The following is a 57,671-nucleotide window of genomic DNA, read 5'->3' on the forward strand; positions in this document are numbered from 1 at the left end:
GTGTGACGATAACTGAAGAAGTATTAGACCCTTCATTAAATAAGACATCCCCCCATTTTTTAGATCTGTCGCGTTTATTTTTAATAAAGTCTCTTTTCGTTTCTGGAGTTACGATAATATGAAGGTCAATATCAGAATAGTTATCAAAATTTCCTTTAGCCAAAGAACCACTTTGATAAATGCCTAACACATTTTCATCGTTGCTCAAATCATTTAATGCATTTTCTAAAAGTTTACTACGATGTTTTGGTAGTTCCGAATCACGTTTATAATGTCTTGATACAAATCCCACACAATTATTAACATCTCCTTAAATTCATTTTTACCATGTAATAAAGCATCGTTAATACTCTGTACTTAAAAACGAATAGATTAATGCGTCATGTGATTGATTATTTTGGTAAAGATATCTCCTTAATTTTCCTTCTAATGAAAAACCGACCTTCTTTAATAGTTTATTGGAAGCTACATTATCAGGAAACGTAACTGCCCCCATTCGATACAGATTCAAGTCTTCAAATGAGTATCTCAGCACTTCCTTGACAGCTTCGCTAATAATTCCCTTGTTCCAATACGACGGATGTAACTCAAATCCAATCTCCGCCTTCTTACCTTCAATATTTAAATTATTCAATCCAATAGTTCCGACAAAATTTTGTGTATCCTTTAAAATAATTCCCCAGCGAATTCCACGTTTACTTTCATAATTGTTACGTAAATGTTCAATGAGATTTACTGCTTCTTCCTGATTTTTCAAACTTTCCATGCCATAATATTTCGTTACATCATCTCTCGACATAATATTGAAATAGCTTTGAAGATGTTGGTGGCCAACTTCAATCAATTTAAGTCTCTCTGTTTCAAGTAATGGAAATGTCATAACTTTTCCCCCTGATCTTTGTTTAATATATTCAATCAAAAACCCTCTATCATTAAATACCGTTCGTATTCATCAAAACGATTCTCCAACCATCGGGATCCTCAACTGTAATCCCTTTTTCTTCCCAATATGAATTCTCGGGCTCTACTTCCGGATAGCCCATCCCAAACAGTCTATCGGCAATTCTAGTAATCTGGTCCTTATCTGGTATGTAAAAAACTAGCAAATTATCTTCCGTTGGTGCCGGACACGGACTACCATTAACATGCTTGGTAAATTCAAGATGATACGATGTTCCTGGTAGTCCATATATCACACCACTATATCCATCATGGTGCGAGAAATCTGTTAACCTTGATAACCCAACTCCGTTTTCATAAAAATTGATTACTTCCTCAAATTTATCCGTTGGTCTTGCAACTCTAATTTGTGCTACAGAAAAAGCTTTAAACTCCATATTTATTACTCCTTAATTACAATAAATCCATTGTCAATCGAATCATATCTTGACACACAATCCCATTTTCGATAATTTTTTCAGAATAATTCCTAGTAAAAAAATCCTTATCTATTCCAGTAATTCTAAATCCACATTTTTGATAAAATGCCAACTGGGCGATACTAGAATTACCAGTACCAACTTTTATTTCACCATATCCCTGCTTCCTTGCAGAGTCAATCGCATGCATAACTAATTGCTTCCCGAACCCTCCTCTTCCTTGTTCGTTTTCATCAATAGCAATATTGACTAATTCTATAGTTCTTGAAGTGATTGGCAGCAATACATAAACTCCTACTATTTTATTCTTAGCTTTTGCAATGTAACACTGACCACGTTTCATATAGTTGTCTATCATTTCTTGCGATGGATCAGCTAAGAGAAGTAAATCCATTGGGGGTACTTCATTTGATTCTAATAGTTGAATATCCATAAGTTACTCCTTGCACATTTACATTTCTGTCTGACTTATATAGTATTCTAGTAAGCTGATGACTTCCCTTTATCATTAAAGCGGATTTCCCATTTCATTTCTATTCAAAAATTTTACTTTTTTGCAATGAAGGAGGACAAGCATCGTTATACGCTTTAATTTTCTTGTTAATGTCTTTAATTAGTTTTCGTTTTTCTTTATCATCCACTCCTTCAAGCTTTTCTTTCATTACATCTATCTCTTTACTTAATTTAATCCACCTTGGAAGAATATTGTTATCTTTTAATGTCTTGTAAATTTGTTTATCAGGGTTATTGAAATAGTTATTATCCAATTTCAGTGGCTTACCTTTTCCCGGCAGATCATCAAATAATCCATCTTTCTCAGCTCGCTTGATAATTTCCGTCATATGGTCGGTATATTCAAACCTTTCATCTTTATCATGCTTTTTCTTCCGAGATTCATGATCATTGCTCATTATTATTTTCCTCCAATTCTCCTTTAAATGAACCACTATTTGTATTAATCTCACCAATTTCAATTCGATTTCCATCTGGATCTTGGAAAACCGCTATTGTTCCCCACTCAAACGCTAGGTGTTTGTGTGAAAAATTTACGCCTCGTTTTTCTAGCTTCGTAACCTCAGTTTTTAATGAATTAACATCAAATCTTAATACAACAGGATTTTGACTCCTGTCTTTTTCATCGCTGTATCCAATTCCACCCTTTTCAACCATCAAATAACCATTAGGAACGTTAAACGTAACTAAGCTTTCCTTCTCCTTTCTAACTTCAAGATTTATAACATTTCTGTAAAAACGAACACATTCTTGAAAACGTTCAACAAATAATATTACTCCGAATTCTTTAAAGTTCACATGACATCCTCCATTATGGATTTAATCCTTATCCAAATCACCGTCCAAAAATGACTTTTTATCATTTTTTATATTAATATTCAATCCATATTTTTCTCTTATTATTTTTCCTACCTCAGAGTTATCAATACCACTTCTGACAGCGGCTTGGATAATGAGATAAAGAATAAAAAGCCCAACTATGTAAAGTACTAAATTTATAATCATACCCAATTTGTCCCCCCATTTTTTTATGATCTATAATTTAATTGTACTGATTATGGTATGGAATGGCAAAAAAATTTGAGACTATTCTTTACATTGAAATTAAAAAAGAAACTGCTTATGAAGCAAGTTTCTCCTGTTTACGGTTCAAATTTATTAATTTCATAACATGAGGCACAAAGAAACTAATGACAACTCCTGAAAATAGTGCATTAAGCAGCGTCCCAATACCAATAGCCCCGTCGAAAAAGTAAGCTAATATAACGAGCACCACACTAATAAGCGCTCGAGAATAAGTCATACTCCACTCGGTTATTTTTGAAAGAATAAGCATGGAGCGATCCATTGGATTAGGGGCAAAATTGGATTGCAAATAAATCGCGATACCAAGTCCAATCAAAATAATTCCAATGCCTAGACATATAGACTGCCATATCCAGGTTCCTGGCATTACCCATGATCTCAATAAAAACAGCCAGGAATCAATACCTATTCCTGTAACCAGAGATGTTAGTATGGCATAATATTCTGGTCTTTTTTTCTCCACCAGAGCATTACAAAGAACCATTGAAAGTCCAACAACGATTTCCCAGCTACCAACGGTTAATCCAAATGTCCGATGTAGTCCAACAAGAAGTGAATCAAACGGGGATGCACCCAGTTTTGACTGAATTGTAAGAGCAATACCTAGCGTTAAAATGATAATACCCATAATGTACAAATGAAACCCAGCACGCATTAGTCGTATGACTGCACCTCCCTTAATTAATAGGTACAAAATATCTCCTAATACTATAACAGGAAACCAATCTAAGGTCCAAGAGTGGCATAATCCCGATAGATTTAATATGATTTATATAACGATAATATAAATTGGAGTGAAAAATGTGTCAGATATATTCAAACCTTTTATAAAAAATGAACGCCAGCAAAGATTATTTGATAAAGCGGATAAAATTGCTAATCTTGTTAAACATCGAGTATCAGAAGCGGAAAAAAATGCGACATTACCAAAAGAAAATTTACAGGATTTAAAAAAAGCAGATTATGTTACGCTACCACTGCCAATTGAATACGGAGGGCAAAATATAAGTCTCTACGAATTAATTCTTTTACAAGAAAGACTTGCTGCGGGCGATGGTGCAACAGCGCTATCCATCGGATGGCATATGGGAATAGTAATGGAATTAAGTGAACAACAATTATGGTCACAAAATAAATTTGACATGGTTGCAGGTGAAATTAGTAAACATAAAAAAGTATTAAACCGCGCATCAACAGAACCAGCTACTGGTAGCCCCACTCGCGGTGGAAAACCTGAAACCAATGCCGTAAAAGATGGAGACTTTTATATCTTAAATGGCAGAAAATCATTTACATCAATGGCAAGTGTTTTAGATTATTTCATCGTATCCGCCTATGTAGAAGATAAGGAAGCGGTCGGTTGGTTTCTTATTGATAAAGATACTCCTGGCGTAGATGTTGATCACACGTGGGACACACTTGGAATGCGAGGAACTGGAAGTGATGACTTAGTTTTAAAAAATGTAAAATTGACAGAGGATTTGCTTGTTGAACTAGCTGGAGGACCTAAAAAACCAAAAGGGTGGCTATTGCATATCCCTGCTTGTTATTTAGGTATCGCAATTGCTGCGAGAAACGATGCAATAAATTTTGCAAAAAGCTATCAACCAAATAGTTTAGATACTACTATTTCCGAAGTTCCTCATGTTAAACAAAAGATCGGTGAAATGGAATTAAAATTGATGCAAGCTAGACATTTCATGTATCGAATAGCGGAAAAGTGGGATGAAAATCCAGAAGAACGAGACTCACTTGGACCTGAACTTGCTGCTGTCAAGACTGTAGCAACCAATACGGCCAATGAGGTAGTCGATTTAGCCATGCGGATTGCGGGAGGAAAAGGACTTTCAAAAAGTTCCAATTTTGAACAATACTATCGTGATGTAAGAGCAGGTCTTCATAATCCACCTATGGATGATATGGTAATTCAAATGCTTGCAGGACGCGCGTTACAGTAAACGGGACACGGGGACTGACCCCTTGTCCCGCTCATTTACAAAAATAAGTTTAAAACTAAATATGTTATTCCCGCAATTGTTGCGGTGATGGGTAGAGTGATAACCCAGGTGATTACCATTCTTTTAGCCACACCCCAATTAACACCTTTTACGCGATGTGAAGCTCCAACACCTAATATACCAGACGAAATAACATGTGTCGTACTAACAGGCAAATGAATTAAAGTTGCCCCAAATATTACGGATGCGCCAGTTAAATCTGCAGCTACGCCATTGACAGGGCGGATTTTCATAATCTTACCACCAACTGTCTTAATAATCCGCCAGCCTCCTACTGATGTACCAAGTCCCATTGCGAGTGCACAGGAAAGCTGTACCCAAAACGGAATAGCTGTAGACTCATGCATGCCCCCAACAATTAATGCCATCGTAATGATCCCCATTGATTTTTGTGCATCATTGGTACCGTGGGAAAATGACTGTAAAGCAGCTGTTAAAACTTGTACAAGACGAAAGCGTTTATTTGTTTTCGCCAAATTACTATTTTTAAAGATCACTTTTATAATTCCGTAGAATATAAAACCGACCACAAAAGCTAAGACAGGTGATACTAACAATGCTACTACAATTCCTGAGAGCCCCGCGAAGTTAATTGCAGAAAATCCTGAAGATGCAATAACTGCCCCGACAACAGAACCAATAATCGCATGTGATGAACTACTCGGAATTCCAAAATACCAGGTAAGCAAATTCCAAACAATCGCAGCTATCAATGCTGCCAAGATTACAACCATTCCATTTTCAAGATCGAACGGGTTCGTAATTCCGCTAGTGATTGTTTTCGCAACACCTGTAAATGTCAATGCCCCTATTAAATTCATTACCGCCGCCAGCAAAACTGCCCTTCTAGGTGTTAAAGCTTTCGTTGACACAGAAGTGGCAATAGCATTTGCCGTATCATGAAATCCATTAATAAAGTCAAAAATAAGTGCAAAAACTACTATTAACATGATGGTTACAAAAAGAATGTCCATTTTTAATCCCTCGTTACGCGTTTTTCATAATGATACTTTGGAGTGTACTGGCTACATCTTGGCAATAGTCTGCAATATCTTCAAGCGTTTCATATATTTCTTTATATTGAATCACCTTAATCGGATCTTTCTCTGTTTGGAAAAGATTTCTTAAAGACGCGCGATATAAATCATCACAATTACTCTCATATTCCTTAATCTTAATTGCATGCGCTTCAACATCCTTTAACCGATTGTCAGCAATCAGTTGCATGGAAGTCAAAATTTCTTTCGAACAGTTTAATATGTTATTAGTGAATCGATCCATAAAATCATCAGAAGACACAATTTGATAAATATCCATCATTGCTGAAAATTCTTCCATACCATCCATGATGTCATCTAAGTTCATGATAAGCTGCATGATATCTTCACGCTCAATCGGTGTGATAAAGGCTTGGTTCAAATTCTTGATCACCTCATGCACCTTGTCGTCTGCCTCTGATTCATATTTTTTTATAGTGTTTGCAAATTCCTTTAAAGAATCAGTATCCTTCACCTTGTAATCAACAAAAAAATCCACTGTCTTGTCTAAGTGTTTAGCAAAATCGACTAAGTAAAGTGAAAATTTATCTGCTTTTTTTTTGAACATTTCATACCCTCCAGTTTGAAATTAGGAAACCACTTATTCATTATCTTAATACCCAATTACAATTAAAAACAAAAGCCTTACATATCATATCAAAAAAATAAATAAAACCATAGAATTTTGTCGATTTTTTCTTTTCGAACCAATTTTATTATGCACTAACTTCCTGCAATTCAACAAAAGCCTTAAAATAAAGGTATTCATTCTCAATATATATTCCATACATTTTATCTCCCCTTTTGTGGCCCTGCCTACACGCGTTTTACTTCCCTTAAATATACTGCAGTAAGTATGAAGGGAGGTTTTATCTAGTTTTGCCAAATAGAGACCTAATTTACATGATCCTAGGAATGGTTTTTGTATTGGCAATCCCAATAGTACTAAACCTATTTATTTTTGATGCCAATTCTGGACAATCGAATAACCCACCTACTGAAGAGGATAAAAGATCAGATTCTAATCAGAACAACCAGGAAAAAGATAAACAATACTGGGGTGTTGATTCCGCTAGTCAAACAGATGAAGATTTATATCAATGTGTTAAAGATAATTACGACAAACCCCAAATATGGGGACGCTATTTAGGAGATAAAGAAGGTGTTTCTAACGGATTGGATGATGATGAAGTAAGCTACCTTCATGATAAAAATGTAAAGATTCTCGTTATTTACAATCACTTTACCGATGCAACAGGTTATGAACATGGCGTAAAAGAAGCTGAACGTGCTATCGAATATGCAAAAGAATTAGGGATACCAGATGGTGTTGCACTTTTTGGAGATATTGAACCAAATTTCCCTGTGAATTCCGCGTTTATCGATGGATGGTACGATACGCTTGCAGACTCTGCATATAAACCTGCAATATATGGCGTTTTTGATGAAGGAAGTGCATTAGTAGAAGCATACAACGCTGCTAACCAAGAAACAAAAGAAAATACAATTGTATGGACCGCGTTTCCTCAAGGTGAAATAACCACGAAAGAAAATGCACCAGAATATAACCCACAAGGACCCAAGGGCTCTATGCTTTACGGGTGGCAGTATGCACTGGAAGCAGAAAAGTGTACTATTGATACGAATTTATTTGAAGAGGAAATGTTGAAGTTTTTGTGGTAAAACACCGTCAAAAAATAAAATATGAATTCAATCCGTAAACGGATTGAATTCATATTTATCTCTTTTTATTTTTATCCAACTCCTTTGAACGTAATTTCTCCAAAATGTGATAATCCTTTGACTTTGAAATGGATACGTTATTTGTATTCGCAAAGTCTACTAGTTTTTTATAGACTTGAATGGGGGTAAAAGCGATAATTCGTATATTCATACCTCTTTCCAATTGTATGATTGCACCTCTTGTTGACCAGCTGTATCGTTTGAAATTGAAACGTTTAATTTGATCTGCAGATATCTCTTTTTTATAGATGGGTATGTTCAAAAGGGCTATTTGATAGGATAAGCTATTTTCGTTTATGTTTAATCGATATTGAAGAAAAAAGCTTGCAACGATAAATAGGCACAGTAAGACTTCCGTAAATACTAAAAAACTGTGTTCTGTATCATTTAATCCTTGTACCAAGAATACCAATATAATAAATTGAAATGCTGTCTGATGTTTTGTATTACATACATAGGTCAACTTAATACCCCTTTTATTTAATTGTTACTTTTAAAATAAACTGTTCAAACACTCAGATATTATAGTCCAATTAGGCAAAAATAGAATAAATGGTACAAGCAAGTAAAACATTGTATCTAAATCAAACCTTAACTTTTTTGGTAAGAACAATAATACAATGATAAAGAACAATGGGAAAATAATAAAAGTGATGAGATAACTGCTGTTTATAATCTTTAGTGGTTCGGCGCCTGTTAAAGCAAGCATAAACATAAATCCATATTCTAATAGCAAAAATAAACTAATTGACCACCAGAACCATTTTGGTTGTTCCCATTCTTTTCTCTGCACCAGAAACACCTTCAATCACACTAAGACTTAGTAAAAATTTCATCCCTTTTATAGAGCAATTTTACCATAAAAACCCAAAAATTGTATGAATAATGAAATAATTACAAAAGAAAAAGGATGCACTTCTGCACCCCATCAAACTTCAGACAATCAATACAATCTTCCACCTGGTTTTCTATTCTTAAACAAAGGCTTCACATTGCTTTCATGAACCATCTCAATATCAATTCCTTTATCGATTTTTCTTCCTCCTGTTAGCGTAAATAATGCTGCTGCTCCAATTGAGATAATAAGCATTGCAAGCACACCGACAAACCCCATCATGACTGGTGCGTCTGCTTTCCAAGACAATAATGTAAATACGAGACTAGCAACCGCTCCGAAGAAACCAGTTATGTCATTGCTAAGATCGCCTACAAATCCCACTGCATTAGCCGGAACTATTAAGAGTACATACGGAATAATCGCGAGAAACAGATAGACATAAGAAAGTACTAACAAAATTAATGATGTTCCAAATTTTAATCGGTTTTGAGGGTTTTTTGGATTATATTTTGCTCCAATTGTACCAAGCCAAAGCCCAATAGCACTAATTCCTGTGGTAATAACAGCTTTCATTATTATTCCTGTAGCAAACTGCATAACTGTCCAACCAAGAAAAATTCCAATGATACACTCAATTACTGTTAACAAGATAAACGGTAGTAACCAGCTAATCCAAAGTTTACCCAGTGCTATGCTTTGTCCTGACAATGGAAGTGTTCGTAATATCCAAACGGATGATCCTTCACGAGCAATGGAAGACGCAGCCATTGGACCATTGAAAACTGCGTAAATAAATAGAAAAGCACCTTGTGCGATTGGCCACGATACTTCATTAATATCACGTAAATCATTTAGTTTAGCACCACTGCTAAAAAATCCAATTAATGGAAAAATTATAAAGAAGGCAATTGGCATAAACACTAGCCATTCACGCATATCCCTTTTTATTGCAAACCATTCCTTAATACCAATTGCAATTACTGGATTATGCAGTGAATACTCTTTGGACTTCTTCATCGTACTTTTTTTCCTCCTGCTACTTCCTTCACTTAACCGAATCCATCCAGTTCGGAAGCCTTTTTCCACAAGTGTCGATGTTAATACCATAGCGAAAATAGCAAGTAAGACCAATAAGACAAACGGAAGCAAAAAGTCCATCGAACCGTTTGCAGCATGAATTAATGCATCACTACCCCAACTTACCGGAACCCAGTCAGGAAATAACGGCAGGCCGGATAAAAGCTTTTCTACAACCGAACCATCATTTGTCAAATTCGGAATCATAAACATTAAATATACAAGCAGTCCTGACAAAACACTCATTACCGTCATAAGCTCATTAGCACGATTTGCTGGAACTAATTGAATCAACCCCAGATTGAGAAGATAAGCGATTGATAGACCAATAACGATAATAGCTAACAGCGTAAAGATTACAATAGGATAAAATAGTAAACTAGCATCAATTAGAAGTCCGTAAACGAATAATGGTACAACAAAAAACACAAAACACAGCAATGGTATCCCGACAAAGCTTTGAACATATTTCATCCAGAAAATATGTCTAGTTGGAATTGGCAATGTAAATAGTAAGGCTAGATCGGTTGCTGCGTATAAATGTTTAAATACTTGTGGTAAACCGAGCAGTAAAATAAGCCCAATAATCATTAAAAAGCCATATGACAATATCCCAGCCAAAATTGGTTCGGTAATCGAATCACCTATCGCCCAGACACCCTTTGAAAGAAAGTACAGCAATAGCGCGAGTATAACAATAGATATCACATATCCAGCATAGTTTTTTGTTGGTTGTGTTCGTAACGTATTTGAAAGTATTTTTCGTCGGGTTTCCATCAGGACTCTAATCATGTTTTATCACCCTGATCAGCTTTTGACATTTCACTAATTAATGCCTGCTCATCCTCCCCACCTGTCAACTCTAGAAAAATATCTTCTAGACTTTGTTCCGTTTTACCTTCATCTTTTCGAAGTTCATCCATTGTTCCTAATGCAATAATATTTCCATCTAATATTATTCCTACTCGATCACACATCTGTTCAGCGATTTCAAGAATGTGGGTGGAGACAAATAATGTCATACCATTATCACATAATTTTCTAAGTAAGTTTTTTAGTGTTCGAGCACTTTTAGGATCCAACCCTACCGTTGGTTCATCTAAAAATAAAACATCAGGATTATGTATAAGTGCCCCACAAATAGCGATTTTCTGTTTCATCCCATGTGAATAGCTTTCAATTAATTCATCCGCTCGGTCAGTTAATCCAAATATATCTAATAATTCCTTTGCCTTTGCTTGAAATCCATCCTTAGGTATCCGAAAAACAGACGCGATAAACTGCAAATAATCCCAACCTGTCAATTTGGGATAAAGGTTTGGTTGATCAGGTACATACGCAATCATCTTTTTTGCTTTAATAGGCTTTCTCCAAATATTTACACCGCCTATTTCAACCGAACCGTTTGTAGGCTCCAACAAGCCAGTCATCATTTTAATTGTCGTCGTCTTACCTGCACCATTTGGTCCTAAAAATCCAAACAATTCACCTTTTTTCACTTCAAGATTCAAACTATGTACCGCTTCTTGTTTTCCGTATGATTTTGTTAAATCTGATAGTTTGATCGATGATACACTCATGATCATCTCCCCCTCGTAATTATCTATATCTTCCATTGTATCGGTTACTATTTAGCAAGGTCAAAGGAATTCGCAGAAAATTACTTATTTTTTCTTAATGTCCCTATAATTCGTCCACATATCTCTTCGCTTCTATCAAAGAATAACCAAAACACTCTCTTGCCTCTTTAACAGCTTGTACGTTTTTTCCCTCTTTAACCAATTTTCGTAATTTTTTATTAATCGGAAGTTCTTGTACTCCTACTTGATTTGCAATTTGCTTTAGCATAAATTCATTATTACTTATTCTTTTTTCAATTGACTTTAATTTGCTATTTTTACTTGTTAAATTTAATAAAACGAATAAACCAATTACTATTAATGCCGTTGATTCTAGTTCCAAAATAGCACCTCATTCCATACCTATTTTCAGTTCAATCCCAATAATCTGGTTCCTGCATCCTAATCTCTTCCACAACATCTTCTAAGTCTGCTGGAGTAATTATATATATAGGATAATCTTTTGCTGTCCGTTGCGCTTCCTCATAAAAAAATCGATTGCTACCAGGGTATTCATCATGTATTAAAATTAAGCAACCATCGCTTTTATCAACAAGCCATTTATTCTTTGCTTTAAATTGATAAGCACCTTTATAGTCACCTTGGTAAAGTGGCTGATAAAAATCTGCAATGCTACTAATTTCGTGATACTGTTGTTTTATTGGCTCTGGCCAACGACTTTCTTGATTCTCAAACGGTGGTATTACGCCAATTTTTATATCGTACATTTCTTGTAACTCTAAAACTACTTCAGCTGTCCATAATTCGACACCCATTTGGCCAGAGGTAAGTACCCATTCTAACCCTTCCTCAATAAATGCAATTATTCTTTTTTTAATTGCTGCTTTGATGAACTTAATTCTATCGTCATCAACTTTAAAAATACTTAGTTCCATTGGTTTATAGCCAGTAACCGCCACTATTTTCATATGTAGTTTAGACCCCACTTTATAAAGTGAAACTTCATTCAGTGGGGGTCTTCTTCCCCCACTGAATGTTAGTTGAACAGAATCGGACCTTAACGGGCAGTTGACCCCACTTACCTTCCTTTAATTTCTTTGTAATCTTGTAGTAGGGGTTTTACTGCCCGTTAAGGCGGGATAAATAAAGAGCTGGCAAATACCTACCAACTCTTTACTAAGATTAACACCATTTATTCGGTTTTTGCCAATTATTCATATCCGCCGGTGAATGATACCCAGGTTTCATACATTTATTGTGATGACCACCAAGATCCATTGCACCTGCAACTTGGTTTGGATATCCTTGCCCTGGACTCATTGCACCCGCAACTTGATTTGGATTCTCTGGACTCGTTGCTCCTGCTACGTCTTGTGGTGGTGAAGGTACATTAAACGCTCCCCCAAATTCATCTACACTGTTAAATGAATTTTGAACAGAAGTAGAATGTGGATAAACATGCCTATTTCTAGTTACATGATGATTTCTAATCGTTGTATGCGAAGGATGTATATGTTCAACAACATCCTCTGTACACTGATCAACTACATTTTGTCTTACAGGATGAACAATACGTCTTGGACAACCGCAATCCGGTCCGTGATGATGCCTCATATAAAAGCCCCTTTCTTGTGATAGGTTCACTAATAATCTATGATAACTGTCCGTAGTATGTATGAGGCAGCCACCTATTTTATAATATTCTTTTATGATATACTATTCTGATAAGGAGGAGTGAATGATGGAAAAAACTGTGGTAAAAGCAATTCAAGATGACTATCCTGATGATTTTTCATGGTGTTATGGATGCGGAAAATTGAATGAAAATGGGCACCATTTCCGAACAGGTTGGAGTGGTGATAACACACTAACGATTTATACTCCAAAAGACGAACATACTGCACTACCTGGTTTTATTTATGGTGGTTTGATTGCTTCACTTATAGACTGTCATGGAATAGGTTCAGCTTCTCTTGTATTACATAGAAAAAATGGGCATGAACCAGGAGACGGAATAGAACCACCACGTTTTGTAACTGGCTCGTTGCATGTTGATTTCATCAAACCGACACCACATGGCGTTCCATTAAAGGCTGTTGGCACAATAGAAGAGATTCATCCTAAGAAATTTAAAGTACTTACAGATGTTTTTGCGAATGATACGGTATGTGCAAAAGCGGAAGTTATCGCAGTTGTCATGCCTAGTACGTTTATGGATTAAACCAGATTTTAAATATGGAGAAATTAAAGCAACTATTACACAAATGACGGTATAGTAAATATGCTAAGCCGTCATTTAAAAATCGCGACTTTTTTCTAGGACTTAATTTTAATAAAAGAGTCGAATAAAAAGGCTTCACTTGCCAGATTTGTGACAATAAATGGAGTTGGAATTAAACTTGTTAATAACCCATTTACATTTTTTATGTCGAACTATCTAATACGGAAAAACCTCTTTAGTAGTGATTTCAATGAGAGAAGAAATCCCTATCCATTTTCACCTGCATAATAAACTATTTAATTGGAAATTGAAATATCGGTCCATCATAAACTGTTGTATGATATTCTCCAGACTCACCCATTGGACAAACATTTTTACGTGTGACATCCGCTATAAAAGACTTATTGACATTTCGACCAACCCAAGCTACTGGTAATTTTTTGGAATCTACTTTAATTACTCGTGCCTTAAAATTTAATTCCACTATTTTATGCAATAAATCCAGCACATTTTTTTGATCCGTCCAAATGGGATAAAACGGCTTAAGCTTTGCTTGTTGAGCGACTTCCTCTCCCCATTTACGATGTCCATCTAAATAAATGTCACCAAATGCAACTCCATCAATATCATAAATTTCTTTCATTTTTTTTAACTTTTCTACAAAGTCCTCTGTATACTTATCAAAATCAGTTTCAATAAAGTGAACGGGTATTCCTAAACTTTTTGCCTGCTCTTTTATTGTTTCAAGCTTTTCCCCATGTGCAACAGTCTGGCCACCTTTCCATACCGTCGTGATTAAACAAGCTATGCTCGCATCCTGCTGCTGCAATTGATAGAATGCTAGACAACTGTCTTTGCCGCCACTGAATGATAATGCCACCTTCATTTTAAATGTCTCCTTTCAATAATTACACAAACCCTTTATTTCTTCCATACCTAATAAGCCCATTATATGGATCCCCCTTAGATCCTAAAGTTTGCAGAATGCCTGCTCTGTTTTATAACCATCCTCTTTAAGTTTCATTACCTTACTTTCTATCAAGATTGCACACTAAAATTCTTGAATGCGTATAATATTGCATTAAATATCCCTACTATTTCGCAACAGTGGAATCCGAAATACGTTCCTCAAGTTTATTAGCTTCAATCCGCTCAATAAACCTCTTACATTTTAAATAGATAAATTGGAAAATAGGACTTTGGATAAAGGTGAATACAAATGTAAAAATAAAAACAGGGCCTCCTAATAGTAACCCAATTACTAATACACCACTTTCTGTAACAATTCTTACTTTTCCGATTGGAGCGCCTAGCTTATCCGAAATCGATAGCATAAACCCATCCCGGGGACCAGAACCCACTCCAGCAGCATTATATATCCCGCCACCTACCCCCATAATAATAATCCCTACTACCATAATAAAGATATCTATCCATGAATGTGTTGCTTTCGGTAAAAAGTCCAACCATAAAAAGAAATCAACACATGATCCAACTAAAAATGCATTTAAAAAAGTACCTAATCGTATATAGCTTTTATCAAGAATCCATGACACGGTGACCAATATCATTCCGCAGATGATATTCCATGTTCCAATCGTAAACCCTACTTTTTCATAAAGCCCAACGTTTAGAACATCCCACGGGTGAATGCCTAAATGCTGTACATTAATTGTTACAGAAATACCAAAGCTAAAAAAAATAACCCCCAATACGAAAAAGGGCCAACGAATAATACCAATCATATTCATCCTTCTTTCTTTCATTACAATTAATCCTAATAATAGAATATAATGAAAACTAAGCAATATCTAATAATACGTCTTTTTAAAAAGAAAAACGCAAATGATTTAGGGTGACCAAACCAGTCGCGTTTTAGAAATTCCTTCATGCATAATATTGAAATTGCGCTGTAACATTTGCCACAATGACAATTTGCCCTGGCTCAATCGTTGTGGAGGAGCTTTTTTCCGCAGTGGCAAACGTTTGAAAAGCAGCAGGTGGCTCATTAAATTTTTCAACAATTTTCATCGGGTATGGATCCAAGTTTACTTGCATCGTTTCAGCCAATGTTTCAGCCTTATCCATCGCATTTTCTAACGCAGCGCTTAATGCCTGTCGATAATATTTATCCTTGTCATCAACGGTGAACTCAATATTCGACACACGATTCACCCCATTTTGTACAGCTGCATCAATTACCGCACCTGCTTGATTAATATCGTTTATTGTTACGTTAAGTGCATGCGAAACCTCATAACCACGGAATACCTGCTTTCCGTCGACATAATCGTATTTTGGATAAATGTTATAGGAAGCTGTTTGAATATTGTCTCTTGGAATCCCTAACTGCATTAATGATTGAATAACTTGATTAATCGTATTGGTGTTCTCCTGTTGGGCCACTTTAAGTTCCTTATTGTCAGTAACAACCTCCAATTGAACCATTACTACATTTGGTTCCACTGACAGGCTTGCATTACCTGTAACAGTCATAACGCGAGAATGTTGTTGCTCTCTATATTGAGGTACATATGGATAGTACAATTTCATTCCGCCTTTCTTAAAGTCATACTAGATAATATGCCTTATTGGGCAAAATGTTTAAAAGCGGATAAAGTTCCAAGAAATGAAGAACAGCAATACCAGCAAAAAGATGTAGCAAGAAACAAGGGAACCGTTTATTCGGGAATAGTAAATGGATTTGAAGTAGATGTAGAGAACTTGTTTAAGTAGAGACTCTCAAAAATATCCCTTCATCTTTATTGATGAAGGGATTAATACTGACTATTCCTATGTTCTACATATCATGACCGGCATTATGTTTTTGTCTTGAATGGTTCTTATTTTTAACCTTTTTCGAGCCCTGTAATGGTTCCCCATAGGATTGTTGTGGAGCTAGCGGCAAATCAGGCATTTCTTGTTGCTTAGGACCTTTACGGTTTTTAGACTTAGACATCTTTATCCTCCTTTCCATTACTGATAGCTTTTGGAAAGGGAAACCGATTTATACGTTTATTAAACCCGTTGTAAGTGGGTATCTTTGAAATCCGTAGGGTACTTTAAACCATACCCCAACATCCGGTCCATACCAATATGAGCAATCCAGATGATTCCGATTGCTAATAATACAGAATACATAATTAAAAGGGCTAAAAGAATTATAACGATTGGTACTATATAGGAATGAAAAACATTGTAAATAATGGCACCAATTCTTGTGTTAACCGCATAGCCAAACATGGATAAATCTGGTGTAAACAATAAAATAAAAAACAGAATCCAACTAAAATCGAAGTACGCATAAAAACAAATGCTCATAACCAAAACAGCTAAACCTTCCATATGCAATAGCATTTTACTAATTGAAATCACCTCAATTTAGATTTTTAAAATATGCAAGTGTATCACTTTCTTCCCCAAATTCATACAAATTGAGTTCTTTGATAACCTGTGAGGCAAATTCAACATAAGCTGAACCGATTGCCGTAATAAACTTACCATGAACCGTTACATCTGCATCCTGTTTAAACTTCCAATCGTGAATGTGCTGAACATCATTTTCTTCCGATGATAACGATGTTGAGAAATTTATGTTTTCCATAATTCTTGCTTGCGCTATTAAAGCAGTCCCGGCACATATCGCCGCAATCCATTTGTCCTTAACATGAAACTCCCGAACAAGATTGAGTAAATTATTATCATTCATCACATCAAAAATTGGACCACCTGGTACCGCAAACAATTCATAGGAGTCTACGTAATCAATTTCAGAAATTATTTTATGTGGATGAAAAAGAAATCCTGATTCACCTGTTACAACTTTTTTCTCAGATTCGATCGTAAATGTCTCAACCTCATAATTTTTACTTTTTAAAAAGAAACTTAGTAAATTCACTTCAAAGTCTGCAAAACCATCGTATATAAATATAAGTGCTTTCGTCATGTTTCCCTCCATATTTTTAAGAATTTTTATAGGAAGTAATAATTATCAAATAGCATATAATATACACCCCTTTATTGTAGGTTTATAAACCCGCGTCTGGTAATCATTGGATCAAGATTTAATTTTCATTCCATTATTTTCAATAAACTCCCTACCTACCTACTAACTGAACTATAACAAATATTCCCAAAACTACAAATAAACTTTAACCTCAAATATCATAGCAACATCACAACAGCTACTTAATTCCTATTTCAACCTTTAATTTTATCAATCCGCTTTATTCGCTCAGCTTTTTCAGTCTCATCCAAATACTCAAAAATCCCAAGTCGATTCCCCCATGGATCAGTGAATGTTGCCCATTTCACGGGTACTTCTTCTCTAGAAAAAATTTCAAAATAATCAATTTGTAACTCTTTTGTTAGTCGCTTTCGCTCAGCGACAATATCAATCACACCTAATCGAAGTGGTCCACTCCCCAAAGCTGGTTCCCCCTCTGCTAGTTGCAACCAGCAATTAGGAATGATCTCCCATTCAGCAAATCCCTCATGCGGAATAAAATCCGGTTCCCTATTAAAAAGTGTCTGATACCATTTTTGTCCCTCATTAATAGTTGTAACTCGTACTTGAACTGTCATTTCATGTATCATATTTTTCATCTCCTCTTATAAAATAATCTTTTTTCCATCATAACACTATTTTCATGAAACCATTTTAGGTGTAAAATCGTATAAGTGTTTATGAGAATAGAAATAGGAGGTGAATACAGATGATTGAGGTATTATATGACTTACTTGGTGAAATTTCTCCATTTTATTTTTATATTAGCATTGTCTTATCAATGATTTGCGCCTATCGTTTTTTAAACATGGACATGCACAATACAATGATGGATAACAATGTTTATACAAGAGAAGCACATGCAAGTAAAATACAATTTCTGCCAAAACGCGAACCAATTGGTGAAATACCTGAAATTCATAATTGGATAACAAATACGACAAAGCGAATAGATGCACCAGATGACGATTCTGACAACGATTCCTTCTCATTCATTACAAAATATATAATTATTCGAGGAGGACAACAATGCAAAATCGTACTGTATTCACTTTTTTCAAGAAATATAGCTTTATCGGAGTCATCTTATTAATTTTATTAACTGGGTGTTCAGGAGCAGCCAATAACCCTATCACCGAAGATTCACCAGGTTGGTTTGATCATTATTTTGTTTTAACATTCTCTAACTTTATTAAAGGCTTAGCATCTTTTTTAGGTGATGATTATGGGTTATCCATCATTGCCATTACCATTTTAATCCGATTAGTGATTATGCCATTTATGTTAAAGCAAATGAAAAACTCAAGAGAAATGAAAAAAAAGATGGATGTCATTAGGCCTGAAATGAATGAAATTAAAGAAAAATATAAAGACAAAAAAGATGCGGATTCTAAATTGAAAATGCAACAAGAGATGACACAGCTCTATCAAAAGCATCAATTAAATCCAATAGCATCCATAGGTTGTCTACCGCTGATCATTCAATTTCCAATTTTAATCGCTTTTTACTATGCCATTAGAAGAACACCTGAAATTGCATCACATAATTTTTTATGGTTTAACTTGGGTTCCACAGATATCTTTTTAACTATTATTGCTGTTGCAGTTTATTTTCTACAGTTTAAAGTAACTCAATTAGGCATGGATCCGAAACAGAAGAAACAAACAGCATTCATGGGGTTAATTTCACCAATCATGATTGGTATTGTATCCTTTAACGCACCAGCTGCTCTACCTTTATACTGGACGGTCGGTGGTCTATTCTTAATTGTTCAGACACTAATATCTAGAAAACTACATCCAGTAAAATAATGAAAAACTTCCTAGTCGTATGATTAGGAAGTTTTTTAGCTTGATATTATTTAGTTTAATTCACAGCATCGATGGTACATCCGATACAGCTGTAGGAAATACGTAGGTTACGTTTTTCAAGTCATCAGTCTTAAAATTCATTTGATGCTATTGCAAAATAATTGATTAGCTCAACGGTAACTTTTTTTAACAATATAGGTAATTATCCATTTTATATTGCGATGATACCCAAAGCATGGTACCCTTCTTTCAATAAAGGAAATGTTAAATAATACATGTTGATGAATTTAGGATTGATCAAAACAGCTAAAAAGTTCGCATAGATAAATTTATAAAGGAGTCTATTTTATGCAAAACACTATTGAAATAAGACAGCTTACAACCCTAAAAGAATTAGACGCCTTACAAAAAGTAGAGGAATCCGTTTGGCATATGCCTCCTACTCCAATTCATCAAACCTATACCGCTCTCAATCATGGGGGTGTTCTATTGGGTGCATTTGATGAAGAAAAAATGATCGGATTCATATATAGCTTTGCTGGATTTGATGGTAAGGAACCTTATCTCTGTTCACATATGCTTGGAATTTTATATGAATATCGAAAAGACGGACTTGGGATGAAAATGAAATTTAAACAAGCCGAAATTGCAGAAAAAATGGGATATCCGATGATGACTTGGACGTTTGACCCACTTGAAAGCCTGAACGCATATTTAAATTTACACAAAATCGGTGCAGTTGGAGCTTACTACAAAGAAAACCATTATGGTTCGATGGACGATGGGCTTAATCAAGGATTGCCAACCGACCGGATACAAATAGAATGGCGATTCAATGAGAGGCGTTCATCACATGCTTTAAATTTTGATAAAGCCAAGATATTGCTTAAAGTAAATATGGACGGACACCCAATTATTACGGATACATTTAAGGATAATGTTGACTTGACAAGTGATGGTTGGTTTGTTGCCATCCCAGAACGCTTTCAATCAATAAAACAAAAGAATCCTCAACTTGGTAAAGAATGGCGTTTTAAAACGAGAAAAGTTTTTCAATCACTATTTTTAAAAGGATTTAAAGCTGTGGACGTTATTCGAGATGACTCCAATCCAATTAGCTATTATTATTTTTCCAAATAACGGAGGTTTACATAATGACAATTCCAATCAAACAACTAAAACTGCACAAATTAAAAATGCGTTTAAATGATCCGTTTACTACAAGCTTCGGTACATTTCAAGATAAGGAATTTTTTATTACCGAGGCTATTGATGATAATGGAAATCGTGGCTTTGGGGAATCTGTTGCTTTCTCAAGTCCATGGTACAGCGAGGAAACAGTACAAACAAACTTGCATATTATGGAGGATTTTTTAATAAAAATCTTACAGGAAAATGAAATCAAACATCCCGATGATGTATCCAATCTTTTTTCATCGATTAGACGAAATAATATGGCTAAGTCCGCTCTAGAAGGAGCAATTTGGGATCTTTATGCCAAACAAAAGAAAATCCCCCTCGCACAAGCACTTGGTGGAACAAAAAAAGAAATTGATGTAGGTATTAGTATTGGTATCCAGCCAACTATCGAGGATCTACTTAATATGATTGATCATTACGTTCAGGAAGGTTATAAGCGTGTTAAGATTAAAATTAAGCCAGGATGGGATATAGATGTCCTTCGTGAGGTGCGTTCGCACTACCCAGACCTGCCAATCATGGCAGACGCTAATTCGGCGTATACTTTAAACGATATCAAACATCTTCAAACGTTTGATGAACTTAATTTAATGATGATTGAACAACCGCTGGAACACGACGATATTGTTGATCACGCAAAATTACAAGCCGCCCTTAAAACGCCTATTTGTTTAGATGAAAGTATTCATTCCCTTGATGATTCGAAAAAAGCTGTACAGTTGGAAAGTTGCAAAATTATCAACATTAAAATCGGTCGTGTCGGCGGACTAACAGAAGCTAAACGAATCCATGATTTTTGCAAAGAACAAGGCATTGCTGTGTGGTGTGGCGGTATGCTAGAAGCGGGAGTTGGACGAGCCCACAATATTGCATTGACTACATTACCGCAATTTATCCTGCCTGGGGATACAGCAGGGTCCTCCCGTTATTGGGAAAAAGATATCATTCAACCAGAGGTAATCGTGGAAAATGGTATAATTAAGGTTCCGGACAAACCAGGAATTGGATATGAAATTGATGATGAAGCATTGGATGAGTTCGCTGTTGATGTAAAGACGTTTAACTTTTGATAATAATGGGCATTAACCATATTTGACTGAAAGGCGTCGGAATTGAGACGCCTTTCAAGTTATATTAATACGTTACTAACACCTTTAATGGATTAATACTTTTCCTGCTTAAATCATTAAAGCATGGCCATGGTATCAACCATAAAACACTACCACCCTGTCCCCAACATTTAGAGACTTTACATCTTTACCATAGAACTATTTCTCCATAACTTTCATACCCTGTTTCTTTTGGATAACCTGGTTTAGTTTCAGAATGATCACTTTCATCGTACTGGGGTAATCCTGCTCCAATACTAATTGCTCCAGCTATACTTTTAATTAGTATCTCGTCTCTTTGTAATGGGAGAAGTTCATGTCTTTTCCATTCTAATTGCTTCCTCCCCGTTAAAACTAGTGATTGTTGCTCCATCTAAATCTCTCCCATTCCCTGTTTAGTTTTTTGCACCGTGTTTATACACAAAATTGTTGTAATTAATAGCATAACAAGTGAACCTATGATAACAACAAATTTTATCGATACGATTTGTGCAGTGATTCCAAATATACCAGTCACGATAATAATAAATACCGCTTCTATCAAACCTATTACACTTCCAACTCTCCCCATTATTTCAGCGGAAATATTATTTTGATAAAATGTATAAAACCCTGTATTTGCAAATGCAAGTGAAAAGGACAGGATAAAAAAGCCTACTGCCGCAGTGATAAAATCATCAGAAAAAGCATAAACGACATACCCTACAGATACAAATATAGACCCAAGTCCAATTAACACGGAGATGGATAGTTTTTTTGCAAAAATCGTATTAGATAAAGCACCGACTAATATCCCTCCCCCAGCAATACTTACCAAAAATCCATACTCACTATCAGATAACCCGAGTACTTCTATGGCAAATGCCGCTTCAAGTGAATCAACAGCAGTCATCATGCCAACCAACGCGCTAAACAACAGAAGAATAACCATAATATGTAAACTACGAAAGCTAAACTTCCACACGATTCCCCAATCCTTTTTCAACGTCTCAACTGATAGAGCATCTCTAATAACAATATCATTGTGTTTTTCAAGATTGGGCATGGCCACCGTTATTAGTCCTGATAAAAATAATAAAATTGCGTTCACATAAATAGCTATCTCCGGTGTTCCAATCATAAATAGAATTCCAGCAATAGCTGGTCCAATTAGAAATCCTCCGGAATCGATTAGACTTCGAAGTGAATTAAACTGCTTCCTTTTTTCAACAGGAATCAGTTTTGTGATGTACGTCAAAGAAGTGGGTTCAAACATAGAACTTGCCATATTAATAAGAAAGACAAATCCAATCACCAATATTGGAAACTCCTATTCCAAATAAGAGAATAGATGGATATTTCCATGAGTCTAGTAGTTTTTTAATCTCCACATAGGTACCCCCTTATAATTAGAAATACACCAAAAAAACCTCACCTCCAAAGACAATAGTCTTGGAGACGAGGCATGTATGTCGTGGTACCACTCCAGTTTATTAATATGTCACCATCCATCCCCAAATCTGGTTCCGATGTACTGCTCTTTAGACTTGGTTCAGTGAATCCTTCTTACTCCTTTTCAGCAACTGGAGCTCTCTATGAAGAATGATTTCACTTACTCTTCTCTTCATTGCATTTAATATTTTAAAGAATATATCATTTTTATTATGTATTTGTAAAGAGACGATTCCAGTTAAATCCTTTTTTGAATTATCAAACTAATGTATTGACACCTTCACAACTATTCGGTACACTGCATATAATTAATATTCAAATAACCATTTGAATGAGGTGGATATATGAGTAAGCAAATCAAAAACGTAAACAAATCAGATACATGTGATGTAAGTTGTTATAACGAGGAAGTTGTTGAAAAAGTACAGCCCAAAATCAAGCGCATTGAGGGTGTTGAATCCATATTTAAAGCTCTATCGGATGCGACAAGACTAAAGGTAGCTTATGCACTCACGCTTGAAGAAGAGCTATGTGTTTGTGATGTAGCAAATATTATCAGATCAAGCAATGCCACCGCTTCGCATCACTTACGAACATTAAAAAATAAGAATATAGCAACCATTAGACGTGATGGAAAACGCATATTTTATTCATTAGCTGATGAACATATCCATCAGCTTGTAAACATTGCTCTAGTGCATACAGAGGAGGATTAACATGAGCGAGGATAATACGTACCGATTACAAGGACTATCTTGTACAAATTGTGCCGCTAAATTTGAAAAAAACATTCAACAGATCTCTACTGTTGAAGATGTTGAACTAAATTTTGGTGCCTCCAAACTTAAAATTAAAGGTCTAGTTACTGTTGAACAGCTGGAGGAAGCTGGTGCATTTGATGGCATAAAGGTATATCAAGAATCAGAACAGCCAACAGAAGATTCCACACCTTTTTGGAAGAAAAACGCAAATTTCCCTACATTGTTATCCCTATTTTTCATTATTGTTGGCTACACATTTCTTTTTCAAATAGGAGAAGATCACATGCTTACGATTGGTAGCTTTGCTGTTGCCATTATCATTGGGGGTGCTGTCCTTTTCAAAGAAGGGTTTAAAAATCTGCTTCATCTTGATTTTGACATGAAAACCTTAATGACCATTGCTATCATTGGTGCTGTCCTTATCGGTGAATGGGCAGAAGGTGCCGTTGTTGTTTTCTTATTTGCCCTTAGTGAGGTATTAGAAAGTTATTCAATGGATAAAGCACGACGTTCCATTACATCGTTAATTAACATCACCCCAAAGGAAGCACTTATTAAAAGAAATAACGAGTACGTAAATGTTTTGGTAAAAGATATCAATATTGGTGATATTATGCTTGTAAAACCGGGGAATAAAATTGCGATGGACGGTCAAGTTATAAATGGCGGGTCCTCAATTAATCAATCATCCATTACAGGAGAATCGATTCCTGTTTTTAAAACAAAGGGTGATGAGGTATACGCCGGTACACTAAATGAGGAAGGCTCATTGGAAGTACTTGTAACAAAACGGGCTGAGGATACGACCATTGCAAAGATCATTCACTTAGTTGAAGAAGCACAGGCAGAAAAAGCACCGTCACAAAAACTTGTCGACAGATTTGCCAAGTATTATACACCCGCTATCATGCTCGTTTCGTTACTAGTTGCAATTGTGCCTCCACTTCTTTTCGGAGCTACATGGTCTACCTGGATATATCAAGGTCTCGCAGTACTCGTAGTCGGTTGTCCATGTGCCCTTGTAATTTCGACTCCAGTCGCTATTGTAACAGCGATTGGAAATGCAGCACGAAATGGCGTGTTAATCAAAGGTGGTATTCACTTAGAGCAAACAGGTCGTTTGCAGGTTGTTGCTTTTGATAAAACTGGAACATTAACAAAAGGTACTCCTGAAGTGACGACCGTAATGCCATTTTCCGAACACACGGAAGAAAAAATACTAACATACGCTGCTGCCATTGAGGAATTTTCACAACATCCATTGGCGACAGCAATTACGAACGCTTTCAAGAAAAAATCAGGTGAAAAGATAACTGCAGATAATTTTAATTCCATAACTGGAAAAGGAGCTACCGCCTCAATTGGTAAAATAAATTATAAGATTGGTAGTCCTTCTCTTTTTGAAGATCATCCAACATTTTCAGATGATCTTGTAAAAAAAATCGCACAACTCCAAGCGGGTGGAAATACTGTGGTGCTACTAGCTAATGATGAAGAAATTTTAGGACTGTTCGGAATTGCCGATACAGTTCGCAAAGGTACTCACACTATAATTGAGCAACTTCATCGGATCGGAATTAAGCAATCTGTCATGCTTACAGGCGACAATCAATTAACAGGAGAGGCAATTGGAAAATCAATTGGAATTTCCGATATCAAAACTAACTTAATGCCTGAGGACAAATTAGACGCAATACGTGCTATACAACAAAGTTATGGAAATGTAGCCATGATTGGTGACGGTGTTAACGACGCCCCCGCCCTAGCAACTGCAACTGTGGGTGTCGCAATGGGTAGTGCTGGAACGGATGCTGCACTAGAAACAGCTGACATTGCCTTAATGGGAGACGATTTAGAAAAATTACCCTATACAATTGACTTAAGTCGTAAAGCATTAAAGGTCATCAAGCAAAATATCGGTCTGGCATTTGGATTAAAACTTGCAGCATTACTTTTAACAATACCAGGATTGTTAACGTTATGGATTGCCATTATTGCTGATATGGGTGCAACTTTAATCGTTGTATTAAACTCATTAAGACTGATGCGTTCAAGATTTTTATAAAAAGATTGCAGTTTCTTGAAATAAACTTGTATTTTTTTCTTTTAACGTGATATAATATAAATAATTATTGTTGTTCGGAAAATGATTAAGGCTATATCACCTTGAATTATGAAAGAGCAAGAATAGTAATAATGTGCAACAAAGCACTTGGAGGAAAAAAGTATGAATAACGGTACAGTAAAATGGTTTAACGCAGACAAAGGTTTCGGTTTCATCGAAGTTGAAGGTGGAGACGATGTATTTGTTCACTTCTCAGCAATTCAAGGTGAAGGCTTCAAAACTTTAGAAGAAGGTCAAGCAGTAACTTTCGAAATCGAAGAAGGTAATCGCGGACCACAAGCTACTAACGTTGTTAAAGCGTAAGTAACTTTTATAAAAAACTCTTTCCATTCTGTGGAAAGAGTTTTTTTGTTTTGGGTTTAAAGTATACAGCAATGGACGGATGATTTGCTCAGGAGGTGGCTATGTACCAACTCTCATGTTATCGTTTCTTCACTCATCGCAATATTCCTGTTCCCCGAGCTGAAATTTGTCCCTCTACTCGTAAAGCAAATCAAGCGCTTTTTACCAAAATCTGTACTATACTAAAAAGTGCATGATAATTTAGATTATTCAATGAGGGGTGTTACTATCGAATATACAACACTAAAAAAGACAGATTTAAAAATTTCCAGAATCGGGATTGGTACGAATAAGGTCGGTGGTGCTATTTACTACGACCACACTGATCCATCTCAAGGAAAAAACTTTGTTAAAGAAGCAATCTGGAATGGAATTAACTTCATTGACACAGCAGATATGTATACCGATGGCCGTTCTGAAAAGCTTCTTGGAGAAGTACTTCAAGAAATTGAACAAAAGCGCGAGGATATTGTGCTTGCCACGAAAGGTGCTATTGAAAAACTTCCAGATGGAACTACGAGAATAAATAATAAACCAGCCTATTTACGTTCCGCGTTAGAAGCTAGTTTAAAACGGTTAAATCAAGATTACATTGATTTATATTACTTACATTTTCCTGATGATAAAACACCTATCTCTGAATCAGTTGGAGAATTAAGCCAGATAAAAGAGGAAGGTAAAATCAAAGCAATCGGCGTGTCAAATTTGTCCATTGAACAATTAAAAGAAGCCAACAAGGTTGCTGAAATTTCTACTTTTCAATTTGGTTATAACATGTTAGATCGTACCGCTGAACAGGAAATATTGCCCTACTGTGTTGAAAACAATATATCTTTTATTCCCTATTTTCCTCTAGCTTCAGGAATTTTAAGCGGTAAATATTCCATTCTTTCTACATTTGATGATGGAGATCCTCGTCAAAAACGGTTTAAGGGTGATGATGCACGTAAGAAGTTTGAAATTGCCACTAAATTAAAAGATTTTGCAGCCACAAAGGGAATCAATCTGCCGCAATTGGCCTTGGCTTGGCTACTAGCTCAAAATGGAGTTGATGCAGTTATTCCTGGAGGCAGACGTCCGGAACAAGCACAAAGTAATGCTAAAACTATTGATATAACATTGTCACTTGATGATTTAAAAACGATTGAAAGCATTCTTGATTAAGAACGTTTAGTAAAGAGCTTGGAATTCTTCCAAGCTCTTAATACTATGCTATACGATATTCCATTTAGATTTTACTTTAACAACTTGTGTCCCTGCCACAATATCATAAAGGGATTGCTTCTTTTTTGTAAAAATAGCGGTTAACATGTAAGTAAAAATAGATACATAAATCAAACCACCAATAATAAAGTAATAGATTGGTACCTCCCCTTCTCCAATATCAACCAGTCGATAAACGAGATAATGCGACAATTCCCATGGTAAGAATTTAAAAATTGTTCGAAAAATTGCGTGCCGAACAGTAAGTCCTGTTCCATTCTCATTAACCACTCTGATTCCCATTTTCTTTTTCCCAAATGATTGCCCACCAATAACGGAATCACTAATAACAAAATAGATTGAAATTGGGAATGTCACCATTAAAAACCCTACAAGCTGTGCTTTAATAAGTGATCCATTAAACAATTCTTGTATAGAAGGAAATAGAAATGCACCAATGGCAAAGATCATAGCTAAATAAGTAAGGATAAGTAAATAATCAATCAAAAAGGCTTTAAAACGTATCATAAATGTAGCACTCATCAAGGATCACCTCACTAATAGGCTAAGAAACCCATTGATTATTAGTCTATCTTTCTAATCGTCCTTACGATTGTACCACGATATGACTTTTCGCTTTTCCTCATTATCATGCACTTCTTCAGCACCAAATCCACCTACATCCACAACACGTACAAATTGCCCTTGTTCATTTTCAAGTTTTACCAAACAGTACCCTTCAAGTATCGATGGAACAATTTCTATAATTTTTTCTTGTTTATAGAGATCATAAATTTTTTCTTTATCCTGTTCCCCTAATTTCCAATTAACAGGCTTAGTTGTCCTTTTAGCTCCATCAAAAATATCTAAATAGTTGGCCGTATTATTACCAACAGTAGCTTCCCGGGCATTTATTTTTCTATTGATCATGTGTAATAATTTTATTACCTCAGAGAAGCCAATAAAAAGCATACCAGTTACAGATCCACCTATTGTCCAAGCCAGAAAGGTCGACCATACAAAACCATTATAATAACCGGCATTCGCCAAGATTATACCAATTAATAATCCTACAACCATCTCAGCTATACCTATTATAAATAATATCTTCGCAACAACATTTTCTTGCATTTTTTTATCTCCTCTCTCCCCCAATTATATATATTCGACAGGGTTTATCAACTTCCCTTCTGCCAAAACAAATCACGTTGTTTTACAAAATGCTTAATTATTTTTATAGTTATTAATATAGGAGGGAACAAAATGACACAAATAGATTTTACAAGAAACGCTTTTATAAAATTTGCAAAAGAACTTGATGAAAAGATACTCGATGTCAGGCCACATGGATTTAACAATACCATCCATTGGCATATTGGGCATGTTCTCGTCAGTGCGGAAGGATTTCTATTCGGATACCCGAAACAATCGGCAAATATCCCAGAATACTATAATGAACTATTCGCTACTAGAACGAAACCTGCTGATTGGAGTAAAGAAGTACCAAGCTTATCTGAACTAGTAGAACAACTGGAAAAACAGTTAACACGAATTAACAATCTATCCGAAGAATTTTTAGCAAAAGAAATTCCGTTTACTTTACCTTTTGGCAATTTTAAAACGTATAAGGATTTATATGATTTGACGATGCACCATGAAGCAGAACACCTCGGACAAATTAAAGCAATGCAGCGTATTATCGAAGCAGAATAATATAAAAGGACGTTTTTTATGCAAAAGTTTATTGTTATCGGGGCGGGAATTTTGGGTGCAACTACCGCCTATCAACTTGCAAAATCAGGTGCTGAGGTAGTGGTTATTGATCGAAATGAAACAGGACAAGCAACTGCTGCAGCGGCGGGTATGATTTGCCCGTGGTTGTCCCAGCGCAGAAATAAATCTTGGTATAAGCTAGCTAAGGGCGGCGCACGTATTTATCCTGAAATTATTAAAGAACTTGATGAAATTGGCGAATCCAATACAGGATATGCACGTGTCGGTGCAATTAGTCTTCATACGGATGAGAAGAAATTAATTGCAATGCAGGAACGCGCAATTAAACGCAGGGAAGATGCTCCGGAGATTGGTGAGATTTCGATGCTCGATCCCATAGAAACGAAAGCATTATTCCCACTTCTAGCAGAAGGCTATGGATCCGTTCATGTTAGTGGAGCTGCTCGCGTTGATGGCCATGCGCTTCGTTTGGCTTTGCTAAATGCCGCACAAAAACACGGGGCTACCGTTATAAATGGAGATGCCAGCCTATTACATAGTAGTAAACAGGTTACTGGAGTCTCTGTTTCCGGAAAAGTAATTGAAGCGGACACTGTAATTGCTGCAACTGGCGCATGGATGAATGATTTGTTAAAGCCATTGGATAAACAATTTAATGTGTGGCCACAAAAAGGACAGATCATGCATTTACATTTAACTGTGAAAACAATAAATAAGTGGCCAGTAGTCATGCCGCCAAACAATTTAAACCTATTAGCATTTGATGATAATCGTATTGTTATCGGTGCAACACATGATGATAATACTGGATTTGATCATCGTATTACTGCAGGTGGTATTCACGAAATATTATCTAAAGCGTTAGAGGTTGCACCCGGGTTAGCTGAAAGCACAGTACTTGAGACTAGAGTTGGTTTCAGACCCTTTACTCCAGGTTTTCTACCGGTGATTGGACCGCTTCCAGGTATTCAAGGTCTTTTACTCGCAAATGGGCTCGGTGCTTCAGGGTTAACAATGGGACCGTATATTGGATCTGAACTAGCTAAACTTGCACTTGGTACGGAAATAGAAATAAACATTGAAGAATTTGACGTGGCTGGAGCTATAGAATAACATTAAAAACCGCTTGAGTTATCCAGCGGTTTTTATATTATTTCTTGTAATCCCAATCAACTTCGTCACTTTCAACGAGTGATTCAATCGTTTTTAAAAAGTCAGACTGAGTGACTATTTTATAAAGGTCAGCATCCCCTTCAGATATGCTGATATAATCTCTATCCACGTGGACAGAAAAGCTTTCTGTAGAATAGTGATCTTCTTCAACTTGATTAGTAGTAACAATTCTTAACGAATACTCCCAGTATTCTTGGAAACTATCTTCTTTTCTTAACTCCAAATTCGATAAATCCGCTAAAATATGATTAATGATTTCTTTATCTTTTATCGTTGTACTTGCTTCTCTATCTGGAAAAGTACCTGAGAGATCATTGATATAAATTGTAATACTTCTCACCGTACTATCTTCATTTAGTTGATCAGCAACAATTTTTTGAAACGTTGTATATTTTATTTGTTCATTTATTAAAAAAATCCCAAAAATATAAATTACACCAACTGTCATTAAAATAAGAGGAATAACATATTGCTTTGATTCATTTAGATACTTCCATTCCATAAATGTTTTAAAACTATATACGACTATTATGTAGCATAGTAAAAACCACTTCGCGGCATCGCTGTCTATAGTATCTATAGTAGCGATAAAATAGAAAATCCCAAAGCCCGCAAGCAACAAAATTCCCCAGAAATATATCTTTTCACCATCTGTTTCTGAAATCTTATTTCTCTTTTCCTTAAACAGCCACTTGCTTAATTTAACATTCAAAAAGATTATGAAAAACGCCAAAAGTGATATTGCTGCCTCCATTCAAAGCCTCCTTTTGTTACATGTTACTTGACAAAAAGACCAAACCTATTTACGATTTGGTCTACTGATTCTTATGTTTATGCTTTTTAGGTTATTATTACTTAAATGCTTCTGTCAAATTCGTAACAATTTGTTTCTTACGTGATACGACACCTTTTAAAAGTGCACGATTATTGCTCAACGTTACATTAAATGCTTTTTCAACATTTTTCTTAGATTGCCCAAGTGCCAATGCTTCAGAATCATTGTTTATAATATCTGTAACAACGAACAAAAATAAATCCAGATTTTTACTTTCAATTGTTTTTGTGATTTCTGTTTCCAAATCCTCTTGATGGACAAGAATTGCATTTGTATCAACAGCGTTTACTTGTGCAATTTCAACTTTTGAACCCGCCATGTCAAATTCCTTCGCATCCATGGAAATTAATTCTCCCATCGATTTGTCACTTAAATCAGCTCCAGCTTGAAGCATATCCAAACCATATTTTTCAAGATCAACACCAGCAATTTCAGCTAATTCATATGCTGCATCAACATCTTCTTGCGTACATGTTGGTGACTTCAATAATAATGAATCAGAGATAATCGCTGATACGAGTAGTCCTGCAATTTCCTTCGTGATAGTAATATTATTTTCTTTATACATTTTCTTTAAAATTGTTGCCGTGCAGCCAACAGGTTCAACGCGGAAATACAATGGTTCTTTTGTTTCAAAGTTTGCCACACGATGGTGGTCGATGACCTCAACAATTCGTGCATCTTTAATGTTTTCCACACTTTGTTGGAATTCATTGTGATCGACTAAGATGACATCACTATCTTCAGGTATCGATTCAATTAGACGTGGTTCCTCTACTTTGAAATAATCCAAAGCAAATTGTGTTTCTTTATTTACTACACCTAAACGAACAGGTTCTACATCAAAGCCTAATTCACTTTTTAAATGGGCATATGCAAGTGCTGCTGTTATTGTATCTGTGTCTGGATTTTTGTGTCCAAATATAAATGTTTTTCCCATAATAACTCTCCTATCACTAAATTAATATCCTTATTCTTTATACCAATTATAATAGACGATTGCAAAAGAGAAAAGCACTTGTACTTGTTTACTTAATTATAATCTCATGTAAGGATTTATAAGGGTATTTTTTCACCCTATCGGTTATCGTGTACCTGCCGTATTTCCACTTTAAGACTGACATTTCTTAAAAGTATTATGTTAAAATTAGTAAAGATATTTCGTTCTCATTTTAAGTACAGTGGAGCAATCATGTTAAATTAACGTCAAATGGCGATTAAATATTCTCAATCTGATAGGAACAGGGGGCATGCCAATTGCATTTTTTTATCAAGTTAGGACTAAATTTAATAAAAATGAAAAACCTGACATTGTTTCTGTGTACTGTATTCTTTGTAGTACTGTGCACCTTCACTATTTATTTCCTAGAACCCGATAATTTCAAAAGTCTGCTAAATTCTTTCTATTTTGTCATGACAACCTTTACTACTGTTGGTTATGGTGATTACTCTCCCATAACATTAGCTGGAAAACTGTTTACAGTGTTCATGTATTTAGTAGGGATTGGCTTGTTAGGTGCAGTTATTGGAAAAATAATCGATTCATTAACTATCTATAGACGGAAGAAGGAGGAAGGAAAAATGCCGTATACAAAAGAAAGTCATATCATTATTATTGGTTGGGGAAAGAAAGCAGAATCCGCTGTAAATGAAATTTTAAACTCAAATTCATCTGTTGAAATTGTAATCATAGATACATTACCAAAATCACCTTTCGATTTTGCTCTTAATAGGGTTCACTATATTCAAGGGGACTCTGCAGAAGAGGAAACATATGAAAAAGCTAATATCTCAAAAGCCAAGTCAGTTATTATTTTTGCAGATGACAAAATTCAAGACCCCTCCTTACGTGATGCAAAGACATTAAATGTTGCGATAGTAGTGGAACGCTTGGCACCATCTGTCCATACAACAGTCGAAATACTAACGGAAAAACATACTTCGAATTTCGCACATGTTAAAGTAGACGAATTTATACTATCTCAAGAAACTATTTCCAGTTTAGCAGTACGCTCAGCGATGTATAAAGGAATTAGTAAGGTATACTCTCAATTAATCAGTCGACAACATGGTGAAGACATTTATAGACTTTACAAAAAGAAAAATTGGATAACCTATAAAGATGCATTTAAGGAATTATTAGAGCAAGGGGCAACACTCATTGCAGATCGTGAGCATTTAGATATTAACAGGCGACTAGATGAAAACATACCAGATGATGCAGAACTATTTGTGATTTGTAATAATGATACATATCAAAAACTGCGTTAATATAGAAAAAAACTCGCATCCAAAATATGCGAGTTTTTTCTATTTAACTATCAATACCGGACAATTAACACGCTTCGCCACCTTATGGCTAACACTTCCTAATATAAAGGTTTGCAGGTCGTTTAATCCACGACTACCAATAACAACACAGTCAAAGCCATTTTCATTTGTAAATTCAACTATTGTTGGGCCGGCTTCTCCGTGTAAAATATGAATGCTATATTCTACATCAGATCTCTCAAGTAAATCGACAACAGGTTTCATTTTCTCATGTCTTTTTTTAGCTATTTCTAACTTCCCATTATTGTGTAATACGTCAGACTTTGCTGTTTGTCCATCAACAACATAAACAACATCTATTGTACCATTAAATTTCTCTGCAAGTTCTATGGCGTGTGTTGTTGATCGTAGTGAATGCTCTGACCCATCCGATGCAAGTACTATTTTTTCAAACAAACGCTCCACCCCATCAGTCTATCTTAGTGGCCAGAAGCTTTTGATAAGCCACCGATTTTATTTTTTAATCGTGCACTATCTTTATTTAATCCTGAGTAAATAATCTGTATATTATTTTGCTCAAATTTCATTTCAATTTTATCTAACGCACCAATAGCCGAATCATCCCATAAATGGGCATTCGATAAATCGATTTCCACTTCTCTAACTGAATCAACATAAGCAAATTTTTTCACAAAATCGTTTACTGAAGCAAAAAATAATTGACCATGTACATAATAGATACGTTTTGTACTTTCGTGGACTAATTCATCTGTTACCTTCACTTTAGAAATTTTCGCTGCAAAGAATATTGCACTTAACAGTACACCAGCAAGAACACCTTTTGATAAATCATGGGTAACAAGTACTATCGCAACAGTCGTTAACATCACGACTGCATCGGTTTTTGGTAATTTATGAAGATTTGTAAGTGACGACCAGTCGAACGTTCCAATCGATACCATAAACATAACACCAACTAATGCAGCCATAGGAATTTGTACGAGTAGATCACCTAACACAATTATTAAAATCATTAAGAATACACCAGCAATAAATGTTGATAATCTGCCTCGACCACCTGATTTTACATTAATTCCTGATTGACCAATCATTGCACACCCAGCCATTCCACCAAAGAAGCCTGCAACAATATTGGCAATACCTTGACCACGACTTTCTCTGTTCTTATTACTCTCTGTATCTGTCATATCATCAACAATATTAGCTGTCAACAGTGTTTCAGTTAAACCTACGATTGCTAAAGATAATGAATAAGGAAGAATAATCATTAATGTTTCTAAATTAAATGGAATTGAAGGAATTAGAAAAACTGGCAATTGCTGCGTTAGGTTTCCTAAATCACCTACTGTTTTACTATCAATATTTCCAAAGATTGTTATAGACGTAATAATAATGATCGCAACTAATGTCGAAGGAACTGCTTTTGTAACGCGAGGAAAAATATAAATAATTGCAAGCGTCAACGCTACAAGTGCATACATAATCCATGTTTCCCCAACAAAGTGCGTAAGTTGTGCTTGGAATATCAATATTGCTAATGCATTCACAAATCCTACCATCACCGAACGTGGTACGAATTTCATAACACGTGAAAGCTTAAACACTCCAAACAGAATCTGTATAACTCCAGTTAAAATCGTTGCAGCTAATAGATACTGTAATCCATGCTCCGCAATAAGTGTTACCATTAGCAAAGCCATTGCACCGGTCGCTGCAGAAATCATTCCTGGGCGTCCTCCTACAATGGATATGACAATTGCAATACAAAATGATGCATATAATCCAACCATTGGATCCACACCGGCAATGATTGAAAATGCAATTGCTTCGGGAATAAGCGCAAGTGCAACAACCATTCCTGCTAGAACATCACCTCTGATGTTACCAACCCATTCTCTTTTTAATGTTTCTATTTTCAATTTCCTACCTCTTTCTATCGTTTATTTATTCAAAGCTTCCATTTAGCTTTGTCCGAATTCAACCTATGAATCATACCATATGTACTTAAAATCACAAAGCTTGATGAAAACGTAATCAATCCCTAAATACGTTTATTTACGGTATATTCCTTTAAATATCTACGTAATTCAAAAACAACAATGTTTTATTTGCTAATTTATGGGACAGAAATGGCCCGAAATAGTAGAACTATTTCGAGCTATTATAACATTTTTCCTTAATTATCCTTTTTCCATCTAGAAAATCTATTGTAAATTTTTTGGTGGAATAGTTTTATGTTCTTTCGTATCTACCTCTTTAAATATATCTTCTTGACTATTTGTTTTAACCAATTGCTGGATAGAAGTTTGTTGAACTGGGCTGGTTGTCAATTTGTCAATTGACAGTTGTAATGTTTGAATATCTGAGGAAATTTTTTGTAGTTCTTTTTTTGTCACCGGCTGTGCTTCTGGCTTTAAAGTATATCCTAATTGACCATTTGGCTCTAAAGTAGCATAGTGGACATCGTTAAGACTAGTTACGTTTAACTGTCTTAATTTCATTTCTAGCTGATCTACCGTTAATCTTAACTTTTTCATATTTTCTTGGTTTATTGTTCCATTCTCAATTAAAATCTTAGAATTTCCAGTAATAAGCTTTTCTATCCCATCAACTTTTAGTTGTCCATACTCCATTACGATTAAAGTAAGTATTAAAATACCACCGACTGCAATTGTTACCCAAATATTTTTCCCTGAAACTGGTTGTACCAATAAAGAACCAATCGCAATCATAATAACAGTTTGCGGAAGTGTCATTTGTGAAATTGACTTTCGACCGGCTATACGTAAAAGAAACGTCCCGGAAATTACTATTAGGACTGCTTTCCATATCCAATCTAGCTCCATTATCTAAAACCCCTTTTACTTTGTTGTAGTCATAAACATGGGTAAAACCATCATATAGTAAGATACAAGATGGACATGAGGTGTTACGAATGACAATATCATTATTTGTAGTCTTGCTAACAATCGTGTTACTAACCATAATTGTAATTGGTCAAATAATATACTATCGAAATGATATTCCCAATATGAGTGGTATGATGATTGCAATGGGATTGGGAATGAGCGTCGGATTAGTGGTTGGACTTATAATGGGAATAATGTTTACTGGAACATTATTCATTTCAACAGTAGTAGGAATGACCATAGGGTTTACTGCTGGTTTCCTATCTGGCTTACCAGTCGGCATGATAGCTGTACTAGATGGAATGCTTGCTGGAATTATGGGTGGTATGATGGGTGCAATGCTTGGGTATATGATTTCACCTGAATATAGAGATGCAATTGTCAAAATTATGTTCATGCTTTTTATCGTAACAAGCTTGATTCTTATCTATATTATTCAAGAGGAAATAAATACAAATCGTTCCCTATTTAAAAGCCTTTTCATCATAACCATTTTATTCTTAATATTCTTAGTTGGATTCAACCAAACAGGTCCAATTTTTCACGATAAAAATAATAATGAACATCATGAAAGAGAGCTTGGACATTAATTTTTTTGTGAATGCCAGCTTTCTTCCCCATTATCTTCAATTATACCTATTACTACATCCGCAATTTCTGGTGCCCGTAATAGCTTGTCAGATAACGTAAACTTAATATCATCTGCCTCAGCAAGTGTTAAGCCTTTTTTCAGTTCAAGGGTGGCTTCAACATGGTAAGAACGGCCCTCCTGCAATACCCTCATCTTATAGATATCAACTACAGATTCATCCTCAAGCAATATATCTGCAATCTTTTTCTCAACATCTGAAGGTGCTGATACACCAATAAGCCCAATCATATTGTCATATCCAACCCTAAATGCAACAAACAACATAAGGATCCCAATAATGATTGAAATGACACCATCGGCCCGGAGGATACCAAAATATTGAGCTAATATAATCCCGATAATCGCAAATACTGCACTTGAGGTAGCAACTAAATCTTCATAAAAAACTAAACGTGTAGCTGGAGAAGCTTTACTAGCACTCTTAAAAGCATCAAATAGAATAAATCCTTTACTCTTGGTATCAGACTCTTTCGTAATTTCCTTCATTGCTTTTATTAAAATAAAACCATCAACTAAAAATGCCGCAACAAGTACACCTACATTTAACCAAAAATTACCCGATTCCTCTGGATGCTGAATTAATTCCCAACCACTTTTCGCAGTTTCATAAGCCATAACAGTTACAACAATAACAGCAACCATACAGAATATATTGATAATCCTCCCAAAGCCTGTCGGAAAACGTTTTGATGGCTTCATTTCGGAAAGTACGCTACCAAAAAACACAAATGCCTGGTTTACAGTGTCCGCTGTAGAATGCATTGCTGAGGCAAACACTGAGCCATTTCCACTTATAATTGCCGCAACAAACTTTAAAGCAGCTATTAATGCATTCCCAAGTGCCGCAATACCTGAAGACACATTACCTTTTTTTACAAGTTCGATAAAACGCATGTAGTTGTCCTCCTACAGTTTGTTATCTTATGTTTTGATAATGATTGCATATTTATACTGGAAACTTTTTAAGGTCCAATAAATTGTAATAACTTCAAAAATAAAGGAAAACGTAATACTATAAATGAAACCTTGGAGGCATTATTAACGATGACTAATGTATTTAATGTGGTAAAAGATTTTTTAGAAATGAATTTAGATAATGAACCAAAAAGTCCATTACATGTTGGTGAAGTTATGGGCTGTTGGATGTACATTGCTTTAATGGATGAAGCAAAAATTTTTATTCAGATTGGCCTAAATTCAACTAATGATGATGAAGTAAAAAAACATCTAAATCAAAGTCTTAAACAGTGTGATTCTCAAACAAAGCGATTCAAGGAACTTCTAAGGTCAGAAGGGGTACACCTACCTCCTTCAAGTGAAGAACGCCCAAATTCAGATCCAAACAGTATTCCATTAGGTGCTAAATTAACTGATGACGAAATTATGAACGGATTAAGTATGAAAACTGTAACAGCGGTTGTTCATTGCGCTACAGCAGCAAGTGAATCGATTAGAACGGATATAGGTGCATCATTTACACATTGTATGATAGAAAAGATGAAATTTGGCGTAACGTTAAGAAATACAATGAAAAAGAGGGGATGGATAAAGGTTCCGCCATATTATTATCCTCCGGGGATGCCTAAAAAATAAGAATAATACTATAGCGTTCCGCGGGATTAGGGGGCTAAAGTTATAGTGGAAGAAATCGGCTAATTCGCCGATTTCAAGATCTGAAATGACCCAAACACCATCTAGTCACACCTATAAATGGATATCAAAATAGCCACAGTTCTTTCAGATACAACTGATTTCTCTTTCCACATTAAATCCCATCACTTCACTTCCTAATTCATTTAACATGGATTTCGTTTCGGCTTCAAACCCCATTAAAATCATCAATTCACATACATCGTTGACTAGTTTAACAATTTGATTTGCAAAGAATGATAGCGCCTCCATATTAGTGTTCATTGATTCTGTATCTCGATCATATATAAATTTTAATTCTTCGATAACATCCTCACATACTCTCGCGTACTCCACAAAGGTCACTTCCCTCTCTCCGATCAAGACTCCCAATGCTCTTCTTCCAAAATGATCTTTAAATTCCTTGCCACATTGGATTGTTTCATCTTCTAACAAATCTTTTAATGAAGCAATCATATCAAGCCCCCAATACATGGAACACATCATTAATTGTTTCGCCTTTCCTCTATTTACAAGCAAATCGTTTCCCCCTTCTTTATTTACAAAATGATGTATGTAGCTGATCATTACTTAGGTAGGTTTACACTGTATTTACCATATTAATAGTATTAAGTTAAGTTCATGTAAAAGAACCAAAAAACTTGGATAAAAGTTTCTTTACCAGCCAAGTTTTTTGATTCTTTTTATCAACCGGTCATTGTCAATCTATGTTAAATCGATAACCAAAACCGCGTACTGTTTGAATAAATAGCGGTTTTGTTGGGATTTCCTCAAGCTTGCTACGAAGATTTCGAATATGAACCTTAACCGTTTGGACATCCCCCATTGAATCGAGACCCCAAATCTGATTATAAATCTGTTCCGCGCTAAAGACCTGATTCGGTTTTTTTGCCAACATGATAAGCATCCTCATTTCAATTGCGGATAAATTAATCTCCTTTCCTTTTAGAAAGCATTTAAATGCATCCAGATTGATAGATAAGTCACCATATTGAAGGATGCTGGAATCCGTTTGTTTATGCCCATTGTGATAGCGGCGCAAAAAAGCTCGTACACGTGCCTCCATTTCCGCAAAATCAAATGGTTTAGTTATATAGTCATCTCCCCCCAGCTCAAAGCACTTAATTTTATCCATCACATCTTTTCGACTACTAATAAAAATAATAGGTATATCCATCTTTTCACGTATTTGCTGGCACACATCAAATCCATTCATACCGGGCATTTCAATATCAAGTAAAACAATTTGCGGATTTTCAGTTTGTACCAATTCCAACGCTTGTTCTCCATTTTCTGCTGGAAACACAGCATAATTCCTATTTTCTAAATACAATTGAATAAGCCCCCGTATACCCTCATCATCCTCAGCTAGAATGACTTTAGCTTTAACTGTCATACGTTAGCTCCTCCTTTTAAGTAAACAGGTAATCGAATAAAAAATGTGCTGCCTTTATTCAATTTGCTAGTTGCCCAGACATCCCCTTCGTGTGACAGGGTAATTTCCTTCACAATAGCCAATCCCAAGCCCATGCTTCCTACTTTTGTCTCCTTTGATGGTGTAGCTGCTTTATAGAAACGGTTAAAAATATATGGCCTTACATCGTCACTCATGCCGTGACCATTATCCCGTACTGCCATGATGATTGTATTGCTTTTTTTATCTAACTTAGCTGTAATACTAATTTCCCCATCCGCAGGAGTATGTTTAATGGCATTCCAGACTAAATTGGAAAAAACCTGATCCATACGATCCGTGTCTAAGTAACACGCGAAATTTCGTAATTGGCTTTTGTTCGGCTTAGCTAATTCAAAGTGTCTTCCCGTTTGTGTGATTTCAAGCCCAAACTTACTGCAAATTTCCGTAATCCATTGCCCTAGATCAACTTCTTTTCTGTTTAAACTTATTTGCCCTGGCCTAATTTTCGATAGTTCAAATAAATCATTGATGAGGCGATTCAAGAGCTTAATCTTGTCCCGAACCATGCCCAAATAATGCGAATCATTTGTAGGGATTAATCCTTCTTTCACTCCTTGGACATAACCATGGATAACGGTAACTGGTGTTCCTAAATCATGTGCAATATTTGCCAAAAGAAGGCGACGTGACTGCTCCATCTGGCTTAAATCATCATTTACTTTTTCCAGGCGTTCGTTAGCTGTCTGTAATTTATGAGTGCGATCCTGGACCTTTTTTTCTAATAACGCATTTATATGTAAGAGCTCCTGATTAATTCGCTTTAGTTGTATCAGCGTCTTGACCCTTGCCAACAACTCCTGTTTTTCACATGGTTTTACCAAATAATCATTCGCTCCTACTTGAAAAGAGGTCACTTTATCATGCACTTGATTTTTTGCTGTCAACATTAAAATTGGTAGCTCCATTAACGTATAATCTTTTCGAAGCTCCAGGCATACATCAATCCCCGACATTTTTGGCATCATAATATCCACAATCAATAAATCAATTAGACCATTTTGTCGTATACGTTCAATGACCTCTTCCCCGTTCGTTGCCGTAATTACCTCATATCCAGCAAGAATGAGTTGGTTCGATAATACTTGTAGATTAACGGGTTCATCATCAGCTATTAGAATTTTTGTCTCTTTAGAAGAATGGTCGATGGTTGGGACGTTTAGCATACTAACTTCTGAGTTGCTTAATAAAGGCGTAACAGAAGCAGCAGTTTCTGCCAATAATTCAGCTTTATGATAGGAGATCGGCATTGTAAAGCTAAATTTCGAACCAATGCCTACATAGGATGTAACACCGATTTCTCCACCATGAAGCTCTACCAATTGCTTCGTAATGCTCAAACCTATTCCCGTTCCACTTATATCCGCTGTTTTATCCTGATCCACCTGATGAAAATAGTCAAAAATTGCTTCTAATTGATCGGATGGTATCCCCGTCCCATTATCAGAAACGGTAATTTTTAAGTAATCCCCAATCCTTTCAGCTGTGATAATAACTTCCCCGCTGTCCATGTATTTTATTGCATTGCCAATCAAATTATAAAAAATTTGCAGTAAGCGATTTTCATCAGCGTATACATTCGGTGTACTCGCGTTTAGTTGATTTATGAGCTTAATCGATTTCTTTTTTGCCAAAGGCTCACAAATTTTTAATGCAACATTCGTTAATTCAGTTATGTCTACGGATGTTAATTCAATACTTAAATCGTTATTTTTCAACCTAGAAAAATCTAAAATATCGTTAACCAAATTAGTTAACCTTTTACCACTAGCAATAATCATGGAAAGGTGATCATACATATCCTTTGATACTTTCCCAGTTGCCCCGTCTCGTAACGTTTCCGCAATCCCTATAATTCCATGTAACGGTGTTCGCAGTTCATGCGAAGTAGTTGCCAGAAACTCATCCTTCAACTTATCGCTACGCTTAAGATTTTCTAAAGCTAGTTCCTGATTCCTTTGCGATTCAAGCACAGCCTGTTCTTTATCCGCACGTAGCATATTAATCCGATCTGCTAGCGCCAAGGACAAAAGAATGATCTCAAAACAAGCTGACACTTGCCATGCATTTTTGGTAAATGCAGAAAGGGCTATCACCCCAGAATCAGCTAATAACGAAAGAAGAACACCGATGAAGACTACACACCAGCCAACAATAAAAAATCTTGTTTGCCGTACCCCTTTTTTTAAACATAAAATAGCTGAACTGAGAATAAAAGCAATCATGCCAAAATACCCTACTACCATAAGGTTTAGCGCATGTTGATAAGAAAATAAAACAAAAACAGCATTACCTAAATTGAATACAATCAATGCGATAAGCATCTTTCTTGCTTTAGGTAACTGTTTCCTCAAATTCAGAAAACTATTGGCAAATAAAAGTGCGGTTACAGCGGCAATATTCATAAGAAAAACAATCGACCTCGTATTCCACCACGGGGAATCCGGCCAGAGATACTGAAATGCAAAACCGTTCAAAGATAAATTCACTAAAATTATTGAAATAATATAGAATACATAATACAAATAGCTTCTATGACGTAATGAGAGGTAGAGAAATAGATTATAGAATACCATAATACCTGTTACACCATAAAAAATACCTTGGAGTAAGAAATTTTGCTGCTTTTCCATAATCAGTCCTGATTGGTTCCAAATGTAAATTGGCATTTGCATTGAGCCTTCTGTTTCAAACCGAAGATAAAATGTTAGCACTTTCCCTGAATCTATGGAAAAGGGAAATAAAAAATCAGGCTGGTAAATCATTCGGTCATCAAAGGGATATTTAGCACCTAAATGCTGTTCATTCACCAGCATATCTGATTCATTAAACACATAAATATCAATTTTATGTATTGGTGGATAATCAATTTCCATATTCAGATTCGTAATGTTTGTATTGTTTTTCAATTGAAAACGAGTCCAATACGCTGACGTAGTATAACCAAAATTCGGAATTCGTTTTGAGCTATGTATGAACTGCTCACTTAATGGACCCTTCCGAACATCGTCAACCGTCCATTCTTTATTTTTATCTTCTAAAATAGAAAGTTTATCACTTACTAAAGCACCATTTTCATCTGTACGCAGTTGAACAGTCCCCATCGCTTCATCCGCAGAGGCAGGCTTAACTAGGAGAAATTGACTAAACAATAAGATGAAGGAAATGATGATGGTCCAATTCAGCTTGTAATTCAACACATCGGTTCACCTCCATGTTTCAATTATACACGAAAAATTGAGAAAATTATACAATCTAAAATGAAGATGAGGATAGTGAGAGGTCATAAAAAAAGAAAACACCCTACTTTTGATGCAGTGGTACTAGAAAAAACTACCAATAACAGATGTCTTAAGTCATTTGATTGAAGCTGATTTTTTGTAGATTAAGATAAGAAGTAAAGTGGAAATCATACAAGTTACTAGATACGTTGTCTGTTCCATATGAATAGTAAGCGACTCCCATTAAACAATACGTGGAAGCCGCAAACATTAGCAAAGAACTTATAGTAATTATCTCAACCATATACAGACTTTACTTTCATGAAAATACGCTCTGTAACTCAGAAAAGGTCAGCGTGGTCAGGCCCATGGAAATAACTAACAATAGGATGGCTGGCATAGCTTTACCAATCGGATCCCCTACCCTGATATGCGTAACACTACCAACGAGCATCGTAATCCCAAACCATATTCCTGCTATAGCTACTACCCACGGCACCCAAAATCCAATGATCAATCCAACAACTCCAATTAGCTCAACCCAACCGGTTACTATCCGAAACCACTGTGGAAGTTTAAGATTCTTAAATATGTTAACCTGCTGCCTATGACCAACTATTTTCTGCAAGCTGACAATTAAAAATATCGCTGTCAGTATATTTTGTAGCACATATGATGCAATGGTCAAAATAATCCCTCCTTTTACATTTTCATCTCTATATTTATAGTAATGAAAAAGGATGAACCTCGGAAGTGCACAAGTTCATCCTTTTGATATGAAATATTCACTTTTTCAACATGAAAATTTCATTCATGTAGTGTTTAAATTAATATTATTTTTTCGTATTTAGTCTTAATGGTCAACTTCCCCTGTCAGATAATAGATAGCTATTTGCGTACGATGCTCCAATCCCGTCTTTCCTAGAATAGTAGTAACGTAATTGGCAACAGTTCCTTCAGAAATAAAAAGCTGTTTAGAGATTTCCCGATTGGATAACCCTTTAGCAATAAGAGAGATAATGCTCCATTCTCTTTCAGTAAACAAACTTCTGTTGATTTTAACTGGCTTGGCTTCTTCCTTCTTTTCCACAATCAAATTTGATTTGATCCTGTCAAGTACCACGTCTTGAATTACGTTATGGCCTTCATGTACACTTATGATCGCATTACGAACCAGATTCGGGTCGTTATTTTTCAGAAGATAGCCTTTGGCACCATATTTAACGGCATCTAGTATGTACTCATCATCGTCAAACGTAGTTAAAATTAGCGGTTTTGCTTTAGTTTGTTCCGTAATGATTCTGGTCGCTTCCACTCCGTTCACTTTCGGCATGCGAACATCGAGCAGCGCCACATCCACTTCGTTCTGCTTACAGAAGTCAATAGCTTCTTTTCCATCTCGGACTGCAGCCACTACATCAAACTCGGGAAAAGAGGTCAGAATGATTTTCATACCTTCCCGTACAAACGAATTATCATCTGCAATCATGACTTTGACTCTCAATTTCAGTTCACCTACCATCACCTATTCATTTGAGTAGTGCATATACCTCTATTTTCAGCTTAACATATGGACATATCTATCTGAACATAATCTTCTAAATCCTCAATAATACCTGCCTTTTGATAGTATCAAGGAATGAAAACCAGCACTACTAAATGTCAATACCAAAATAAAAAACAGTAATCCCTCAAAATCAAACTATTGAGAGATTACTGTTTATCTTATCTAAACAAGTTGGTGGAGTTGGTCTATTGGACCGTGTCATGTTACTGTATGGGAAAAAGAAAGTTCGGATTTGGCAGGCATCGATTCTATGGCAATACATTATTAAGAAAAACAGGCGGAACTTGTTTCCACCTGTTTTAACATTACGTAAATAAAAATTAAGAACGCTTTTGTTTCTTTCTTGAAGAATCATCCTTTTTTCTTCCGGGTTCCCTTGTCGTCGTTCCTTGCCCTTCAGTTTCTGATGAACCCAAACGATTCGTTAATGGATTAACTTTTCGCTTTGACATGCTATTCACCTCCAATTGTAGTATTCCTTAAAATAAATTAGGTATGTTATTTTATTGCCATTTCAAATAAAAATCCCGATTAAAGGTTTTCCTCCGCTCCTTTACTTCTTTGATGTGTTATGAAAACAAAAAAAGACTTCAATTCATTGGTTGAAGTCTTTTTTACTCGTATTTTTTATACCGGTGGTCGGGTCGAAATAGGTCAAAAAGTATTGAAGTTATAAGGTTTTTCTGCACATAAAAGTTGCCATACACTGCATCTAACGTTTGAAAAACTCACTATCAAAGCTTAAATCGAAAAAATCAGATTACTACACATATAATTAAAAAACGGCAGGAGTGAGTTCGGTTTTATACCGCGCTCACCCCAGCCAATTAATTGCTTCACAAAATCAATTTACTGCTTTTTCTTTAATTGACACTTCCCTGTTCCACTGTTTCATCAACATTCTGCTTTCCAAATCTATCAAGCAATGCACGGACTTCATCTGTTGTCTCTGTGCTCATCAATTGATTTCTTAATTCGCTCGCCCCTCGAAAACCACGGACATATATTTTAAAGAAGCGACGGAGAGGCTTCATCGGACGGGCTTCTAGTTTTGCATATTTATCATGGAGATCTAGCTGCAATCTTAAAAGATCAAGCAATTCCTCACTAGTATGCTCTTTCGGCTCTTTTTCAAAGGCAAATGGATTTGTAAAAATACCGCGCCCAATCATAATCCCATCAACCCCGTATTCTTCAACGAGCTTCAATCCAGTTTGACGGTCAGGAATATCCCCATTGATCGTTAAAAGTGTATTTGGTGCCACTTCGTCACGAAGTTTCTTAATCTCTGGGATTAACTCCCAATGCGCATCTACTTTACTCATTTCCTTTTTTGTACGTAAATGAATGGAAAGATTAACGATGTCTTGTTTCAATATGTGTGTTATCCAGTCACGCCATTCGTCAACATAAGTGTAACCAAGCCTCGTCTTCACACTTACGGGCAAGCCTCCTGCTTTAGCCGCTTGAATTAATTCTGCTGCAACTTCTGGGCGACGGATAAGGCCACATCCCTTACCATTCCCTGCAACATTAGCTACAGGGCAGCCCATATTAATATCTAGACCTTTAAACCCTAGTTCCGCTATACCAATACTCATTTGTCGGAAGTATTCAGGCTTATCGCCCCATATATGGGCTACCATTGGTTGTTCATCCTCTGTAAACGTTAAACGTCCACGCACGCTCTGCTTCCCTTCTGGGTGACAATAGCTTTCCGAGTTTGTAAACTCTGTAAAAAAAACATCAGGTCTAGCTGCTTCACTCACTACATGACGAAAAACAACATCCGTCACATCTTCCATTGGTGCCAATATAAAAAACGGCCGTGGTAAATCACGCCAAAAATTATCTTTCATATATTATACAAGTCCTCTCATTACGGAATACCAGGTAAAAATTAAAAGAAGCAGAAAATGTCTCTGCTCCTTATACATTTATACCATGTTTCAGTACTTTTTATCAAACTGATTGGAATGTTTATTCTTACTGTGAAATATTTATTTTAGTTAGACAATATATACAATCAAAATAAATACTTTTAAGAAAAAATTACTAGATTCTTTGTCTTACTATTAATACTGGGAATATTGCTTACGCTATTAAAAATAAAACAATGCGGCCAATTTCCCCATTTAAGGAGGAGTCATTTTTATAGTCTATGAATTTGAGGAAGAGGATATTAAAAGCTTCTACATACACCCGCTATACCAAAAAAAGACAATTCACCTCAAAGTTGAATTGCCTTCCATTAGATCCGATAAGCTCATTAAACATGTAACTATTACTTAGATAATTAATTTACGAATCCTTATCCTCTTTTGCTTTTTCAAATAAAGCCTCTGGGATCATTTCAAAGCCTTCAATAATCGTATTTTCTTCCACTTCTATCATTAATTGCCGCTTCCCGTTAAAATGAACTTGACGTACAAATCGTAAGTCTTGTGGACTAATAGAAATGTTAGCTATTTTTGTCTCTATTTTAATAGACTTTGACGTATATTTTGGTACGATATTACTCGCTTTTAACTCATAGGATTCATCATCAATTACTGTCTTAAATGCGGATTCTACCTTTTCTGTATCGACATTTTTTACTCCACTGCTTTTTAAAACTTTTTCTACATCCTTGTAGTCTAGTTTTGGTACGTCTTCCTCTTCATTCTCTTCCACAACACGATGAATCTCTTCGTATACGTTGGAAAGTGTGGACGTATTAATTTGGTCACCAGCTACGTTTCTCATAATTTCCTCAAAAACAATTTTATCTTCTTGAGCAGTCATTGTTTCCTCTGCATTTAATACTTCCTCTATAAAATGATAATTCAATTCATACGCTTTCCCTGCTGAATAAAGGATTCGGTTGACATCCGCTGCATTATCCGTGAAGCAAGGGAATAGAAACCCTGATATTGGTTTTTTCAAATTGATAATTGGATCTACGACAAAATTATACTTAAATTCCTTTTCCACATAGTCAAACAGTAATTCTTTTTTCGGATCTTGTGTTTTATTCATACTGCATAAAATAAAGGGATGGGAATAAACTGTATCTCGTTCACTTTCTTCCGACTCTTCATTACGGCGTTTCACCGGTTTATTATATTCTCCTCGGATAAAGGTTACGACAATATCCATTTCATATTGCTTATCTTTCAGCATTTTTTCTACGAGGCGAAGCATATTGCCTTTCCATTCTTCAGTTTCGTTACTTAGTAGCCCTTGGTGAAGAATTAGCTGACTGTTATCTTCTACATCACGTTGAAACTTTAACTCAAATAGTTTTTCATCCAACTGTCCAGATAGCACTTTTTTAAAGTTGTCCATAAATAACTCCTGCTGTTCCTGTTCTAGCATTTCAAACGGTACACTTTGATGATGATAAATTTCACTCGATTCTTTCATAATATACACAGTAAAGATTTCTTGAATTTTTAATAAATCATTATTTAATTTAAATTGTTTACGAATATTTGCTATGTCTTTCTTGTTCAATCTCGTTCCACTCCTAAGTTGGTTATCAAGTATGTATTCTTCATACATTCTTTCATTTTATCATAGAATACAATTGTAGTTCCGGAAGAAAATATATAGGACATTGCAAATACGTTCGTTAGAGTTGATGAACTCTAAAACAGCCGATACCCTTAACATTTATAAGGATTTCGGCTGTTTACTTCATCAGGAAAATGCTTTCCTATCATTTTAAAAGGAATTCATAACGCGAAATGGTATACCCATTCCATGATTCATGTTAAGACCTTGTATTTCTTGCATTTGATTTACCCTTTGCTCTTCTTTGTTCATCTGGTCTTTTGGCGTCACCATTCCTTTTTTCCTTTGGAGCATATCCGTCTTTAACCATGTTAGTCCCTCCGTTACCGCTAATTTAAACGTTATGACATTTTAGTATGTTGCTATATAATCGTAATTAAGGAAAATAGGTAAATATAATACAAATTTATTCCCCGTTTCATATAGCAACTATTTATCATAAACAATCATTATTTAAAGTAACCACAATGCGTTGGATTATTCATTAGGAATTATCCTGTTGTTATGTAATCGTCTATCCATAAGCTTATAAAAGTCATCTATTGGCATATTTAATCCATATTGCAAAGTAAATGACAAAAATAGAAAACCCGGATTTGGTCTGATGATACATTCCCATCGCAAAATCATTTACTGCATACCTTCTTTATTTTACGTATCAATTATATAGAAATTTACGCCACAGTTTATAGATATGAAAAAGACAGGATTTTATAATTATCCTGTCTCTTTTGTTTCGATAATATTTAAATATTTGTGTGCATAGGGTTGATACCGGTGGCCGGGGTCGAGATGGTAGTCAAAGTGCTGATTTATAAGGTTTTGTAATTGTTTTGCGTATAATTTGCGTAAAAATTGCCCGGTTAATAAAAACCCTTTTACTTTTGATTTTGTTCACCGTGGTGATTAAAGAAGCAAAAAGAAGAACATGCTCACTGTATTTAGTCTGAGTTTGTCCCTCTTACATATATATCAAATTAATACCCATTATCTAAATATTGAGTGGCAGTCGTAATTAAAGAAACGCAACGTTTATAAAAGTAATCGTAATGTCTTTCATCCTCAATATCAACCTTTGTAGTTTCATGATGACGAATCCTAAAATCATTTCCAATTGCTGTAAGCTCACGAAATTCCTTGTCGAACATTTCTTTAAAGGGTTCCTTGTTACCACTCATATCATCAATAAGTCTATTTACTGATTTTTTCTTGTCTAATGTTGCAGAATAATATGTTTTTAGTCTTTCAAATGCATCCCAAAGTTTTTCAACTGCAATTTTTAAATTATCTTTTTCATAATATCTATTAGCTTCCTGAAGTAACTCTAACAGTCCTGCTTCGCCAATAGATGCCAATGAATTATTTCTTATTTGACTATCTACAATCCCTTTAATTTTTCCATTAATTAACTTCAAAGAAATATCATTTAAGTTAAAGATGGCATTAATTTCTGCTGTAAAGTCATTATCACAGTATGTATCAAAAAACTCTATTGCATCTAACACACAATAAGGTGAAGTGAACAAAATAAAATCTTTAAGGCTATTTGTTTCAACATATTGATTTTCTTTATTAAAGCACTTAGGAGTGTAAAACCTCCTTATATCTTGAAGAACTTCTTCACTTACTAAAACATAATACTGCCAACCAGTTTCGCTTACTTTTCCATCTTTGTAATCATATCTTTCAAATATTTTATAAATCTGATTTCTTGCTTCTCGTTTAATTTTGAGCACTTTTTGTTTCTGTTTTATTGCTTTTCTATTCCTTTGAGAAAAAGGTATAAATATCTCATTTTCAGATTGATATATTTTCCAACTATATACATCACGGTTAGATATTTTTTCTGAAGGATAGATTTCGTACCCATCATGTTGCAACAATTTGTTTATCTCAGTAAGAAACTCCTTCCAATATCCTTTTTCAAACCTGACGGCTGGATGAAATATTTCACAAATAAATCTCAAGTATTTTTCATCTTCTCCATTTTTCAATTGAAATCTTTCATCCTCAAACACCCAACAGTAAGGATAATCATCGTTGTTTACCGTGTGCTGCCATATTTCCCCTTCAGCATCCGAAAACCTGGAATCTGAACTCGGCATACTTTTCAAATCATATAATCTGCTGAGAAAATCAATCTCGTCCATTTGTCCGAAATAATGATAAGTAACCCTTTTCGTTTCAAATACTTCATCTATGTCAATTCCGTATTGAAACAAATCAAGAATATCCCGCTTTGTTATCTCACTAATTCGATTCACGGTTTTAAATCAATCTCCTTTCACGATTCAAATAAAGAAACTTCTGGCTTTATACTATTTCAAACAACAAGTTTTGCTTTCGTTATAAAGCCATTTATTAAATTTCGTTATTTACTTTATCAATGCAAAGGTCAATTAAGGAGATCATACGATAAAAAAGGTAATCTACCTGTTTCATAGAATTAATTTTTATCTTACTGGTTTCAAAATGCCGGATTTGGAATTCATTACCGATGTCAGTTAGTGCTTTGAATTCACTTTCCAAAATAACATCAAATTTAGGTGTACCTTCCGCAATGTTACTAATCAATTTTTGTGCAGAGACCTTCTTTTTCTTTGGGTTATCATCATAGAATGTTTTAATTCTTTCGAATGCGTCCCATATCTTTTCGAGAGCAATCTGACGTTCGAATTCTTTTGGTTTACGGATATTATCAATTGCAGAGTTCAATAACTCATTTAGAATATCATCTTTTGTTCTAATATTCAGGTTCTGAAGTAAAGAATCCAATTGAGTAGGTAATTGTCTTTTTATCATACCGTCTTTATCCAAATAGAAAGCCAAACCGTTCCTTCCAAGAATTTGATTAACTTCCTCACGGAAGTTTTCTTTTTCATTTTGAGTCTCTGGAAAGAAAATGTGAAAGTGCTTAAACCAATCGTGATAGTCCCCTTCGTTAATATCTGCAATTCTTGAGTAACAGAATTCAATTAAATCAAGTAAAGAATATTTATCAACTTCATCTTCATCATATTCTCTCCATTTAATTTCTATAGGTGTTTTTAAATCAGGAATTTGAGCTTTAATTGTAGCATTGAGTAGCTGAACGTTAGTGCCACAAACCATATCATTATCTGGGCAAATATCAGGAAAATCATACGAAAAGTTCTTTTGATATTTTTTATATAAGCTCACTATACCGTTAAATACTGAAACAGTTACTTTCTCAGCTTTAAGTTCTTTCTTCCCTAATTCTCTTTCACTAAAGTATTCATGCACTATATATTATCCTCTTTTCAATTATGTACTAATTCCAAATTCTTACTTACTTTTATATTAAACCATCTCATAAATATTCTCTGACAGTGTTTTAATTCTATCTAACAGTTTTGATACAAGATCTTTTTTACAGATTACCCTTTGCCCCACTTTATAGGTTGTATCTTTAGAGTTATGTAGATATTTTCATCAACAATGCCATTATTACGCTCCAATATAATTCTCGATCTAAATAGCCCTTTTCATCTGAAATCATTTCTATGGGAATTTCCATGTGCAGCCTCCTTTCTTATACCGTTTAAACAGAATCAGCTTTTTTTAATGAGGTCATTTATAATACCTAGTATCTGTTCATTATTTGTTTGCCTAGTATAGGTAACGCTAATTCCCTTTTCACGCAACATATCACCAACGTTTTCCAATCCTATTTGATCGTCATATCCGTTGATTCCTGCCTCTTTAACCGTGTCAAAGAGTTTAATAGCAGCTTCTATCTTATGATCCTCTGTACCTCTTAGATCTTGCTTTTTCTTTACTCCCTTGCTCTCAACCACCAGGTTAATTGTAGGTTTTCCTTCACGGTCCTTAACAACATACATGAAGTCTGGACTATAAGTACTCCCATCAATGAAAGGTATCTGCATAGTTCGTTTGGGTATTTTCCCATATACCTCAACACTACTAATATTCTCGTTTATGTTATTTTCCTCAATTTCAGAATCAAATAAAATGGTGTCATATAAGTAATTTTCCAATGGTGTCCCTTTTCTTTCATTCACACCTAAATAAGCGGAAGTCTTTACGAAATCTCTTGGATTACCATCTTCTTCAGTTAATTCAGTAGGATGTACTGTTGTGTTAGGTAATTTCTTATAGGAATAAATTTTTAGCAATTCATCATAAATTCGCTGTTTAAAATAAATGGAGAAACTTCTTACCGTATCATTTGTAAAGAAGGCATTTTCTATTTTTTTCAATTTAGATGCCCTTACAATCCCTGCATGAATTAAAGGAATAGAAATATTTGTGTTCTCAGCTACATCTTTTAAAAATGTTCCATAGTTTAAAGTACCAACATCTGAGCTATCAATAGAATCTAGGTTCACATTAAAAATTAGTTCTCCTTGCACCATTTCTGATGTTTCTCTTTTGGTTCTTCTAACTGTTGTAGTTATCAAGTCCTCTGTAATTACGTCGGAGACAGCATCAATAAGTACATCATCGGCAATTGTATCAAAGTGTAAATAGTATTTTTCATTTATACGTTCCCATAGATCCTTTAATTTAAAGTAGTTTTCTTTACGAATAGCTACCTTTTTATTTTTATCAACATTTCGGTCACGGACTCTATTTTTATCGAGTTTATTAAATATTTCGGGGTATTCATTGATGAATTCTTGTAGCTTCTCATTTTTTATCTCTCTATCAAACGAGATAAAGCCTTTACCCATAAGGTCTATTAGAACTTCTTCCTTACTTAATCCTTTGTTCGTAGCGATTTTTTCAATTTGCTCGGATGTAAGAACCTTTTGCTCAAAAGATGTTTCACCATAAATTTCTTCTTCTAGGTTCTTCACAAAGTCTCTTTCAGTAAAGTCTACGATATAATTAAGCGTAAAGGTCTCATTTTCGATTCTATTTCCAGTTTCATCTACTGGCAAACGTAACCCACGCCCTATTTCTTGCAGTTTACTGTTATCACTTCCACTAGAACGCAACTTTGCAATTGTAAAGATATTAGGGTTGTCCCATCCTTCTTTTAACGTCCATTTCGAGAAAATAAATCGTGTTGTATTTGCTTTACCGTTCTTATCTACTAAGCTCAGAAGCCTTTCCTTATCAAAAAGAATTGTGTTCACTTCTTTTTCAATTTCCTCTTCAGTCGATACGTTGTCTTGTGAGAAATATCCTGCATGGGTTTCTTTAATATTCTCAAGTGATCTTTCGAGATACTCCCGATATCCTAATTCGAACATATCACATTTATTAATTTCTTCCTCTAATTTCTTCTTTAATTCTTCTTCAAATATATTCTTTAGATATGGTTCCTTTATGTCATTATCTCGGTAGGAATGAATGTCATCAATAAAGAATAAAGCTAGAGTTTTGATTTTGAACTTTCTCTTAAAGTTTTCTCGTTCCGTTTCAAAATGCCTTTTTAAAGCTAAACGTATGGATTCTCTAACATAAGAAGTTGCAAACACATCCGCAAAAAATACATCTCCTGTGAACTTTTCTTCCCCATTACTCAAATTGAGCTTAGTTGCCAAGATACCATCTATCGTAATACCCGAAAGTTTTGGGGATAAAAGACTCAATGAATCATGTGGTTTCAAATCTTTTGTTGTTTTTACTGCTTGGTTTTGTTCATTTAGAGCTGTTTTTTGAAACCGAACAAATTCGCCCTTTTTCATTGTTATGATTTTAAATACTTCTTCTTCATTATCAGGACTTTCAACATGTTCTTTTGCCACACCTTTAATAAGGTTTTGCTCGAATGCCTTATGAATATTTAAGTCGTATATTAAGTTTTGGTAATCCTTTACTTCAACTCTATTTCTACCCCTTCCAATGAATTTGCTTGGAAAAGTGGCACCGAAGCGTATAATCATTTGAGGCTTTACTTGTTCTTCAATAAATTTGAACGTAGCATTTTCACGGTCGAAGCGGTGTGGTTCATCTATTAATAGAATGGGTCTAGTGGCAGAAATCGCATCAATTGGCCTATAATAGCCTTCTATATGGGAATCATAGTCATCACGTACCAAAACTCCATTTTTACTTTCCTTCAAATGCTGCATATTAACTAATAGCACTTCTATCGTATTCCTTTGAAGATTTGACGATGTTACGAAATCACGAATGCTATTGGGTACATATTTCTTTGAACCTTTTTTTCTTTTAATGCTCTCAACAGTTCTTAGCTTTATTTCAGTATTGTAACCACACACGTTTTTGAAGTGATTGATATTGCTTTGTATTTTCATAAAGTTTGTAGTTCCAGCCTTGATAGCCAATGAAGGGACCGCCACAATGAACTTTTTAAAGCCATACAACTTATTTAATTCATAAATAGCCTTTGTATAGACATAAGTTTTACCTGTACCTGTTTCCATTTTTATATCAACATTCAAATAATCTTCTTCAAATTGATTGACTCCCTGAATATTAGATGATATTTCTTCTTGCAGTCTCTTTATATTTTGATATAAATAAGGACTTTTTATATCTATAATAGGATTTTCAATATTTTTCATTGGTTTTTGTATACCGACGTTTGAGAAAATTGAACAAAGCCTCTCAATCGGAATAGTTTGATGTGCTAAATTTCTTTTTAGGATCAAATCCAATTTTATTCACCTCAATATCGCTTAATTAAAGATACTTCGATATTCTTCTCTTCATTTTTCAACTGTTTTAAATTGGTTTCTAGTTGTGTCAATATGTTGAAATCTGTAAAGTTATAACCATAAATGACGATACTGGTTGGATTGAAGTTTTTATCTTCGACTATTTTGGATAAAAGGGAATCAATATGCAGTTGTGTTAATCCTTTGTCTAACAAATAGAGATTATCGTCCACAAAGTAACCAATATACCCACCTAGATTGATTTCCTCGACTGAGGCGGTTAGACCATGGCCGTCTTGATTTATCCAAGTCGTCAGGATAGTTTCTTTATCGAATTCGACCTCTAATTCGGATGCTAATAGGTTGGGATCAAATTCTTTAATTTGCTCAATAATATTTTCATTGAGTTCTTTAGCAAAGAAGTGCCTAAATCCATAATCAATATCTGCTTTTGTATTTCCTTTTATCTTTTCTGCTGCACTAATTATTCGTTGTCTTCCTATTTCATCTATCGTTTTAAAACCAGCCTTTTCAGCATTTGAATTTTTTTTCACTTTTTCATCTAACTGAACTAAGATATACTTACAATTATAATTTTCTTCACCGTTTGCATTCAATTGCATAACTGCGTCGGCTGTGGTTGCTGATCCTGAAAAAAAATCTAAAATAATATCATCTTTTTTAGTTACAATGCTACACAAGTTTTTTATCAACTTAGTAGGCTTAGGATGGTCAAAAATCTTGGTGCCAATAAGTTCTTCCAACTCTTCAGTGCCCTCTTCATTCATTCCATGTTTATCCCACCAAGATTCAGCCCTTTTACGCTGGTTGGGTCTATTCTTTAGAAACACCTTTTGTACTGGGCTAGCGTTCCCACTCTTTCCAAATATAATTCTTCCATCATCAATTCTCTTTTTAACTTCACTTTCATTAAAAACCCAGTATCTTCCTTCAGGCGGATAATAAATTTTTGATGTATTGGGATTTTTAATAGGAAAATAAGGGCCTACATGGTTTGCTGAGAGATCCATAGTATCCCAAGGGCCACGTGGATCTTGATCAGGGTTTTTATATTTAGCCTCAATTTCATCCTTCGACAAAGGAAATCCTAAAATTGATTCTTCTGATACACTTTTTCCATAAGCCAATATGTAGTCATGTACTGGTGGAATATACCCCATATTATTACCATTTGTCTTCTTCTTCCAAATAATAGTTCCCAATCTATTAACTTCCCCAAAAATGTCATCACACAGAAGTTGAAGCTGAGACTTTTCATTATCATCAACAGAAATAAAAATAACACCTTCATCTTTTAATAGCTCTCTGCTTAAATACAATCGTGGATACATAAAGGTAAGCCACGCACTATGCGAGGATGAGTTTGAAGACGTCATGTTTAAAATTCGTTCAGCCTCTTGTTCTTCAATGTCTAATACACTTTGAAGGTCCTCTTTCGTAAATTTAAAATTATCATTATATGCAAAATCACCACCACCAGTGTTATAGGGGGGATCAATGTAGATCATTTTAACTTTATCGGAATACGAATTTCTTAAATGTTTTAGAACATCCAAGTTATCGCCGGTAAGATATATATTTTCTGACTTGTTATTTTCAGTCTTAGAATTATGTTCTACATCGGGCACCAAAACAGTCTCTGTATCCACAGAATCAGCAATATATTTAGCATAATTTTTTCCAAGAAAGTTCATTTCATAACTTTCAGAAGAGAAATCTATATCTTGGTTAATCTCCTTCTTAAACTTCTCAATATCAAAAGTTCCCCCTAAGAAGCAATTAGGGAAGTTCTTCTTTAAAATTTCAATTTTATTATTATTTAGCTTTTGCTTTCCATTACTATCAAGTGTTTCTTTAATCATAATTGTACCTCCGCTTTGGTGGTTGATTTAGTTTGTATCTCTTTGTCAATTTCCTTTTTAATAGAATAGATTGTATTTCTTGATAAACCCGTTTTACGATGAATATCCATCACACTTACATTATCATCTAAGCATCTTACCACCTCATCATAAATAACTTTATCCTTACCAATTGCCCATTTGTGATACCTTTTTTGTCCTCCCCTAAACTTACCTTGTTTTTTTGCAATTTCGATTCCTTCTCTCTGAGCAGTCCTGATACGAGATCTTTCCTCTTCTACCATCCATGATAGCAGAGTAAGGACAAGGTCAGAAACTAACTGTCCGACGCCTTCTAGTTCTTTATATTTTCGTGTATCCAAAATTGGCATATTTAATACAACTATATCAATTTCCTCTTCAACAAGTACTTTCCATTCATCCTTTATTTCCTGTTTATTTCTACCGAACCTACTTAAATCGTGTACAACTAACACATCTCCAAACCGCATTTTTGAACGCATCTCTCTATATACTGGTCGTTCAAAATTCTTACCAGATTGCATCTCTTTGTAAATTCGATCACAACCATATTCTTTTAACTCTTGTAACTGCCTTGACAAATTTTGGCTTTTTGAGCTGATTCTTGCGT

Annotated in this window: 64 protein-coding genes (2 of these 64 only partly in view); 17 read left to right on the forward strand and 47 right to left on the reverse strand. The window is 35.2% G+C overall.

The genetic code is table 11. The features are described from left to right. The 8 genes from CS937_RS05805 to CS937_RS05840 all read right to left on the reverse strand — a co-directional run. Positions 1 to 292, reverse strand: the start of a protein-coding gene (locus CS937_RS05805) for a nucleotidyltransferase domain-containing protein (RefSeq protein ID WP_099157507.1). Its footprint begins 545 nt before the window's first position; the window shows 292 of its 837 coding nt (coding positions 1-292); it begins with the start codon at positions 290 to 292; its stop codon lies off the left edge, out of view. Between the two features lie 51 nt (positions 293 to 343). Then, positions 344 to 880, reverse strand: a complete 537-nt coding sequence (locus CS937_RS05810; RefSeq protein WP_099157508.1) for a GNAT family N-acetyltransferase — start codon at positions 878 to 880, stop codon at positions 344 to 346. A gap of 52 nt (positions 881 to 932) precedes the next feature. Next, entirely contained in the window at positions 933 to 1,337 is a 405-nt protein-coding gene (locus CS937_RS05815) for a VOC family protein (RefSeq protein ID WP_099157509.1), read from the reverse strand. Positions 1,338 to 1,353: 16 nt separating this feature from the next. After that, a complete protein-coding gene (locus CS937_RS05820; RefSeq protein WP_099157510.1) occupies positions 1,354 to 1,812 on the reverse strand; it encodes a GNAT family N-acetyltransferase in 459 nt (152 codons plus the stop codon). A gap of 100 nt (positions 1,813 to 1,912) precedes the next feature. Then, entirely contained in the window at positions 1,913 to 2,290 is a 378-nt protein-coding gene (locus tag CS937_RS05825) for a DnaJ family domain-containing protein (RefSeq protein WP_099157511.1), read from the reverse strand. Further along, entirely contained in the window at positions 2,280 to 2,690 is a 411-nt protein-coding gene (locus CS937_RS05830) for a VOC family protein (RefSeq protein WP_099157512.1), read from the reverse strand. The genes CS937_RS05825 and CS937_RS05830 overlap by 11 nt, the downstream gene beginning before the upstream one ends. A gap of 21 nt (positions 2,691 to 2,711) precedes the next feature. Then, positions 2,712 to 2,897, reverse strand: a complete 186-nt coding sequence (locus CS937_RS05835) for a hypothetical protein (RefSeq protein ID WP_099157513.1) — start codon at positions 2,895 to 2,897, stop codon at positions 2,712 to 2,714. Positions 2,898 to 3,012: 115 nt separating this feature from the next. Continuing rightward, positions 3,013 to 3,672: a YczE/YyaS/YitT family protein gene (locus CS937_RS05840; protein WP_245835702.1), complete on the reverse strand. Its 660-nt coding sequence runs from the start codon at positions 3,670 to 3,672 to the stop codon at positions 3,013 to 3,015. A 109-nt stretch (positions 3,673 to 3,781) separates the two neighbouring features. On the opposite strand from CS937_RS05840, the gene CS937_RS05845 reads away from it, so the two are divergent. Further along, entirely contained in the window at positions 3,782 to 4,936 is a 1,155-nt protein-coding gene (locus CS937_RS05845) for an acyl-CoA dehydrogenase family protein (RefSeq protein WP_099157514.1), read from the forward strand. Positions 4,937 to 4,971: 35 nt separating this feature from the next. Here the strand turns inward: CS937_RS05845 and CS937_RS05850 are convergent, their stop codons facing one another. Beyond that, complete coding sequence (locus tag CS937_RS05850; RefSeq protein ID WP_099157515.1) at positions 4,972 to 5,970, reverse strand: inorganic phosphate transporter; 999 nt, start codon at positions 5,968 to 5,970, stop codon at positions 4,972 to 4,974. A 13-nt stretch (positions 5,971 to 5,983) separates the two neighbouring features. Beyond that, positions 5,984 to 6,601: a DUF47 domain-containing protein gene (locus tag CS937_RS05855; RefSeq protein WP_099157516.1), complete on the reverse strand. Its 618-nt coding sequence runs from the start codon at positions 6,599 to 6,601 to the stop codon at positions 5,984 to 5,986. A gap of 311 nt (positions 6,602 to 6,912) precedes the next feature. Between CS937_RS05855 and CS937_RS05860 the strand changes: the two genes are divergently transcribed. Beyond that, entirely contained in the window at positions 6,913 to 7,716 is an 804-nt protein-coding gene (locus tag CS937_RS05860) for a glycoside hydrolase domain-containing protein (RefSeq protein ID WP_245835703.1), read from the forward strand. A gap of 55 nt (positions 7,717 to 7,771) precedes the next feature. On the opposite strand, the gene CS937_RS05865 is transcribed toward CS937_RS05860, so the two are convergent. From CS937_RS05865 to CS937_RS05895, 7 genes are all read right to left on the reverse strand, one after another. Next, entirely contained in the window at positions 7,772 to 8,239 is a 468-nt protein-coding gene (locus tag CS937_RS05865; RefSeq protein ID WP_099157517.1) for a hypothetical protein, read from the reverse strand. A gap of 30 nt (positions 8,240 to 8,269) precedes the next feature. Beyond that, positions 8,270 to 8,569: a hypothetical protein gene (locus CS937_RS05870; RefSeq protein ID WP_099157518.1), complete on the reverse strand. Its 300-nt coding sequence runs from the start codon at positions 8,567 to 8,569 to the stop codon at positions 8,270 to 8,272. A 150-nt stretch (positions 8,570 to 8,719) separates the two neighbouring features. After that, entirely contained in the window at positions 8,720 to 10,483 is a 1,764-nt protein-coding gene (locus tag CS937_RS05875; RefSeq protein WP_099157519.1) for a putative ABC transporter permease subunit, read from the reverse strand. Next, on the reverse strand, positions 10,480 to 11,271 hold the full coding sequence (locus CS937_RS05880) for an ABC transporter ATP-binding protein (protein ID WP_099157520.1): 792 nt from the start codon (positions 11,269 to 11,271) through the stop codon (positions 10,480 to 10,482). The genes CS937_RS05875 and CS937_RS05880 overlap by 4 nt, the downstream gene beginning before the upstream one ends. 103 nt (positions 11,272 to 11,374) lie before the next feature. Further along, positions 11,375 to 11,653 (reverse strand): hypothetical protein, encoded by a 279-nt coding sequence (locus CS937_RS05885; RefSeq protein ID WP_099157521.1) that lies wholly within the window; start codon positions 11,651 to 11,653, stop codon positions 11,375 to 11,377. Positions 11,654 to 11,684: 31 nt separating this feature from the next. Next, positions 11,685 to 12,239 (reverse strand): SLOG family protein, encoded by a 555-nt coding sequence (locus CS937_RS05890; protein WP_099157522.1) that lies wholly within the window; start codon positions 12,237 to 12,239, stop codon positions 11,685 to 11,687. A 214-nt stretch (positions 12,240 to 12,453) separates the two neighbouring features. Further along, positions 12,454 to 12,885 carry a spore coat protein gene (locus tag CS937_RS05895; protein ID WP_099157523.1) on the reverse strand — a complete coding sequence of 144 codons (432 nt, stop codon included), beginning with the start codon at positions 12,883 to 12,885 and terminating at the stop codon, positions 12,454 to 12,456. A 127-nt stretch (positions 12,886 to 13,012) separates the two neighbouring features. Here CS937_RS05895 and CS937_RS05900 point away from each other — a divergent pair, with 127 nt between their 5' ends. Next, the gene (locus CS937_RS05900) at positions 13,013 to 13,492 is read left to right on the forward strand and encodes a PaaI family thioesterase (RefSeq protein WP_099157524.1); all 480 of its coding nucleotides are present in this window, start codon (positions 13,013 to 13,015) and stop codon (positions 13,490 to 13,492) included. A 292-nt stretch (positions 13,493 to 13,784) separates the two neighbouring features. Here CS937_RS05900 and CS937_RS05905 read toward each other — a convergent pair whose 3' ends face one another. The 7 genes from CS937_RS05905 to CS937_RS05940 all read right to left on the reverse strand — a co-directional run bounded on the left by CS937_RS05905 (position 13,785) and on the right by CS937_RS05940 (position 18,088). Then, positions 13,785 to 14,378, reverse strand: a complete 594-nt coding sequence (locus CS937_RS05905; RefSeq protein ID WP_099157525.1) for a Dph6-related ATP pyrophosphatase — start codon at positions 14,376 to 14,378, stop codon at positions 13,785 to 13,787. 208 nt (positions 14,379 to 14,586) lie between these two features. Then, positions 14,587 to 15,258, reverse strand: coding sequence for a YczE/YyaS/YitT family protein (locus CS937_RS05910; RefSeq protein ID WP_342748193.1), 672 nt, complete (start codon positions 15,256 to 15,258; stop codon positions 14,587 to 14,589). A gap of 121 nt (positions 15,259 to 15,379) precedes the next feature. Further along, the gene (locus CS937_RS05915) at positions 15,380 to 16,039 is read right to left on the reverse strand and encodes an SIMPL domain-containing protein (protein WP_099157527.1); all 660 of its coding nucleotides are present in this window, start codon (positions 16,037 to 16,039) and stop codon (positions 15,380 to 15,382) included. Positions 16,040 to 16,292: 253 nt separating this feature from the next. Beyond that, entirely contained in the window at positions 16,293 to 16,451 is a 159-nt protein-coding gene (locus CS937_RS05925; RefSeq protein WP_099157529.1) for a small acid-soluble spore protein P, read from the reverse strand. Between the two features lie 59 nt (positions 16,452 to 16,510). Continuing rightward, on the reverse strand, positions 16,511 to 16,858 hold the full coding sequence (locus CS937_RS05930) for a DUF4260 domain-containing protein (protein ID WP_099157803.1): 348 nt from the start codon (positions 16,856 to 16,858) through the stop codon (positions 16,511 to 16,513). 10 nt (positions 16,859 to 16,868) lie between these two features. After that, positions 16,869 to 17,438 carry a DJ-1/PfpI family protein gene (locus CS937_RS05935; protein WP_099157530.1) on the reverse strand — a complete coding sequence of 190 codons (570 nt, stop codon included), beginning with the start codon at positions 17,436 to 17,438 and terminating at the stop codon, positions 16,869 to 16,871. A gap of 254 nt (positions 17,439 to 17,692) precedes the next feature. Next, entirely contained in the window at positions 17,693 to 18,088 is a 396-nt protein-coding gene (locus tag CS937_RS05940; protein WP_099157531.1) for a VOC family protein, read from the reverse strand. 119 nt (positions 18,089 to 18,207) lie between these two features. Between CS937_RS05940 and CS937_RS05945 the strand changes: the two genes are divergently transcribed. From CS937_RS05945 to menC, 4 genes are all read left to right on the forward strand, one after another. Next, on the forward strand, positions 18,208 to 18,591 hold the full coding sequence (locus tag CS937_RS05945) for a hypothetical protein (protein WP_099157532.1): 384 nt from the start codon (positions 18,208 to 18,210) through the stop codon (positions 18,589 to 18,591). Further along, positions 18,528 to 19,310 carry a membrane protein insertase YidC gene (yidC, locus tag CS937_RS05950; protein ID WP_099157533.1) on the forward strand — a complete coding sequence of 261 codons (783 nt, stop codon included), beginning with the start codon at positions 18,528 to 18,530 and terminating at the stop codon, positions 19,308 to 19,310. The genes CS937_RS05945 and yidC overlap by 64 nt, the downstream gene beginning before the upstream one ends. A 348-nt stretch (positions 19,311 to 19,658) precedes the next feature. Next, positions 19,659 to 20,450 (forward strand): GNAT family N-acetyltransferase, encoded by a 792-nt coding sequence (locus CS937_RS05955; protein WP_099157534.1) that lies wholly within the window; start codon positions 19,659 to 19,661, stop codon positions 20,448 to 20,450. 14 nt (positions 20,451 to 20,464) lie between these two features. Further along, complete coding sequence (gene menC / locus CS937_RS05960) at positions 20,465 to 21,580, forward strand: o-succinylbenzoate synthase (protein WP_176555762.1); 1,116 nt, start codon at positions 20,465 to 20,467, stop codon at positions 21,578 to 21,580. 187 nt (positions 21,581 to 21,767) lie between these two features. Here menC and CS937_RS05965 read toward each other — a convergent pair whose 3' ends face one another. Beyond that, positions 21,768 to 21,992 carry an alcohol dehydrogenase gene (locus tag CS937_RS05965; protein ID WP_245835704.1) on the reverse strand — a complete coding sequence of 75 codons (225 nt, stop codon included), beginning with the start codon at positions 21,990 to 21,992 and terminating at the stop codon, positions 21,768 to 21,770. After that, positions 21,993 to 22,913: an MFS transporter gene (locus CS937_RS05970; protein ID WP_425445455.1), complete on the reverse strand. Its 921-nt coding sequence runs from the start codon at positions 22,911 to 22,913 to the stop codon at positions 21,993 to 21,995. A 481-nt stretch (positions 22,914 to 23,394) separates the two neighbouring features. Here CS937_RS05970 and CS937_RS05975 point away from each other — a divergent pair, with 481 nt between their 5' ends. The 4 genes from CS937_RS05975 (at position 23,395) to CS937_RS05990 (ending at position 27,442) form a co-directional block, all read left to right on the forward strand. Continuing rightward, positions 23,395 to 23,766 (forward strand): ArsR/SmtB family transcription factor, encoded by a 372-nt coding sequence (locus CS937_RS05975; protein WP_099157535.1) that lies wholly within the window; start codon positions 23,395 to 23,397, stop codon positions 23,764 to 23,766. 1 nt (position 23,767) lies between these two features. Beyond that, complete coding sequence (locus CS937_RS05980) at positions 23,768 to 25,876, forward strand: heavy metal translocating P-type ATPase (RefSeq protein ID WP_099157536.1); 2,109 nt, start codon at positions 23,768 to 23,770, stop codon at positions 25,874 to 25,876. A 162-nt stretch (positions 25,877 to 26,038) separates the two neighbouring features. Then, positions 26,039 to 26,239, forward strand: a complete 201-nt coding sequence (gene cspD, locus CS937_RS05985; RefSeq protein ID WP_099157537.1) for a cold-shock protein CspD — start codon at positions 26,039 to 26,041, stop codon at positions 26,237 to 26,239. A 267-nt stretch (positions 26,240 to 26,506) separates the two neighbouring features. Beyond that, positions 26,507 to 27,442, forward strand: coding sequence for an aldo/keto reductase (locus tag CS937_RS05990; protein ID WP_099157805.1), 936 nt, complete (start codon positions 26,507 to 26,509; stop codon positions 27,440 to 27,442). A gap of 48 nt (positions 27,443 to 27,490) precedes the next feature. On the opposite strand, the gene CS937_RS05995 is transcribed toward CS937_RS05990, so the two are convergent. Beyond that, entirely contained in the window at positions 27,491 to 28,024 is a 534-nt protein-coding gene (locus tag CS937_RS05995) for an RDD family protein (RefSeq protein WP_099157538.1), read from the reverse strand. A gap of 54 nt (positions 28,025 to 28,078) precedes the next feature. After that, on the reverse strand, positions 28,079 to 28,612 hold the full coding sequence (locus CS937_RS06000; RefSeq protein WP_099157539.1) for a hypothetical protein: 534 nt from the start codon (positions 28,610 to 28,612) through the stop codon (positions 28,079 to 28,081). 132 nt (positions 28,613 to 28,744) lie between these two features. Between CS937_RS06000 and CS937_RS06005 the strand changes: the two genes are divergently transcribed. Next, entirely contained in the window at positions 28,745 to 29,194 is a 450-nt protein-coding gene (locus CS937_RS06005) for a DinB family protein (protein ID WP_099157540.1), read from the forward strand. 18 nt (positions 29,195 to 29,212) lie between these two features. Next, on the forward strand, positions 29,213 to 30,328 hold the full coding sequence (locus CS937_RS06010) for an NAD(P)/FAD-dependent oxidoreductase (RefSeq protein WP_099157541.1): 1,116 nt from the start codon (positions 29,213 to 29,215) through the stop codon (positions 30,326 to 30,328). A gap of 37 nt (positions 30,329 to 30,365) precedes the next feature. Here CS937_RS06010 and CS937_RS06015 read toward each other — a convergent pair whose 3' ends face one another. Together CS937_RS06015 and CS937_RS06020 are read right to left on the reverse strand one after the other, a co-directional pair. Further along, on the reverse strand, positions 30,366 to 31,142 hold the full coding sequence (locus tag CS937_RS06015) for a DUF4181 domain-containing protein (RefSeq protein WP_099157542.1): 777 nt from the start codon (positions 31,140 to 31,142) through the stop codon (positions 30,366 to 30,368). A gap of 97 nt (positions 31,143 to 31,239) precedes the next feature. Then, positions 31,240 to 32,163: a manganese-dependent inorganic pyrophosphatase gene (locus CS937_RS06020; protein ID WP_099157543.1), complete on the reverse strand. Its 924-nt coding sequence runs from the start codon at positions 32,161 to 32,163 to the stop codon at positions 31,240 to 31,242. A 317-nt stretch (positions 32,164 to 32,480) separates the two neighbouring features. Here CS937_RS06020 and CS937_RS06025 point away from each other — a divergent pair, with 317 nt between their 5' ends. Next, positions 32,481 to 33,494 (forward strand): potassium channel family protein, encoded by a 1,014-nt coding sequence (locus CS937_RS06025; RefSeq protein ID WP_099157544.1) that lies wholly within the window; start codon positions 32,481 to 32,483, stop codon positions 33,492 to 33,494. A 39-nt stretch (positions 33,495 to 33,533) separates the two neighbouring features. On the opposite strand, the gene CS937_RS06030 is transcribed toward CS937_RS06025, so the two are convergent. From CS937_RS06030 to CS937_RS06040, 3 genes are all read right to left on the reverse strand, one after another. Continuing rightward, entirely contained in the window at positions 33,534 to 33,950 is a 417-nt protein-coding gene (locus CS937_RS06030) for a universal stress protein (protein WP_099157545.1), read from the reverse strand. Between the two features lie 23 nt (positions 33,951 to 33,973). Then, entirely contained in the window at positions 33,974 to 35,434 is a 1,461-nt protein-coding gene (locus CS937_RS06035) for a SulP family inorganic anion transporter (protein ID WP_099157546.1), read from the reverse strand. Between the two features lie 285 nt (positions 35,435 to 35,719). Further along, a complete protein-coding gene (locus CS937_RS06040; RefSeq protein WP_099157547.1) occupies positions 35,720 to 36,361 on the reverse strand; it encodes a DUF421 domain-containing protein in 642 nt (213 codons plus the stop codon). Between the two features lie 89 nt (positions 36,362 to 36,450). On the opposite strand from CS937_RS06040, the gene CS937_RS06045 reads away from it, so the two are divergent. Next, positions 36,451 to 37,014: a hypothetical protein gene (locus tag CS937_RS06045; protein WP_099157548.1), complete on the forward strand. Its 564-nt coding sequence runs from the start codon at positions 36,451 to 36,453 to the stop codon at positions 37,012 to 37,014. Here the strand turns inward: CS937_RS06045 and CS937_RS06050 are convergent. Further along, entirely contained in the window at positions 37,011 to 37,970 is a 960-nt protein-coding gene (locus CS937_RS06050; RefSeq protein ID WP_099157549.1) for a cation diffusion facilitator family transporter, read from the reverse strand. The genes CS937_RS06045 and CS937_RS06050 overlap by 4 nt on opposite strands. Before the next feature lie 150 nt (positions 37,971 to 38,120). On the opposite strand from CS937_RS06050, the gene CS937_RS06055 reads away from it, so the two are divergent. After that, positions 38,121 to 38,669, forward strand: a complete 549-nt coding sequence (locus CS937_RS06055; protein ID WP_099157550.1) for a DUF3231 family protein — start codon at positions 38,121 to 38,123, stop codon at positions 38,667 to 38,669. A gap of 144 nt (positions 38,670 to 38,813) precedes the next feature. On the opposite strand, the gene CS937_RS06060 is transcribed toward CS937_RS06055, so the two are convergent. The 5 genes from CS937_RS06060 to CS937_RS06080 form a co-directional block, all read right to left on the reverse strand. Then, positions 38,814 to 39,245, reverse strand: a complete 432-nt coding sequence (locus CS937_RS06060) for a hypothetical protein (protein ID WP_099157551.1) — start codon at positions 39,243 to 39,245, stop codon at positions 38,814 to 38,816. A gap of 181 nt (positions 39,246 to 39,426) precedes the next feature. Continuing rightward, positions 39,427 to 40,122 carry a response regulator transcription factor gene (locus CS937_RS06065; protein WP_099157552.1) on the reverse strand — a complete coding sequence of 232 codons (696 nt, stop codon included), beginning with the start codon at positions 40,120 to 40,122 and terminating at the stop codon, positions 39,427 to 39,429. After that, positions 40,119 to 43,400 (reverse strand): ATP-binding protein, encoded by a 3,282-nt coding sequence (locus tag CS937_RS06070; RefSeq protein ID WP_099157553.1) that lies wholly within the window; start codon positions 43,398 to 43,400, stop codon positions 40,119 to 40,121. Before CS937_RS06070 ends, CS937_RS06065 begins: the two co-directional genes overlap by 4 nt. 340 nt (positions 43,401 to 43,740) lie before the next feature. After that, positions 43,741 to 44,109 carry a DoxX family protein gene (locus tag CS937_RS06075; RefSeq protein WP_099157554.1) on the reverse strand — a complete coding sequence of 123 codons (369 nt, stop codon included), beginning with the start codon at positions 44,107 to 44,109 and terminating at the stop codon, positions 43,741 to 43,743. A 165-nt stretch (positions 44,110 to 44,274) separates the two neighbouring features. After that, on the reverse strand, positions 44,275 to 44,943 hold the full coding sequence (locus CS937_RS06080) for a response regulator transcription factor (protein ID WP_099157555.1): 669 nt from the start codon (positions 44,941 to 44,943) through the stop codon (positions 44,275 to 44,277). Between the two features lie 233 nt (positions 44,944 to 45,176). Between CS937_RS06080 and CS937_RS19805 the strand changes: the two genes are divergently transcribed. Continuing rightward, entirely contained in the window at positions 45,177 to 45,305 is a 129-nt protein-coding gene (locus CS937_RS19805) for a hypothetical protein (protein WP_281251878.1), read from the forward strand. Positions 45,306 to 45,308: 3 nt separating this feature from the next. Here CS937_RS19805 and CS937_RS06085 read toward each other — a convergent pair whose 3' ends face one another. The 8 genes from CS937_RS06085 to CS937_RS06120 all read right to left on the reverse strand — a co-directional run. Further along, the gene (locus CS937_RS06085) at positions 45,309 to 45,440 is read right to left on the reverse strand and encodes a YuzL family protein (RefSeq protein ID WP_099157556.1); all 132 of its coding nucleotides are present in this window, start codon (positions 45,438 to 45,440) and stop codon (positions 45,309 to 45,311) included. A 411-nt stretch (positions 45,441 to 45,851) separates the two neighbouring features. Then, the gene (locus tag CS937_RS06090; RefSeq protein ID WP_099157557.1) at positions 45,852 to 46,847 is read right to left on the reverse strand and encodes a tRNA dihydrouridine synthase; all 996 of its coding nucleotides are present in this window, start codon (positions 46,845 to 46,847) and stop codon (positions 45,852 to 45,854) included. Positions 46,848 to 47,289: 442 nt separating this feature from the next. Next, positions 47,290 to 48,483: a DUF4317 domain-containing protein gene (locus CS937_RS06095; RefSeq protein ID WP_099157558.1), complete on the reverse strand. Its 1,194-nt coding sequence runs from the start codon at positions 48,481 to 48,483 to the stop codon at positions 47,290 to 47,292. A gap of 1,037 nt (positions 48,484 to 49,520) precedes the next feature. Further along, positions 49,521 to 50,807, reverse strand: a complete 1,287-nt coding sequence (locus CS937_RS06100) for an AbiJ-related protein (RefSeq protein ID WP_099157559.1) — start codon at positions 50,805 to 50,807, stop codon at positions 49,521 to 49,523. 97 nt (positions 50,808 to 50,904) lie between these two features. Further along, complete coding sequence (locus CS937_RS06105; protein WP_099157560.1) at positions 50,905 to 51,807, reverse strand: AbiJ-NTD4 domain-containing protein; 903 nt, start codon at positions 51,805 to 51,807, stop codon at positions 50,905 to 50,907. Positions 51,808 to 52,115: 308 nt separating this feature from the next. Then, positions 52,116 to 55,157: a type III restriction-modification system endonuclease gene (locus tag CS937_RS06110; RefSeq protein WP_176555763.1), complete on the reverse strand. Its 3,042-nt coding sequence runs from the start codon at positions 55,155 to 55,157 to the stop codon at positions 52,116 to 52,118. A gap of 11 nt (positions 55,158 to 55,168) precedes the next feature. Beyond that, positions 55,169 to 57,040 (reverse strand): site-specific DNA-methyltransferase, encoded by a 1,872-nt coding sequence (locus CS937_RS06115; protein WP_099157562.1) that lies wholly within the window; start codon positions 57,038 to 57,040, stop codon positions 55,169 to 55,171. After that, positions 57,037 to 57,671: the 3' portion of a recombinase family protein gene (locus CS937_RS06120; protein ID WP_099157563.1), read on the reverse strand. The gene runs 13 nt beyond the window's last position; 635 of the gene's 648 nt are visible here — the last part of the coding sequence; the start codon falls outside the window, past its right edge — the gene reads right to left on this strand; the stop codon is at positions 57,037 to 57,039. Before CS937_RS06120 ends, CS937_RS06115 begins: the two co-directional genes overlap by 4 nt.

Origin of the sequence: Virgibacillus ndiopensis (assembly GCF_900187325.1) — a bacterium.
Classification (GTDB): Bacteria; Bacillota; Bacilli; order Bacillales; family Amphibacillaceae; genus Virgibacillus_E; species Virgibacillus_E ndiopensis.

Coding starts and splice junctions, on each gene's coding strand:
- CS937_RS05965 (WP_245835704.1), bottom strand. CDS start 21,992: ATGGAGCAACAATCACTAGTTTTAACGGGGAGGAAGCAATTAGAATGG.
- CS937_RS06085 (WP_099157556.1), bottom strand. CDS start 45,440: ATGTCAAAGCGAAAAGTTAATCCATTAACGAATCGTTTGGGTTCATCA.
- CS937_RS06040 (WP_099157547.1), bottom strand. CDS start 36,361: ATGGAGCTAGATTGGATATGGAAAGCAGTCCTAATAGTAATTTCCGGG.
- CS937_RS05955 (WP_099157534.1), top strand. CDS start 19,659: ATGCAAAACACTATTGAAATAAGACAGCTTACAACCCTAAAAGAATTA.
- CS937_RS05910 (WP_342748193.1), bottom strand. CDS start 15,258: ATGAAAGAAAGAAGGATGAATATGATTGGTATTATTCGTTGGCCCTTT.
- CS937_RS06045 (WP_099157548.1), top strand. CDS start 36,451: ATGACAATATCATTATTTGTAGTCTTGCTAACAATCGTGTTACTAACC.
- CS937_RS05945 (WP_099157532.1), top strand. CDS start 18,208: ATGATTGAGGTATTATATGACTTACTTGGTGAAATTTCTCCATTTTAT.
- CS937_RS05900 (WP_099157524.1), top strand. CDS start 13,013: ATGGAAAAAACTGTGGTAAAAGCAATTCAAGATGACTATCCTGATGAT.
- CS937_RS06020 (WP_099157543.1), bottom strand. CDS start 32,163: ATGGGAAAAACATTTATATTTGGACACAAAAATCCAGACACAGATACA.
- CS937_RS05935 (WP_099157530.1), bottom strand. CDS start 17,438: ATGACGAAAGCACTTATATTTATATACGATGGTTTTGCAGACTTTGAA.
- CS937_RS06090 (WP_099157557.1), bottom strand. CDS start 46,847: ATGAAAGATAATTTTTGGCGTGATTTACCACGGCCGTTTTTTATATTG.
- menC (WP_176555762.1), top strand. CDS start 20,465: ATGACAATTCCAATCAAACAACTAAAACTGCACAAATTAAAAATGCGT.
- CS937_RS05895 (WP_099157523.1), bottom strand. CDS start 12,885: ATGAGGCATCATCACGGACCGGATTGCGGTTGTCCAAGACGTATTGTT.
- CS937_RS05855 (WP_099157516.1), bottom strand. CDS start 6,601: ATGTTCAAAAAAAAAGCAGATAAATTTTCACTTTACTTAGTCGATTTT.
- CS937_RS06080 (WP_099157555.1), bottom strand. CDS start 44,943: ATGGTAGGTGAACTGAAATTGAGAGTCAAAGTCATGATTGCAGATGAT.
- CS937_RS05875 (WP_099157519.1), bottom strand. CDS start 10,483: ATGATTAGAGTCCTGATGGAAACCCGACGAAAAATACTTTCAAATACG.
- CS937_RS05815 (WP_099157509.1), bottom strand. CDS start 1,337: ATGGAGTTTAAAGCTTTTTCTGTAGCACAAATTAGAGTTGCAAGACCA.
- CS937_RS05810 (WP_099157508.1), bottom strand. CDS start 880: ATGACATTTCCATTACTTGAAACAGAGAGACTTAAATTGATTGAAGTT.
- CS937_RS05940 (WP_099157531.1), bottom strand. CDS start 18,088: ATGATACATGAAATGACAGTTCAAGTACGAGTTACAACTATTAATGAG.
- CS937_RS06005 (WP_099157540.1), top strand. CDS start 28,745: ATGACACAAATAGATTTTACAAGAAACGCTTTTATAAAATTTGCAAAA.
- CS937_RS05850 (WP_099157515.1), bottom strand. CDS start 5,970: ATGGACATTCTTTTTGTAACCATCATGTTAATAGTAGTTTTTGCACTT.
- cspD (WP_099157537.1), top strand. CDS start 26,039: ATGAATAACGGTACAGTAAAATGGTTTAACGCAGACAAAGGTTTCGGT.
- CS937_RS05890 (WP_099157522.1), bottom strand. CDS start 12,239: ATGAAAATAGTGGCGGTTACTGGCTATAAACCAATGGAACTAAGTATT.
- CS937_RS05980 (WP_099157536.1), top strand. CDS start 23,768: ATGAGCGAGGATAATACGTACCGATTACAAGGACTATCTTGTACAAAT.
- CS937_RS05820 (WP_099157510.1), bottom strand. CDS start 1,812: ATGGATATTCAACTATTAGAATCAAATGAAGTACCCCCAATGGATTTA.
- CS937_RS05975 (WP_099157535.1), top strand. CDS start 23,395: ATGAGTAAGCAAATCAAAAACGTAAACAAATCAGATACATGTGATGTA.
- CS937_RS05880 (WP_099157520.1), bottom strand. CDS start 11,271: ATGAGTGTATCATCGATCAAACTATCAGATTTAACAAAATCATACGGA.
- CS937_RS05995 (WP_099157538.1), bottom strand. CDS start 28,024: ATGAGTGCTACATTTATGATACGTTTTAAAGCCTTTTTGATTGATTAT.
- CS937_RS06010 (WP_099157541.1), top strand. CDS start 29,213: ATGCAAAAGTTTATTGTTATCGGGGCGGGAATTTTGGGTGCAACTACC.
- CS937_RS06000 (WP_099157539.1), bottom strand. CDS start 28,612: ATGCAAGAAAATGTTGTTGCGAAGATATTATTTATAATAGGTATAGCT.
- CS937_RS06065 (WP_099157552.1), bottom strand. CDS start 40,122: ATGACAGTTAAAGCTAAAGTCATTCTAGCTGAGGATGATGAGGGTATA.
- yidC (WP_099157533.1), top strand. CDS start 18,528: ATGCAAAATCGTACTGTATTCACTTTTTTCAAGAAATATAGCTTTATC.
- CS937_RS05825 (WP_099157511.1), bottom strand. CDS start 2,290: ATGAGCAATGATCATGAATCTCGGAAGAAAAAGCATGATAAAGATGAA.
- CS937_RS05835 (WP_099157513.1), bottom strand. CDS start 2,897: ATGATTATAAATTTAGTACTTTACATAGTTGGGCTTTTTATTCTTTAT.
- CS937_RS06055 (WP_099157550.1), top strand. CDS start 38,121: ATGACTAATGTATTTAATGTGGTAAAAGATTTTTTAGAAATGAATTTA.
- CS937_RS06115 (WP_099157562.1), bottom strand. CDS start 57,040: ATGATTAAAGAAACACTTGATAGTAATGGAAAGCAAAAGCTAAATAAT.
- CS937_RS06015 (WP_099157542.1), bottom strand. CDS start 31,142: ATGGAGGCAGCAATATCACTTTTGGCGTTTTTCATAATCTTTTTGAAT.
- CS937_RS05925 (WP_099157529.1), bottom strand. CDS start 16,451: ATGTCTAAGTCTAAAAACCGTAAAGGTCCTAAGCAACAAGAAATGCCT.
- CS937_RS06050 (WP_099157549.1), bottom strand. CDS start 37,970: ATGCGTTTTATCGAACTTGTAAAAAAAGGTAATGTGTCTTCAGGTATT.
- CS937_RS05905 (WP_099157525.1), bottom strand. CDS start 14,378: ATGAAGGTGGCATTATCATTCAGTGGCGGCAAAGACAGTTGTCTAGCA.